Source organism: Marisediminicola sp. LYQ85, from assembly GCF_046600695.1.
GTDB lineage: Bacteria > Actinomycetota > Actinomycetes > Actinomycetales > Microbacteriaceae > Marisediminicola.
Map to the genome: position 1 here is coordinate 570,226 of NZ_JBKIWO010000001.1, position 57,671 is coordinate 627,896.

Genomic DNA, 57,671 nt, shown 5'->3' on the forward strand with positions numbered 1-57,671 from the left:
TTCGCGAAGTCGAGATCGGCGATGACGACGCACGCGCCCTCCGCGGCGAGCCGCGTGGCGATGGCTTTGCCGATGCCCGACGCGGCACCGGTGACGAGGGCGATGCGGCCCGCGAGCGGCTTCGGGCGCGGCATCCGCTGCAGCTTCGCCTCTTCGAGCGCCCAGTACTCGATGCGGAACTTCTCCTCATCGCTGATGGGCGTGTAGGTCGAGAGAGCCTCGGCGCCCCGCATGACGTTGATCGCGTTGACGTAGAACTCGCCCGTGACGCGCGCGGTCTGCTTGTTGGGCCCGTAGGAGAACATGCCGACGCCGGGAACGAGCACGATCACCGGGTCCGCCCCGCGGATGGCGGGGGAGTCGGCCGTCGCGAACCGGTCGTAGTAGGCCTGATAGTCGGCGCGGTACTCGGTGTGGAGCTCGGCGAGCCTCTCGAGCGACTCGTCCACGGTGGCATCCGCCGGCAGATCGAGCACGAGCGGCTTCACCTTCGTGCGCAAGAAGTGGTCGGGGCAGCTCGTGCCGAGGGCCGCGAGCCTCGGGTGCTCCGACGACGCGAGGAAGTCGGTGACCACGGCGTCGTCGGTGAAGTGCCCGACCATGGGGCGGTCGGTGGAGACGAGCCCGCGGATCGTGGCGGCGAGGGCCGCGGCCTTGGCGCGTCGGTCTGCATCGGGCAGGGCGGAGTAGCCGTCGAGCGGTGCCCCGAACGGATCAGGGCGGCCGTGCTCGGCGATGAACGTCGTGGCCGTCTCGATGATCCAGAGCGAATTGGCTTCGGCATCGTCGCTCGTGTCGCCCCACGCCGTGATCCCGTGGCCACCGAGGATGCACCCGATCGCGCCCGGGTTCGCCGTCTTGATCGCCGCGATGTCTTCACCGAGCTGCCACCCTGGCCGTCTCCACGGCACCCAGACGACCCTGCCGCCGAACGCCTGCTCGGTCAGGCGCTCGCCGTCGGCGGCGGTCGCGATGGCGATCCCCGCGTCGGGGTGCAAGTGGTCGACGTGGGCCGCGTCGACGAGTCCGTGCATCGCGGTGTCGATAGACGGCGCCGCTCCGCCCGTGCCGTGGAGCGTGTAGTCGAACGCCGCTACCATCTCGTCTTCGCGATCGACCCCCGGGTAGACGGCGGAGAGGGCGCGGAGCCGGTCGAGACGGAGCACCGCGAGGCCCCCCTCGACGAGGGTTCCGAGGTCGCCCCCCGACCCCTTGACCCACAGCAGCTCCACCGGGTCGCCCGTGACCGGGTCGATTTCCGTGCCCTTGGCCGAAGTGTTGCCGCCGGCGTAGTTCGTGTTGCGCGCGTCGGCACCGAGACGGTTCGACCGAGCGAGGAGTTCGGCTGCGGTGGGGTTGGTCATCGTCGGAGGCTCCAGGGTGTCGTCGGTGTCGTCGTCGTGGTCGTCGGGGTGGGTGGAGGTGTCGGTTGCGCGAGGACCGGGAGGGTCAGGCCCCCCAGCCCGCTTGCGTGCCGCCGACGCGCTCGGCGTTGATGGCGGCCTGGTAGCCGCTTTCCGCGAACGCGGCCATGGGGTCGCCGGGGAGGCCGCGCGATTCGCGCCACTCGGCGAGCAGCGGGCGCACGTCGGTGTAGAACGCGTCCATGTAGATCGCGTTGGCGCCGAGCACGTCGTTGTCGCGCTGCGCGATGTCGAGGGCGTCGCGGTCGATCAGCAGGGCTCGGGCCGTCATCTCCTGCACGTTGAGCACAGAGCGGATCTGACCGGGGATCTTCGCCTCGACGTTGTGGCACTGGTCGAGCATGAACGCGACGGGGGAGTCGACCTCCAGCCCCCCACCGCGGATCACCTCGGCGATGATGCGGAACAACTGGAAGGGGTCGGCCGCGCCGACGATGAGGTCGTCGTCGGCGTAGAAGCGCGAGTTGAAGTCGAAGGATCCGAGCTTCTTCAGCCGCAGCAACTGCGCGACGATGAACTCGATGTTGGTGCCGGGCGCGTGGTGACCGGTGTCGAGGCAGACGAGTGCCCGATCGCCCAGGGCCGCCACGTGCACGTAGGAGGTGCCCCAGTCGGGAACATCCATGTGGTAGAAACTGGGCTCGAAGAACTTGTATTCGAGCACCATCCGCTGGTCGGCGCCGAGCCTCTCATAGATGATCGCGAGCGACTCGGCGAGGTGGTCCTGGCGACTGCGGATGTCGTCTTGCCCGGGGTAGTTCGTGCCGTCGGCGAGCCAGATCTTGAGGTCGCGCGACCCGGTCTGATCCATGACGTCGATGCACTCGAAGTGGTGGTCGATGGCGCGCTGACGCACTCGCGCATCCGTCGACGCGAGACTGCCGAATTTGTATTCTTCGTCTTGGAAGGTGTTCGAGTTGATGGTCCCGATCTCGATGCCGTGCTCGCGCGCGAAGCTGCGGAGGGCGGCGTAGTCATCGACCCGGTCCCACGGGATGTGGAGCGCCACCGTCGGGGCGAGACCGGTGACGGTGTTGACCTGGGCGGCGTCGGCGATCTTCTCCTGCGGGGTGCGCGGGGTTCCCGGCGTCGTGAACACGCGAAAGCGAGTGCCCGAGTTTCCGAGTGCCCACGACGGCAGCTCGATGGCCTGTCGCTCGAGGATCGGTGTGACGGCGGCGAAGTCAGACGTGGCCATGGGTTCCTGAACTCTCTGTCGAACGAGAAATGACCTCGTGCAACGCTGCAATGAATCGTTTCAACAATGGACTCCCGGTGAGCCGGTGTCAAGGTCGACCGCTGATCGCGCGGTTCGTCACCCCGCTGAGGCCCGCAGTGACGGGCTGCGGGCGCGCCGTCGTGCGGGATCCCGCCCCCGCCGCGGCGCTCTGACAGGATGGAACGGTTCAGACGCCGTCATCGAGAACGGGGCGCAATGGCCGCGACAAGCATCCGCGACGTCGCCGCGCGCGCGGGAGTCTCGGTCGGCACGGTGTCGAATGTGCTCAACCACCCGGACAAGGTCACGGCGCACGTCGCCGAACGCGTGCACGCGGCGATCGCCGAGCTCCGCTTCGTGCGCAACGATGCGGCACGGCAGCTCCGCGTCGGGCGCAGTCGGACCATCGGACTGATCGTGCTCGACTCGCACAACCCGTTCTTCACCGACGTGGCCCGGGGCGCGGAAGACCGGGCCGCCGACGCGGGTCTCGTCGTCATGCTCGGCAACAGCGGAGAAGACGTCGACCGCGAGTCGACCTACCTCGACGTCTTCGAAGAACAGCGGGTTCGCGGAGTGTTGATCTCGCCCTTCGGTGACGTCACCGATCGGCTCGAAGCGATGCGACAGCGGGGGATGCGTGCCGTGCTCGTCGATCGCCAGAGCGACGACGCCGCCTTCAGCTCGGTGTCGGTCGATGACGTCGCCGGCGGAGCGCTCGCGGCCGGTCATCTCATGGAGACGGGGCGCCGCCGTCTCGCCTTCGTGGGCGGACCGCTCGAGATCCGCCAGGTGTCAGACCGACTCCGCGGAGCCGAGAGGGCGATCGCCGCGGCATCCGGAGTGTCTTTCGAGGTCATCGACGTGCCCGCGCTCACGGTGTTGGCCGGTCGCAGCGCGGGGGAGGCGATCGCCGCTCGAGCCCCCCGGGATCGACCGGATGCGGTCATCGCGGCGAACGACCTCGTCGCCATGGGGGTGCTGCAGGCTCTGACCATGCGGGGGTCGACCGAGATCGCCGTGCCGTCGGACATCGCACTCATCGGTTACGACGACATCGACTTCGCTCGGGCCGCGGTCGTTCCGCTCTCGTCGATCCGGCAGCCGAGCGAACTGATCGGGCAGACCGCCGTCGACATCCTGCTCGAGGAGACCTCGGATCCGTCGCTCGACGCTCGCACCGTCGTGTTCCAGCCGGAACTGATCGTGCGCGAGAGCACTCGCGGCAGCTAGACCAGGGGGCTGGGGAATGGCGCGCCGGCGTGCTACCTTCACGCTCATTGAAACGTTTTATTTTCGAGTTCGAAGGAGAACTATCGATGGTTGACGACTGGCAGGCCCGATTCATCGCCCCTGCGGGGAGCCTCGACGCAGCGCCCCTGTTTCGGCGGGAGTTCACTCTCGATGCGGGCCACGGGGAGGTCGCCGCGGCTCAACTGGAGCTCTCGGCCCTGGGGGTCTGCGAAGCCTTCCTCGACGGTGAGCCGGTATCTCCGGACGTTCTCACCCCGGGGTGGACGAGCTACGAGTGGCGAATCCGCCACTCGTCGACCGACGTCACCGAGCTGGTGAGGCGAGGAGCCTCGGTGCTCGGCATCGCGGTCGGAAACGGCTGGTACCGCGGGCGACTCGGGTGGACGGGCGGAGCCGCCTACTACGGCGACGATCGTGCCGCGTTCGCAGAGCTGCGGGTGACCTTCGCCGACGGACACCACCAGGTGATCGCGACCGACGAGTCGTGGACGGTCGGTGCGGGTTCCGTCGTCTCCGACGACCTCTACGACGGCCAGACGATCGACGCGCGCCGGCGCCGAACCGGGTGGAACCTCCCCGGTTTCGACGCGGACGACTTCGAGGCGGTACGCATCGTCGAGAAGGATCTGGGCCTGCTCGAGCCGTACGTGGGGCCGCCGGTCCGTCGCCAGGAGGACGTGCTGCCCGAGCGCATCTGGACGAGCCCCTCGGGGCGCGTGCTCGTCGACTTCGGTCAGAACCTCGTCGGGTGGCTGCGCGTGAGTGTGGTGGGGCCGTCCGGCGCCGTCGTCAGCATCCGTCACGCCGAGGTGCTCGAGAACGACGAGTTGGGGGTCAGGCCGCTGCGGAGCGCGAAGGCCACGGACATGTTCGTGCTGAGCGGAGAGTCCGACACGTTCGAGCCGACCTTCACTTTTCACGGCTTCCGCTACGCCGAGGTGACCGGGTGGCCGGGTGGCATCGAGGCCATCCGTGAGGGTGACCTGGTCGCCGTGGTCGTCTCGTCGGAGCTGCGGCGGATCGGGGCGTTCGCTTCGTCGAATCCGCTGCTCAACCGTTTTCACGAGAACGTGGTGTGGGGCATGCGAGGCAACTTTCTCGACGTGCCCACCGACTGCCCGCAGAGAGACGAACGTCTCGGCTGGACCGGCGACATCTCGGCGTTCGCTGCGACCGCGGCCTACCTCTACGACGTCGAGAGCTTTCTCCAGGACTGGCTGATCGACCTCGCGGCCGAACAGACTCACCACGACGGAGTGGTGCCCTACGTGGTGCCCGACATCCTCAAATACGTCGGCAACCCCGCAGAGTTCGCTCCCTTCGACAGCACCGCGATCTGGAGCGACGCTGCCGTGTGGGTGCCCTGGGCGCTGTGGGAGGCCTACGGCGACGACACCGTGCTGCGGGCGACATTCGACTCGATGGCGTCGCACGTGCGCACGGTTCGATCGAAGCTCTCGGCCTCGGGCGTCTGGGATGCCGGATTCCAGTTCGGCGATTGGCTCGATCCGGATGCACCACCGGATGCGCCGGCAGAAGCGAAAGCCGACACCGGGGTCGTCGCGACCGCGTCTGCCTACCGGTCGGCCGACCTGACCGCGCGAGCGGCAGCCATCCTCGGCCGGGTCGAGGAGCAGGAGGAGTTCCGCCGGATGGCGGTCTCGCTCCGCGAGGCTTTCCACGCGTCGTACGTCTCGGACGAACGCATCCTCAGCGACTGCACCACGGTCTACACGCTCGCGATCGCGTTCGGCCTCCTCGACGAGAACGACCGGGTGTGGGCGGGTGAGCGCCTGGCTCGACTTGTGGCCGACAGCGGGTATCGCATCTCCACGGGGTTCGCGGGCACTCCCTTCATCACCGACGCGCTGACGTCGACAGGCCACGTCGACGCCGCCTACCGGTTGCTGCTTCAGGAGGAGAGCCCGAGCTGGCTCTACGCCGTGACGATGGGAGCGACGACGGTCTGGGAGCGGTGGGACTCCATGCTGCCGGACGGCTCCATCAACCCGGGAGAGATGACGAGCTTCAATCACTACGCGCTCGGCGCGGTGGCCGATTGGATGCATCGCGTCGTGGCGGGGATCGCGCCGCTCGAACCGGGCTATCGCACGGTTCTGTTCGCTCCGCGCCCGGGGGGAGATCTCACGTGGGCGGAGGCCTCGGTCGACACGCCCCTCGGTCTCGCGTCCATCCACTGGGAGCGCGAGGGCGACGGGCTCAGTGTCACCGTGCGAGTGCCGTCGGGGGCGAGCGGTGTGCTCCGACTCGAGGGGGAGAGCGACGTCGAGCTGTCTGACGGGGAGCACCGCTTCCGGAGGTGACCGCTCGTGTGCCCCACCGAGCGAGTCGCGGGGCCTCGATCTGAATCGTTACAAACTTCTCCGGAAGGTTGATTGACGAGGGCACATGCAATCGGTAGGTTGATCGCACTTGAATCGTTTCAAGGCAGTTTGAACCGGGACGAAGTCGTCCGGGTCTTTACAAGGAGGTAAGGATGAGAATTCACAGGACGAAGGCCACGGCCCTCGGCGCCGGCGCCATAGTCGCCGCGCTCACGCTCGCAGGATGCAGCTCGACATCCGGTGGAACGGGAGGTGACGGTGAGGCGATCGAGCTCTCCGTCTACATCGACAACGCCGAGTCGACCGTCGCCGCCTGGGACGGCCTCATCGCGGCGTACGCCGAGGTGAACCCCGACGTCACGATCTCGACCGAGATCCACCCCGCCGGCGGCGAGGGGGACAACCTCGTGAAGACCCGGCTCGGCACCGGGGAGATGAACGACATGTTCTACTACAACACCGGATCGCTGTTCCAGGCGCTCAACCCCGAGCAGACCCTCGTCGACCTGTCGGACGAGCCCTGGGTCGACGACCTGCTCGACGACTTCACCACGACCGTCTCGACGGACAACGGCATCTACGGTGCCCCGGCGGCCGCGTCGTTCGCCGGCGCGATGACCTACAGCAAGGCGGTCTACGAAGACCTCGGACTCGAGATCCCCGAGACGTGGGACGACTTCATGGACAACAACGAAGAGATCAAGGCCGCGGGCATCGACCCCGTCGCGCAGACCTACGGTGACACGTGGACATCGCAAGTGACGATTCTCGGCGACTTCTTCAACGTCCTCGCCGAGGACCCCGAGTGGGCCGAGAAGTACACCGCGAACGAGGCGAAGTTCGCCGACCAGCCCGGGCTCGCCGGATTCGAGAAGCTCGAAGAACTCGGCGAAGCCGACTACTTCAACCGTGACTTCGCCTCGGCCACCTACGACGACGGCGTGCGCATGCTCGTCGAAGGCACCGCGGCCCACTATCCGATGCTCACGGGCAACGTCGCGGGCAACATCGGAGCCAACTACCCGGATGCCGCCGACGACATCGGGGTCTTCCCGATCCCCGGCGACGACGCCGGCAGCAACGGCGTGACCGTGTGGATGCCCAACGCCCTCTACATCCCGACATCCACCGAGGGGGCACAGCTCGAGGCGTCGAAGGAGTTCGCCGCGTGGCTCGCGAGCCCCGAGGGTTGCGACACCATCGCCGAGTCGACCACCATCGGCGGACCGTTCGTCGTAGACGGATGCGAGCTCCCCGAGGATGTTCCGGCCATCGTGTCCGACCTCCAGCCGTACTTCGACGAGGGACGCACCGGGCTCGCGCTCGAATTCCTCTCTCCCATCAAGGGACCGGCTCTCGAGCAGATCACCGTCGAGGTCGGATCCGGAATCCGGGGAGCATCCGACGGAGCCGCGCTCTACGATCAGGACGTCGAGAAGCAGGCACTGCAGCTCGGCATCGACGGCTGGTAAAGCCCCACCACACGAGCAGACGACCGGTGGGCGGCGCAGAGCCGCCCACCGGTCCCCAATGACGGGTTGCCATGACACTCATCGCCTCAGAACTCGCTCCCGAGGGCACGGACCAGCCGAAGGGCGGTCGCGCGCAGAAGCGCGGCAAGTCCACCGTTCGGAGCCCCTACCCCACGTGGTTCTACATCCCCGCCGGCGTGTTCTACGTCGCGCTCTTCCTCATCCCGACGGGTGCGTCGTTCTACTTCGCACTCACGCGGTGGAGCATCTTCGACGTCGAGTTCATCGGTCTCGCCAACTTCGAGCAGTTCTTCCGGGAGCCCGCGCTCGTGCAGGGGTTCGTCAACACCTTCACCTACGCGGTGATCACGTCGGGACTCAAGGTCGTGCTCGGAATGGCGCTCGGGGTTCTACTGACGTCGCAGATCATCGCCCGCGGATACCTGCGCTCGGTCGTGTTCTTTCCGGTGCTCGTCAGCACCATCGGCGTGGGAGTCACCTTCCGCGTGCTCATGGACCCGTTCGACGGGCTCATCAACCAGTCGCTCGCGGTCATCGGAATCGAAGGCCCCGGCTGGCTCACCGACCCCGCCTGGGCACTGTTCTCCGTCGCGCTCGTCGACGTCTGGAAGGGGGTCGGTCTCGCCACCCTCATCTACATCGCCGGGATCGTCGCCATCCCTCAGGAGTACTACGAGGCAGCGAAAGTCGACGGCGCGTCGTCGTGGCAGAACTTCAAGAGCATCACCCTCCCTCTCGCCCGACCGGCGACCGTCACCGTCGTGCTGCTGTCGCTCATCGGCGGACTGCGATCGTTCGACCTCATCTGGGCGATGACACGGGGCGGCCCCGGGTTCACGAGCGACGTCATCGGCTCGGTGATCTTCAAGCAGTACCAGGCCGGGTTCTACGGCCTCTCGACGGCGGGCAACGTCATCCTCTTCCTCGTCATCGCGGCCGTCATCTTTCCACTCTCCTACTACTTCAACCGCAAGGGAGACGACTCGTGAACCGCGTCAAACCCACGGGGATCTGGGTCGGGACGATCGCGATCGTTCTCTCGATCGTCGTCTTCATCGTTCCCTTCGTCTTCATCGTCCTCACCGCCTCGAAGACGCAGCTCGAAGCGTCCGCCCTCGAATTCTCCTGGCCGACCGAGTGGGCGTTCTTCGCCAATCTGACAGAGGTCATGCAGAACCGCGACGGACAACTCATCCGGGCGTTTTTGAACAGCGCGGTGCTCACCGTGGCGAGTGTGACCGTGATGGTGATCCTCGCGGCCATGGTCGGCTACGTGCTGCAGAGGCGGCAGTCCAAGTGGAACCCGCTCGTGAACGGGCTCGTTCTCGCCGGCCTCATCATCCCGCCCGCGGTGGTGCCCACCATCTACACGCTTCAGACCCTCGGCATCTTCAAAACGCTGTTCGGTCTCATTGCCGTGCACATCGCGTTCGGTCTGTCGTTCTGCATCCTCCTGTTCCGGGCGTTCGTCGCGACCATCCCGCGCGAACTCGACGAGGCGGCACTCATCGACGGAGCGAGCCCGCTGCGACTCTTCTTCTCGGTCGTCTTCCCCCTCCTGAAATCGGTGATCGTCACGGTCGTCGTCGTGCAAGCGGTGACGGTGTTCAACGACTTCACCTACGCGCTCTACTTCCTGCCGGGGGAGGAGAACTCGACGGTGCAACTGACGCTGTACAACTACCAGTCGCAGGGACTCAACCAGTGGAACCTGCTGTTCATGAACGTGCTGCTCATCACGATCCCGCCGCTCATCATGTACGTCTTCTTCAACCGTCAGATCGTGGCGGGCATGACGTCGGGAGCGGTCAAGGGGTAGGTCTTTTTCTCGAGGTGGCTGTCGCCGGCGAATCGCCCTCGAACGCCCCGTACCCTTAACCCGTGACAGATGGACCCGACGACCGACGAGAAGTGCACCGCAGACGAGTGAGCCGCTCGCTGCTCCAATTGGCCGGCGGCGCCATCCGCGGGCTCGAGACACCGACCCAGGTGATCTCGGTCGTCGCCGCCGACGACCAGTCGTCGCAGCGGCACGCTCGAGAGGTCATCGACCTGTGCCTGCGCGCGGGGGAGGCCATGCTCGCGACCGGGGCGTCGGCAGCGGATGTCGTCGCGACCGTCTTGCGCATGAGCAACGCCTACGGCATCAGCGCCATGCACGTCGACATCACCTTCACGTCGATCACCGTCTCCATCCACCGCGGGATGAACGAAGACCCCATGTCGGTCATGCGCATCGTCAAAGTGCGCACCACCGACTACTCGCGACTGCAAGACGTGTACCTCCTCATCGACGAGATCACGGGGGAGGGCGGAGGCCACGGCGGCCCCGTCGCCGTCGCCGAGGCGCGGGAGCGGCTCAACACGATCCTCACGAGGCCGCACCCCTACCGCCACTGGGTTGTCCGGGCGGGCAAAGCGGTGCTCGCCGCCGGGGTCGTCGTGCTTTTCAACGTGAGCTTCGTGCTCGTGATCGTCGCCGCCGTGACGGCCGTGATCTCCGACATCATCACCCGCCAGCTCGGCAAATGGTCGGTGCCCGGATTCTTCGCGCAGATGGCGGCCGCGATGGCCACCACGAGCATCGCCGTGCTGCTCTTCTGGTTGCGGTCCCTCGGAATCGAACTCCCCGGCTCCAACGCGCCGACCGTCATCGTCATCGCGGGCATCATCATGCTGCTCTCCGGGGTCGGCCTCACCGCCTCCGCGCGCGACGCGATCGACGGCTACTACGTCACCGCGACCGCGAGGGGCATGGAAGTCGTGATGCTCACCCTCGGCCTCGCCGTCGGCATCTCCATCGTGCTCGGCGCGGCACTGCGGATGGGCGTGCCCGTGACCGTCGCCACCTCGCTCGGCGACGACATCCGCTTCGTGCCCGGGGTGGTGGGATCTGCCCTCATCGGCGTCGGATTCGCGCTCACGTCGTATGTTCGGTTCCGCTACGTGCCGCTCATGGCCGCCGTCGCGGCACTCGTGTTCGCGCTCTACGCGATCGTTCTGCCCCTCGCCTCACAACCCGGCCTCGCGCCGGGAGTGGCCGGAGTTGCCGCGGGCGTCATCGGCTACCTCATCTACCGCTGGCTCAAAGTGCCCGAAAGTGCGATGACGATGGCGGGGATCATCGCCCTCATCCCCGGGCTCGCGGTGTATCGCGCGCTCTACGGGTTCATGGACTCCGAATACGGCATCATCTCGGCTCTCCCCGACGTGGTGGTCGCCCTCGCGACGGGCATCGGTCTCGCGGCGGGCACGACCATCGGCGGATTCGGCGCTCGCCGAGTGTTCGGGCTCGACCGCCAGGCGACCGTCGCCTTGCAGCGCAACCGCGGGGTCCGGTAGGGGCGAGCGGCGCGGGGCCGTGCGGTTGAGGGTGGTGTCTTCTCCTGCCCAACTCCCATCGCGAGAACCTCTCTCCAGAACGATTCGCCTCACTTCCGAAGGTATGTTCGAACCCGGAGAATAGATGCATGCCCACCCTCCCCGACACCCTCCTCGAGCGAGCCGCCGCTGTCGCTGGGGTGGGTGGGTCGGCCACGACCTTCGCGGCACTCGACGGCGACGAGCTGACCCGGGCGGCCTCGGCGATCGCTGAGCTGCGGCACTGTGTCGATCAGTTCGCTGCCCTCGCCGCGGGTGAGGTCGCCCACCGGTCGCGACAGGAACTCGGGCACCGGGGTCTCGCCCAGCAGGCGGGGTTCCTCAATCCGATCGCGATGATCCAGGCCGTCGCTCACGTGAGCAGACACGACGCGACACGACTCGTCGAGGCCGGAACGATGATCGCCGAGGCGGAGTTCGCCGAAGCGGTGTTCGTCAGCGCTGCGGCGGATGCTGGTGCGGCTGGCGCGGATGGCGCAGCGTCGCGTGTTCTCTCCTGGCGGGAGCGACTGGCGGCCGCCGTCACCGAGGGTGCGCTGTCTCTCGATGCGATGGACGCCATCCGTCGCGTTCTGTGCGAGGTCACCTCGTGCGACGACGACACGCTCAACGCGGTCGCCGACGAGCTCGTTGACGCCGCTCGCGGTCTGACGCCCGACCAAGTGCACCGTCGAGCGCGGCAGGCCCGCGACATCATCGACGCCGAAGGCATCGCGCGGCGGGAGAAGGAGCAGCGAGATCTGCGATCCGTTCGCACCTGGTGGGACGCCACGGGAATGCACCGCGGAAGCTGGCGGCTCGCCCCCGAAGACGGCGCTCTCGTCGCAGAAGCGTTCGCCCAGATCCTGTCACCCCGCCGCGGCGGTCCGCGGTTCGTCGACCCTGCGGCTCGAGCCACCGCCGAAGACCTCCTGAACGACGACCGCACCGACGAACAGGTCGCCGCCGACGCGTTCGTCGACACGGTGCGTCTCGCTGTCGATGCCGACCCCGGCACCCTCTTCGGTGTGCGGCGCCCGTGCGTGCGGGTGGTCGTCACCGCTGACCGTCTCGAGAAGCGAACCGGCCCCGGCCACCTCGAGGGTCGCAACGACGCCGTCTCCACGCCCACGATCGAACGAACGATCTGCAACACCGGCGTCATCAGCGTCGGCTTCGACAGCGACGGCCAATGCGTCAACGTCGGTCGCGACCGCCGGTTGTTCACCGAACGTCAGCGCATCGGGCTCGCGGTGCGAGACGGCGGATGTCGCTTTCCCGGCTGTGACCGCCCGCCCTCCTATTGCGAGGCGCACCACATCAACCCGTGGGCGTCGGGCAACGGACGCACGGATGTCGCCGACGGCATCCTGCTCTGTCGGCGCCACCATCTGCTCATCCACGACAACCACTGGGAGGTGCGCCGCGACCGGGCCGACTATCTGCTCGTGCCGCCTCGGAGCGTCGACCCCACCCAGAACCCGATTCCCCTGCCCGGCCGAAGTCCGGCGATGGGCGATCTGGCGCGACAACCGGCGCCCGCGAGGGCGTGACGTGGCCGAGGTCACGCAGTGGTGGTGACCGAGTGCCGGGATAGGAGGTGAGGTGAGATGAGAGAGGGAGCAGATGTCGCTGCGCCCAGGCGCTGCTGCCCCGGCCAGCACTTCTCGGTCAGTGCTCGATCACCTTTCGCACGCGACGCCGTCGCGATCGCGGTCCAAGCGCGGTGCCTCGTAGCCCGGTTGGCCCTTGTGCAGAGGTGCCTTGCCCGCCGCACGCACTGCATCGCAGTTCTTGTAGTACACCGCAGACGGTTTGGGCTTCGGCTTGGGCTTCACAGCCGGGGCCGGCTTCACGCAATTGACGCTGAACGTCTTCGACGCGACCACTTTTCCGCGGAACGACACCGACACCTTCGTGCGCTTGTCCTCCGGCAATTTGACCCGATTCTCGAACCGCGCGGTGCCACGGGCCGGAACACTGATCGTCGAAGACCCGGACTTCCTGCTGTGCGAAATGGCGACCTTGATGGCGGAACGGTTCGGGTTCGTAACCGCGACGATGAGCCCCTTAGAGCGGTTGCACTTGTAGGCAAAGCGGGCCGTAGGGCGCTTGGTCGGTTTTGCAACCGCAGTCGCAGCGTGGCTGGCCCCCGCGATGAGCTCGACGCCGGATGCCGCCCGAACGGTCGAACTCTGCAGGAGGGCGGGAGGAGCGCTCAAAGTCGAGAGCGCGAGGGCAGGAAGCAGCGCCAGGATTACGAGGAGTTTCATGAAGACCTATCAGTTCGGGTGATCTGACCATAGGGGAATCCACACCAGAATCACAGGAAAATCTCGGTGGGCCACCCGGGCCCACCGTAGGAGTTCGCCGACTATCCGTGCCACGCGAACCGGTGTGGCTAGGCTTCAACACCCACGACGGGATGGCCGACTCAGTCGCTGGGTGTTCAGCATCGAGTTCGACCCCGAGTCGTTCGCCCTTGAAAGCGACGAACTCGCCGAGACGAGCGCCTTGACGTCCTTCTCGAGACGAAACCGCGGGGGTCCGACGCGGTCCACCGCTCGATAGAGACCCGCTCAGCGACCTCGCGCGAAATCCTGAGTGCCAACGACTGCGAGCAGCCGGAGCTTCTGGTCCGCCTCCGTGTTCGGCGGCGCCGTGAGCACGAGCAGCACCTGCGACTCGTCCTCGGTGAACAGCGCCTGACAGTCGACCTCGATCTCGCCGAGCTCCGGATGCACGAGCACCTTGTGGTCCGCGAACCGCTTGCCCACCTCGTGCTCATCCCACAGCACCGCGAACTCGGGGGAGTTCGCAGCGAGATGCTTCGCCATCTCCGCCGCCCTCGACTTCGGGCCCGCCGAACCGAACGCCGCACGCAACGACGCCACCTGCGCCCGACTCTGCCGGTCGCGATCATCCTCCGGATACAACACCCGCTCCGTCTCGGGGTGCATGAACCACCGGAAGATCGCACTCCGCTCCATGCCGACCAACCCGCTCACATCACCGAAAAGGGCCTGCGCCGGCCCGTTCTGCACGAGCGTCTCCCCGAGAGCCGAGAGGATGAGCGCGGGCGAATCGGTCAGACGATCGAGCACCCTCAACAGAGCGGGCGCCACATGATCTGCACCCGCCACCCGATCCGGCGCACTGTGACCACACAACCGGAACAGGTAGTCCCTCTCCTGCGACGACAACCTCAGCGCCCGCGCGATAGACGCGACCATCTGCGTGCTCGGTTGTGGCCCGCGCCGCTGCTCGAGACGCGTGTAGTAGTCCGTCGACATGGATGCGAGCAACGCCACCTCCTCGCGCCGCAACCCGGCCGTGCGACGCCGCAGCCCCACACTCAGACCGACATCGGCGGGCTGCACCGCGTTCCGGCGCCGCACCAGAAAGTCTGCGAGAAAGTCACGATCCACCCCAGAAGTATCGCTGCACCAACCGGAGCCGAACCAGGGATCGGCGATCCCCCGACGACCACTCCCTGAACGCCCCACCCGACACCGCCCACACTCGAGGCATGAACATCACCGGAAACACCATCTTCATCCCCGGCGCCACAAGCGGCATCGGGCTCGCCCTCGCCCTCCGCCTCCACGACAGCGGCAACACCGTGATCGTCGGCGGACGCCGCACCGGACTGCTGCAGCAGATCCGAGCCGACCACCCGGGAGTGCACACCGTCACCATCGACACAGCGGATGCCGCGAGCATCCGCACCGCCGCCGAACGCGTGATCGCCGACCACCCCACCCTCAACGTGCTCGTCACCATGGCCGGCATCATGCGCGTCGAAGACTGGACGACCCCCGACGGTTTCGTCACGACCGCCGAAGAGACAGTCACGACCAACCTGCTCGGCCCCATCCGACTCATCGGCGCGTTCATCGAACACCTGCTCGCGCAGCGGGATGCCACCATCATGACGGTCTCGTCGGGACTCGCGTTCGCCCCCCTGCGGGTGACACCGACCTACAACGCGACGAAAGCCGCCATCCACATGCTCAGCGAGTCGATCCGCCTCCAGCTCGCCGACACGAGCGTCCGCGTCGTCGAACTCGAACCCCCGTCGGTGCGCACCGCCCTCATGCCCGGACAGGAGCAGAGCGACTTCGCGATGCCCCTCGTCGACTTCGTGGACGAAGTGATGACACTCCTCGAGACCAAGCCCGATGCGACCGAGATCCAGGTGGAGAACGTCAAATTCCTGCGCTACGGCGAAGCGCGCGGCGACTACGACCACGTGGTGGCGACGATCAACCGGCTCGACCCGCACTAGGGCAGCGAAACACTGTCGGGACCCGCGCGCCGCGAAACCGCGCGGGCCCCGCTCTTCCGGTCACGCGCACGCGGACGGTACGGTCACGCGGCCGCACTCGACGGCGGATACACCGTGCTCGAACTGCCCTCGCGGGAAGCCACGCTCGAGTGGGCCGCGAAGCTCGCGGCCGCGTGCCGCTGCGCACAGGAGGTGCGCGAGTTCATGTACGATCCGCTGTCCTGATCGGGAGGCGCGACACACGCACCCCGAGCACGAGGAACCTAGTCGCTCTCGAGCCCGAACTCGCCGTCGAGCGCCGCGATCTCCGCGACGACGGAGTCCCGTAGGCGCTGCTTCGCGTCTGCCGGGAGCCACGACGCGTGCACCCCGGTGAGGGCCATCGCCCGCAACGGGTCGGCGTCCACTCCGAGGTCGTCGGCGAGGATGCGGTACTCCGAGGCGAGCGTCGTCGGGAACATCCCCGGGTCGTCTGAACACGGCACGACCGTGAGCCCCGCGTCGATCATCGCGGCGATGGATGCCCGGCGCCACGGCCGCCACGACCGCCGCGACGTCGTCGACGCGACCGTGAACACCACTTGCTCGTCGCGCACCCGGTTCACGACGTCGGAGTCTTCGAGCACGAAGTAGCCGTGGTCGATACGGTCGCACCCGAGGTCGTCGAGACACGTGATCGTGTTGAGCGCGCTCGGAGCGTGCTCCGACGAATGGGCGGTGCGCCCGAGGCCCGCCTCGCCCGCGAGACGGTAGGCGTCGATGAACCGTTCCGGTGGGCCCGCCGTCTCGAGGTTGTCGAGCCCGATGCCCGCGACATACTCGTGCGGGTTGTCGACGACCTCCCGCACGCGAGCGAGCGCCTCCTCGCCGGAGCGACTGCGGTCGATCCCTGCGATCATGAGCCCCGTCATGCCGAAGTCCCTCTCGGCGAGACGGATGCCCTCCGCGTAGGCCTCGACGCTCCCGGCGTAGCCGAGCCCCGCGAGGTGCTCGGGAACACCGTCGAAGAAGAGCTCGAGGTGCCGTGTGTTGCTCGAGGTGTGGGCATCCTCGAAGGCCTCGTAGACGATGCGCGTGAGGTCGTCAGCCGACCGCAGCACCTCGACGACCCAGTTGGAGGCCTGGAAGAGAGAGAACGACACCGCGGGTTCGTCGGCCGACCTGCCCTGCGGCACGGGCACGACCGTGTTGCGGTAGAGCGCGGGGTCGGGCGGCAGCGAGTTGATGTCGGCGAAGATGCGTTCGGGGGTGTCGGGGAGTTCGAGCCCCTCGCGCCGGGCGAGCTCACCGAAGGTCGACGGGCGCACGGTGCCGATGAGGTGGCAGTGCAGGTCGACTTTCGGCAGTCGCGTGATCCAGTCGGCGGGGATGGCGCCGCCGGTCGGAGCGGTGGCGGTGCGTGCCCCGCGGGCGGAAGGCGTCGCGGCGGAGGGGATCTCGGTGGTCATGGGTGCTCCGGTGGTGCGGTCGAAAGTCGGACGGTCGGATCGCGGGGGATCGTGACTCGGGAGACGGGTCTCGCTGGGTGGTGACGCGCGAGTGCTGACTCGGGTGGTGACGCACGGAAGGTGACGCGCAGGCAGTCGCGGGTCCCGGCACGACCTGATCTGCTGTGCCGGGACCGCCGCGCCACGCCTACTGGGCCGTCACCTCGCGAGCGAAGCGGTCGACCCACTCGGAGCGCGTCGGCACGAGTTCGGTCGGGTCGAGGGTCTCGTAGCCGGCCGCGATCGGGTCGTCTGCGATGTCCCCGACGACCGCGGTGATCGAGTCGGGCACGGTGGCTTCGAGGTTGACGGGCAGGTCGCCGACGATCTCGGCAGACGCGGTCTGCGCCTCGACCGAGAGCAGGTAGTCGATGAACTGGTTCGCCGCCTCGGAGTTCGGTGCTCCCGCGGGGATCATCGCCCGGTTGGTCGCCATGTAGCGCCCCGAGTCGGGTGCGGTCCACGCGATCGGCTCGCCGCCGGCGACGAGGTCGGTCGCGAAACCGCTCAGCGCGTCGGCAGCCACGATCTCGCCTTGGGTGAGGAGGTTCGTGACCTCGGTCGACGAGCTGTAGAACTGCAGGATGTTGGGTGACCAGCCCGAGAGCGTCTCGAGAGCCGTGTCGATGTCGTAGGGCCCGGCACCGTAGGTCGCGCCGATCCCGCTCACCATGAGCTGCCCGGCCGTCACCGAGATGTCGGGGAGGGCGACACGACCGGCGTTCGCCGCGTCCCCGTAGATCGCCCAGTCGGCCGCTTCCTCCGCGGTGACGTCGTCGGTCGAGTAGAGCGTTCCGTTGAGCTGGTAGCTGTATGCCGGACCGACGTACTCCTCTTCGGTCGCGAACTCGGCGACCTCGTCGAGTGTCGGCACCGCGTCGGCATCCACGGGCTCGAAGAGGTCGTCTTCTTGCCCGAGGGCGGCGTAGTAGTCGCTGATGAGCATGACGTCGATGCCCGGGTCGCCGCCCGCGAGCTGCAGCTGCGACAACCGGTCCGCGTTCGATCCGGTTTCGACCTCGACCTCGATGCCCGTCGCTTCGGTGAACGGGTCGATGATCGCCTCCTGGAACTGCTCGACCCCGAACGGGAAGGTGCTCACGACGAGGGTGTCGCTGTCACCCGCGGTGTCGGACGAGCAACCCGCGAGCGCGATGCTGCCGATGACGACACCCGAGGCGACGGTGAGAAACCGCCGGGCGGCGGACGGAGACGTGGGACGAGGCATGACTGGTTCCTTTCGGTGGCCGAGCGGCCGAACGGGGAGGTAAGACATCGGGGTGGAACATCGGGGACGGGTGCCGACCGGCGAGGAAGCCGACCGGCGAGGGTGCTAGCCGGCGAGAGAGCTGTCGGTGTCGCGGGGTTCGAGAGTCGAGGAGGTTTCGTCGGGGAGCGACACGAGACGCGTCTCGGGTGCCGAGACGATGACGTCGTCACCGGGGGTGACCGTCGCTCGACCGTCGGCACGCACGTCGGAGACGAGGCGCACGCGTTCTCCGCTCGCGTCGACGACCGTGACCGTCACGAGGAGGTCGACACCGCGGTAGGCGACATCCATCACCGTGCCGTGGAGGGCGAGACCCCCGCTGCGGGTCGCCGCGCTGTCTGCACTCACCTCGAGATGCTCGGGGCGAACGGTGACGAGTCCGCCGTCTGCCGTGGTGAGGAAGTTCTCGTAACCGAGGAAGTCGGCGACGAACCTGTTGGCGGGAGCACCGAACACCTCGGTGGGGGAGCCCTGCTGCATGATTCTGCCTGCGCGCATGAGCACCATGTCGTCGCTCATCTCGAGCGCCTCGTCTTGGTCGTGGGTGACGAGCACGACCGTGAGTCCGGTCTCCGACTGGATGCGCCGGATCTCGGCGCGCATCTGCACGCGCAAGCGGGCATCGAGGTTGGAGAGCGGCTCGTCGAGGAGGAGCAGTTTGGGGCGGATGGCGATCGCTCGAGCGAGGGCGACGCGCTGCTGCTGACCGCCCGAGAGGGTTCGCGGCCGACTGCCGGAGAGGTGACCGAGGCCCACGAGGTCGAGGCTCTCGGCGACCCGCTCCTGGCGCTCGCCTTTCGTCAGGCCCCGCAGTTTGAGTCCGTACCCGACGTTGTCGGCGACAGTCATGTGCGGAAAGAGCGCGTACGACTGGAACACCATGCCGAGTCCGCGTTTCTCGGGCGGAGTGCGGGTCGAGTCGACCCCGTCGATGAGGATGCGACCGCTCGTCGGGGCCGTGTAACCGGCGAGCATACGGAGCGACGTGGTCTTTCCGCATCCGCTCGGACCAAGCAGTGTCGTGAGCTTTCCGGGGGCGATCGAGAGGTCGATCGAGTCGACGGCCGTGAAGTCTCCGAAGACCTGGCTCACTCTCTCGAATTGCGCTGCGGCGTTCATCGGTTGATTCCTCCGAAGATCTTGGCGAAGCCGACGCTGCGCTCGGCGATGACGGCGACGACGACGGTCGCCGCGAGGATGAGGGTCGAGGTGGCCGCGACCATGGGGTCGTAGCTCTGTTGCACGTAGTCGAGCATCGTGACGGGGAGGGTGCGCGCGTCGCGACTCTGGAGGAGGAGCGAAAGGGGCACGTTGTTGAACGAGGTGACGAAGCCGAGGAGCGCCGCGGAGAACACTCCGGGCCGGAGGATCGGGAGCGTCACGGTGAAGAACGCGCGCAGCGGACTGGCGCCGAGCCCCCGGGCGGCCTCCTCGAGGGCCGGATCGGAGTTGGCGAGGGCGGCACCGGTGACCCGCACCGCGTAGGGGAGAAGGATGGCCGTGTGCCCGACGAGCAGTACGGCCGCGTTGTCGATGCGGAAGGTGATGACGAGCTGCTGGAAGAGGGCGAGGCCGACGACGAGTTCGGGCACGATGAGGGGGGAGAGGAAGAGCCCCTCGATGAGGCCTTTGCCCGGCAGCTTTCCGCGGTAGATCGCGAGGGTCGCCGGCACACCGAGGAGCAGGGCGATCGCCGTCGACACGACCGCGAGTTGGGCGCTCGTGACGAGGGATTCGAGGAAGGGGCTGTACGAGAGCGCTTCGCCGAACCAGCGGAACGAGAATCCCTGCGGCGGGAAGCGCAGGGTCGAGCTCTCGGAGAATGCGGTCGCGACGACGAAGAGGATCGGCACGATCATGATGATGTAGCCCGCGACGGCGAGCGAGGCGGCGACCGGGCGGCGCGTGTTCACGACACCGCTCCGCGGCGGGCGACGAGCGAGGAGAGGCCCGAGACCAGGAAGACGAGAACGGTCATGATGATGGCGGTGGCCGAGGCGCTCGCCCAGTCGATCGTGACGCTCGAGTAGGAGAAGAGCTGGGTGCTGAGCATCCGCTGCCCCGAACCACCGAGGAGGTAGGGGGTCGTGTATGCCGTGACGGATCCGGCGAACACGAGGGTCGCCGCGACGACGATGCCCGGGAGCGAGAGCGGCACGACGACATCCCAGAAGGTGCGGGTGCGGCCGGCGCCGAGTCCGCGCGCGGCGTCGTCGAGGCCCGCGTCGACCTGCGACACGGCGGAGTAGCAGGAGATGATCGCGAGGGGGAGGAAGAGCTGGGTGAGGCCGAGCACGATCGCGAGCTCCGTGTAGAGGAGTTGCGGTGCCTGCTCGGCGAGACCGAGTCCGACGATGAGTTGCCCGACGGCGCCGTTCGCGCCGAGGATGACGAGCCACCCGAAGGTGCGCACGACGTTGCTCAGGAGGAGGGGAAAGATCGCGAGGGCGAGGAGCACCCCACCCCACCGTGACGTCGAGCGCGCGAGCAGGTAGGCGATCGGAAACCCGAGCACGACGCACACGAGGGTCACGACGAGGCCGATGCCGACGGTGCGCCCGATGATCCTCAGGTCGTAGGGGTCGGTGATCATCGCGCCGAGGCGCTCGAACACGTCGCTCGGGCCGGTGCCGGGTGGTGCGAGCAACATCACGAGCGACGGGATGGCGAAGAACAGCACGAGGAACGCGAGCCCCGGCAGGAGCAGGAGGAGCGGCCTCGATGTCGATCTCATTCCGCTCCTCCGATCCGCCGGTGCCCGCTCGACGGGCACGTGTGTCGACCGGCAATGTAACCGGTTGCATACACCGTAGCCACTTCGGCATTCCTCGGGGGATGCGTGCATGTAAATTCTGCGTTTCGTGCACCCACGATCCCGGGCGCCATTGCTGCATCCGGTTGCACCACCGCCGATAGGGTTAGGCAACGGGAAGGAGTCGTGTGTCGACGCTCGCCGATGTCGCCGCCCTCTCGCGGGTATCGAAAGCGACCGCTTCGCGCGCGCTCAGTCGACCCGAGATGGTGTCTCCCGACACGGTCGCGCGCGTGCTCGACGCCGCAGCGAAGCTCGGGTTCGAACCCAATCGCGCCGCACGCCACCTCGCGCGCGGGCGGAGCGGCATCGTCGCCCTCCTCGTTCCGACGCTCGACAACTCTTTCTTCACCCCCATCATCGGGGGCGCACAGCGACGCGCCGACGACGAGGGCTTGCAACTGACGATCGCCGTGCACTCCCTCGAGACGGTCGGCGAACTCGGCGCCGTCGAGCGACTCGCGCGGCAGGTCGACGGGTTCATCATCGCGGCGCCGCGCGGCGGTGACGACCTCGTGCTCGCCGCGGGCAGCCACAAGCCCACCGTTCTTCTCGATCGCGAACTCGAGGGTCTCACCTCCGTCGTGGCCGACACCGCGTCGGCCTTCGGGGGCCTCGTCGATCGGTTCATCGAGGAGGGGCATCGGAGGATCGCCTACATCGGGGGCCCGGGTGGGTCGTGGCAAGACCGCCAGCGCACCGCGATCGTCACCGAGACGGCTCGGGATCGCGCCGAACTGACGGTTCTCGGACCGTGCCCCTCGACCTTCGCCGCCGGCATCGGTGTCGCCGCCGCGGTGCGCGACTCGGGAGCGACGGCCGTCGTGCCCTACGCGACCGCGATCGGTCTCGGCGTGCAGTACGCCTTGCTCGCCGACCCGACGTTCGACCGAGACATCGTGGTCAGTTCGGAGCGGTCGGTCGTCGACACCCTGGGGCTCGTGGGGGTCCCCGCGGTCGACGTCGACGGCGACGAACTCGGCCGCGCGGCCGCGGAGCTCTTGCTCGAACGCATCCGCGATCCCGACGCCGAACCCACGAGAACGCGCCTGCCCGTTCCCGTGCAGTGGCCGGGCGCGTGACGCGCGCGTGCTGATGCGCGCGGCGCTCAGAGCAGCAGAACCGGCTTGATCGCCGTGCCCGAGTGCATGTCGACGAGGGCGAGCCCCATCGACTCGAACGGGTACGTGCGCACGATGCGCTCGAGAGGCAACCGCCCGTCGAGTGCGAGACCCGCGAGCTGCGGAATGGATGTCGCAGGCACCGAGTCGCCCTCGAGAACCCCCGTGACCGTCTTGCCGACGAGCCGCGAGAGCGCGAGGGAGTCCGCGCCTCGACCGGAGGCGACGAGCGCGAGTGTGCCGCCCACGCGAAGCGCTGTGAGGCTCGCGTCGATCACGGAGGGGCGGCCGGACGTGTCGATCGCGGCATCCGCACCGTCGGGAAGGAGCCTCGCGAGCGCGGTCGGCACATCCATTCGACTCGCGTCGATCGTGTCGGTGGCTCCGACGGCGAGCGCGACATCCAGCCGTTCTGGTGCGACGTCGACGGCGATGATGCTCGCGGCCCCGGAGATGCGGGCCGCCATGATCGCCGATTGGCCGACCGCTCCCACACCGGAGACGAGCACGCGGTCGCCGGGCTGAACGCGCGCGACTCGCCACACCGCTCCCGCTCCGGTCTGGATACTGCACCCGAGTGGCGCCGCGAGTTCGTATGGCAGTTCGCCGGGGATGCGGACGACCGCTCGGCTGTCGACGACGGCGTACTCCGAGAACGACGACTGACCGAAGAATGATCCGTGCAGCGCGGAGCCGTCGGCGGCCTGCAGTGTCGCGCGCCCGTGCGGGTCGACCCCGGAGAAATTGCGTGCAATGAGTTCGGCGCACGCGGACGGGTGGCCGCCGGTGCACGCGCGGCAGGCGCCGCAGTGGGCGAACGACAGCGCCACTCTGTCGCCCACGTGGATTCCCGTGACGCCCTCGCCGACCGTTTCGACGTCGCCCGCCCCCTCGTGGCCGAGCACGATCGGCGTCGGCAGATCGCGATGGCCCGCGGCGACGGCGATATCGGTGTGGCAGATCCCGACGGCGCGGATGCGCACGAGCACGCTCCCCGGGCCCGGTTCGGGAACGCGGATGCTCCGCAGCGTGAACGGGGCACCGTGCGCGTCGACGACGGCGGCTCGAGAAGTGATCATGGCGGGCTCCTGTATGACGTCTGGTGTTTCTGCCTCATTACATTGTGTGCAATCAGTGTTACGGGCGCGTGAAATAACGGACATTTCGCACCAGATTGCATGCACATCCCCTAGCGTCTCCAGCACGCACCATCGGTTCGCCTCCCCTCCTTGACCCTGCAGAAAGGACGCTCATGCGTTCGAAAACGATCCGCGTCGCCGTATCCGCCCTCGCCGTCGGCACTGTCGGCGTGCTCCTGGCCGGCTGTGGTGCCGGTGACTCCCCGGCCGAGGGCGAGTTCACCGTCACGATGGCCGCACTCCAGCCCGCGCCCTCGTTCGATCCCGCCGTCATCAACAACGGTCCCCTCTACAACTACGCCGCCTCCGCGTACGAGACGCTCGTGTTCCCCGAAGCCGACGGCACCCTCACCCCGGGGATCGCCACGGAGTGGGAGTACATCGACAACACGACGCTCACGATGGACATCCGTGACGACGTCGTCTTCGTCGACGGCACCGGGCTCGACGCCGATCTCGTCGTCGCCAACATCGAGCGCTATCGCACGACCCCCGGGCCGTACCAATCACGCATGAATTCGATCGACACCGTGACCGCGGTCGACGAAGACTCGATCGAGTTCATCCTCAACACCCCCGACCTCTCCCTGCCCCAGGCGTTCTCGCTCACCCCGGGCATGATGGTGAGTCAGGCCGCGATCGACGACCCGAGCATCCTGCAGAGCGAGACGGCGGGATCCGGGCCCTGGATGCTCGACGAGTACATCGACGGCAGCGAATACACCTACGTGCGCAACCCCGAGTACTCCGGTCCGCTCGACGTCGAACCCGACGTTCTGCGCTACGTCGTCATCACCGACCTCACCGCTCAACTGAACGCCCTCCTCGCGGGAGACGTCGACATCACCGTCGCCCAGTGGACGCAGCGCGAGACCGCGGAGCAACAGGGCATGGCCGCTGTCGGCGGTGAGAGCAACGTCGGCGGGCTCTGGCTCATGGACAGGGAGGGCGAGGTCGTTCCCGCCCTCGGTGACGTCCGCGTGCGCCAGGCGATCAACCACGCGATCGACCGCGAGTCCCTCGGCGAAGCGCTGTGGAGCACCTTCCAGCGACCGACGGCGCAGGTGTTCGGCACGAGTACGAACGCCTACGACGAATCTCTCGACGACTACTACGAGTACGACCCCGACCGCGCTCGCGAGCTGCTCGCCGAAGCAGGGTACGCCGACGGCTTCGACCTGCCGATCCTCTCCCGCACGACGTTCGGCGACAGTGCGCGACTCGAGGCGACACTCCCGTTCCTGCAGGAGGTCGGCATCAACGCGACCATCGTCGACCGCACCAACGACTACTACGACGCGATGGCGGCGAAGGAGTTCGCGGCAGCGCAGTCACAGCAGAACGGAGTCACCGACGCCTACGTCGGCGCGTCGAACCTGCTCGTCGCGAATTCGCAAGTGAACCCGTTCGGAGTCACCGACCCCGAACTCGACGCGCTCATGGCGGATGCCGCAGCGGAACTCGACGCCGACGCCGCCGCCGAGAAGTGGCAAGCCGTGTCGGCGTGGGTCGTGGAGAACGCGTGGTTCGCACCGATCTCCTACTACCACACGCACAACCTCTACAACCCGGAGACGCTCGCGGGCGTCGAGCTCAGCGCCGGCCAGACCGTCGCCCTGCCGTTCACCTGGGTTCGTCCGTAACAGATCCCTCTCTCCCGCCGGGCCGACGTGATCGGCCCGGCGGGACCCCTCAAACGTCTCTCGCCTCGGGAAGGAGCAGCCATGCTCGGGTATCTCATCCGCCGTCTCGGCATCGCCGTTCTCATGGTCGGTATCGTCGGGTCGCTCGCATTTTTTCTCGTCGCGGCCATGCCCAATGACGTGACGCAGACCATCCTCGGTCCGGATGCGACGGCGCAGCAGCGCGCGGAACTACGCACGACCCTCGGCCTCGATCGACCCGTTCTCGTGCGGTTCGCGGACTTCTGGGGCGGGTTCGTGCAGGGCGACCTCGGGTCGTCACTCGTGACGGGGCGGCCGGTGATCGATCAGGTCATCGAGCGACTGCCCGTGACCCTCACGCTCGCGATGGGCGGAACCCTCGTGTGCGTCGTCATCGGTGTCGTCGTCGGCACGATCGCGGCGACGCGGGGCGGGGCGATCGACAGCGCGATCCGCGGCGTCTCGGGCGCCCTTCTCGCCCTGCCCAACTTCTGGTTCGCCGTCTTGCTCGTCTTCGTCTTCGCCGTGACCCTGCGCGTTCTGCCCGCGAGCGGATGGACGCCGTTCACGTCCGACCCCGCGCGCTGGGCCGTGCAACTGACCCTCCCGCTCGTCGCCATCGCGATCGGGTCGAGCGCCTCGATCACGAGGCAAGCGCGGATCGCGATGCTCGACGTGCTCCACCGCGACTACATCTCGACCCTGCGGGCCGCGGGAATCCCGGAGTGGCGGGTCATCTGGGTACACGCCCTCCGCAACGCGTCGATCCCCGTGCTCACGGTCGTCGGGCTGCAGTTCGTGAGCCTCTTCGGGGGAGCCGTCCTCATCGAGCAGGTCTTCTCCCTGCCCGGGGTGGGCCAATTGGCTCTCACGGCGGTCAACGTCGGCGACGTCCCCCTCATCCTCGGCATCGTCGTGTGCACGTCTGTCGTGATCCTCGCGATGAACCTCGTCGTCGACCTGCTCTACGGAGTCATCAACCCGAAGGCGAGACTCGCATGACCCGCACCACATCACCCGACAGCCCGCTGCGTCGGCTTCTCGCCCGCCCCGCGGCCGTCGCCGCTCTCGCGTTCATCGCGCTCCTGACGGTCGCGACGATCCTTCCCGGAGTCGTCGCCCCTCTCGACCCCATCGCCCAAGATCTCGGAGTCGCTCGTCAGCTGCCGAGCGCCGCCCACTGGCTCGGCACCGACGACTTCGGGCGCGACGTCTTCGCACGCATCGTGCACGGCGCGTCGCAGACCCTCGGAGGAGCGGCGCTCGCGACACTCATCGCGACCGTCATCGGCCTGCCGCTCGGCATGATCGCGGGATACAACCGCGGCGCCGCCGACGCGGTGATCTCGCGCATCGCCGACGTGTTCCAGGCGCTGCCGCTCATCATCCTGCTCATGGCGGTCATCGGCGTCTTCGGCAATGACAACCTCCCGGCGATGATCACGCTCGGCGTGGCCCTGAGCGACGGCTTCATCAGGCTCGCTCGCGCGACGACCCTCGGGGTGCGCGGTGAGCTCTACGTCGATGCCGCGCGCGTCGCCGGGATCGCCGTCGGTCGCATCCTCGTGCGGCACATCCTCCCCAACATCCGCGGGCCCCTCCTCGTGCAGGTGTCCCTCACCATGAGTACCGCCCTCCTCATTCAGGCGGGGCTCGGCTTCCTCGGGCTCGGCACCCCTCCGCCGGCACCGAGCTGGGGCGGACTCATCGCCAACGCCTCCGACCTCATCTACATCGCCCCGTGGTTGCTCGTGCCGCCGGGGGTCGTACTCATCCTGTCGATCCTCTCGTTCAACGTCATCGGCGACGCGCTCGCCGAAGATCGCCCGGGTGCGCGCCGCCGTGCGACGCGCATGCCGTGGTCGAAGCCGCTCCCCGTCGCCGACCAGCCCGTCGCGGTCGACCCCGCCTCGCCCGCCGACGACACCGCCGCCGTGAGCGTGCGCGGACTCGAGGTGTCGTTCGCAGACGCCGCCGGATCGTTCTCGGTCGTGCACGGGGTGAGCTTCGACGTCCGACGCGGTGAATCGCTCGGAATCGTGGGGGAGTCGGGGTGTGGCAAAACGGTGACCGCGAAAGCGCTCCTCGGCCTCATCGCGCCCGGCGGTCGCATCGCGAGCGGCAGCGTCCTCATCGGCGGGGTCGAGACCGTGGGGATGACGCCGAAGCAACTCCAGCGCATCCGCGGGTCGCGCATCGCCCTCATCTCGCAAGAGCCCATGGTGGCGCTCGACCCCACCTTCACCGTCGGGTCGCAATTGCGTGAGGCCGTTCGACACCACACGTCGCTGCGGGGTCGCGCCGTGCAGAATCGCGTGCTCGAACTCCTCGGTCTCGTCGGCATCGCCGACCCCGCTCAAGCGGCCGCGAGCTACACGTTCCAGATCTCGGGGGGCATGGCGCAGCGTGCCGCTATCGCCCTCGCCCTCGCGGGGGAGCCGGATGTGCTCGTCGCCGACGAGCCGACGACCGCGCTCGATGTGACGGTGCAAGCCGAGATCCTCGACCTGTTGCGCGAACTGCGCGACCGACTGGGGATGGCGCTCATCCTCGTGACCCACGACGTCGGGGTCGTCGCAGACGCGTGCGATCGCGCGATCGTGATGTACGCCGGCCAAGTGGTCGAAGCGGCCGCGGTCACCGATCTGCTCACGCGTCCGACGCATCCGTACTCCATCGGCCTGCTCTCGTCGATGCCCGCCAACGCGACCTCGGGCGTGCCGATGCAGACGATCCCCGGGTCGGTGCCGCCCCCGCGCAGTTGGGCTGCCGGGTGCCGATTCGCCGACCGGTGCGCCCTCGCCGTCGACGAGTGTCGCACCGCCGTCGTTCCGCTCGCGCCCGTCGCGAACGCCGAGTCCCGCTGCATCCGCCCGCAGTCCGTCGCCGAGCTCACGCTCGCGCGCCACGACGAGAGGACCTCCGCATGACCGACCCGATCCTGAGCGTGCGCGGACTGCAGATGCGGTTCCGCCACCCCACGAAGCGCCGCACGTGGGTGCACGCCATCGACGACGTCGACTTCGATGTCGCCGAGGGCGAGATCGTGGGGATCGTGGGTGAATCGGGGTCGGGCAAGTCGACCATCGGGCGCTGCATCCTCGGACTCGAGACCCCGCTCGCCGGCGAGATGGTGTTCGGCGGCACCGACCTCGCGAAACACCAGATGCGACGCAACCGGCTCGACATCGCCCGACGACTGCAAGTGGTCTTCCAAGACCCCTACAGCTCACTCAACCCGTTCCGCACGATCGGCGAGATCCTCATCGAGCCCGTGCAAGCCACCCGGAGAGTGCCGACGGATGTCGCGCTCGAGCGAGCGCGCGACATGCTCGAACAGGTCGGCCTGCCTCGCGAGGCGGTCGACCGCTACGCAACCCAGTTCTCGGGCGGTCAGAGACAGCGCATCGGAATCGCGCGGGCTCTCATGATGGACCCACGACTCGTCATCTGCGACGAATCGGTGAGCGCCCTCGACCTCTCGACCCAGGCTCAAGTGCTCAACCTGCTGCAGTCGCTCGCTCGTGATCGCGGTCTCGCCTACATCTTCATCGCCCACGATCTCGACGTCGTGCGCTACCTCGCCGACCGGACGGTCGTGCTCTACCGCGGCCGTGTCATGGAGCAGGGCGACTCGGCGGCCGTGCACGCCGACCCTCTGCACCCCTACACGACGGCCCTCCTCGCCGCCGTGCCCGTGACCGATCCCACCGAGCAGAGCGAACGGCGCGCGCTTCGAGCGACCGCACGTCGTGCCGCGGAGGCGACAGCGTCGGCGGCGGTCACGACGGGGCCGGCCACGGGCCACGCGGGGTGCCCGTTCGCGGCGCGCTGCGCCTTCGCCGAACCGGTCTGCACGACCACGCGCCCCGTCGACAGCGAGGTGGGGGAGCGCGCGGTCGCCTGCCACATGTATGCCGCGGCCAGCGGCCACACCCGCGCGGGGTTGGGCATGCCCAGCCTCGCGCCCCAGAAAGGACGCGCACTGTGACCACCCGACCGATCGCGACGACACTCGTCTCGCTCGAGACCGCAGACGGGTGGACGCTCGACGCCCTGCACTACCGCGACCCTCGACTCGACTCCGTTCCGCCGTCCGACCGGGTGGCGGTCGTGCACTTGCACGGCAAGGGCGGCAACATGACGAGCGGGATGTCCCGGTATCTTCCCGAACTGCTGCCCGGCGTCGAACATCTGAGCGTCAACATGCGCTGCCACGATCTGGCGACCTACTCGGGCCGCGGTGACGTTCCCGCGGGCGGGGGCATGTTCGAGTCACTCCGCGACGGCCACCACGACGTCCACGCCGCCGTGCGCTATCTCCGCGACGCGGGCATCGGAACCGTCGTGCTCGCGGGGTTCTCGTCGGGCGGCTGGTACGTCGGCGACTATTCGGCACGCCACCACGATGTCGACGCCCGTTTTCTGCTGTCGCCCCTCACCGACAACAAGACGCGACTCGCCTGGTGGTTTCCCGACGGAGACGGCATCGCCGAGCGCACCGAGCTCGCCGAAGCCCTCGTCGCCGCGGGCCGGCCCCACGAGCTCATCCCCGTGCCGAGCGACTACTGGGCCATCAGCGCCGACGCGTGGTTGCAGCGCGTCGGTGAGGAGGACGGCACCTGGCTCACCGCCCTGCGCGCCGACGACACCCCGGTGCTGCTCGTGTGGGGCACGGAGGAGTCGCGCGCGGAGCTGTGGCGCGAGCTCTACGACTCCTTTCCGGGCGCTCGCTCCCGCGCGGCGGTCGAGGGAGCGGAACACGACTTCGTCGGCTTCGAAACCGAGGTCGCGGGCCTCGTGAGCGAGTGGCTGTGGGATGTCTGCGCCGTCGACGCCGGCGCCCCGGGCACTGCGCGCACCGCACTGCACTTCGGCTGATCCCACCCCACGACCACCCCCACCCCCACCCTGAGGAGACAACGCATGCCCGACATCACCGGATATCGCAAGAAGGTCGCCGTGATCGTGCCGTCGACCAACACCGTCGTCGAACACGACGTGGCGGCGCTGCGACCGCACGGTGTGACATTCCACACCGGCCGCATGTACATCGACAATCCCGACCTCGACAGTGACGAGGCGTTCGAGGCCCTGCTCGGCCAGATCCGCGCCTCGATCTCCGTCGCCATCCGCGACGTCATGACGGCGAAGCCCGACGTCATGATGATGGGGATGTCGGCCGAGACGTTCTGGGGTGGCGTCGAGGGCAACGCCTCGTTCATCGAAAGGGTCGAGGCGATGGCCGAGGGTCTCACGGTCTCGACGGGCGCGTCGGCGTGCCGGGCCGCTCTCGAGGCCATGGGGGTGACGAAGATCGCCGTGTTCTCGCCCTACCAGCCCGTCGCCGACGTCAACGTGCGTCGCTACTTCGAGGAGGCGGGGTTCGAGGTCGTCAACATCACGGGCTTGCGGTGCGCGTCGGCGACCGCCATCGCCGAGGTCACCCCGGAGCAGATCATCCGCACGCTCCGAGAGATCGACACTCCCGAGGTCGAGGCCATCGTGCAGGTCGGAACGAACCTGTCGATGCTCGGCGTCGCGGAGCAAGCGGAGCACTGGCTCGGCAAACCCGTGATCGCCATCAACGCCGCGACGGTGTGGCACTGCTTGAGAGGAGCAGGAATCACCGACACGTGGGGTGGCTACGGCTCCCTCCTGCGCGACTACTGATCCACTTCCACCGAGATTCGAGGAACACACCATGGCACCACAGTTCGACTTCGATGCGATCGTCGTCGGAGGCGGCCCCGTCGGCACGACGACCGCCCTCAAGCTCGCGAAGGGGGGCATGCGCGTCGCGATCTTCGAGAAACGGCAAGCGGCGACCCTCGAGCAGCGCGCGTCGACCTTCCACCCGCCGACCCTCGAGATGCTCGAGCCGCTCGGCCTCGCGCAACCGCTCATCGATCAGGGCATCGTCGCCCGGTCGTATCAGTTCCGGGACGCCAAACTGGGCAAGATCGTCGAGCTCGACTACTCGGTACTCGAGAACGACACGCCCTACCCGTTCCGAGTGCAGGTCGAGCAGGGCAACCTCACCCGGGCCGCGCTCGCCGCCCTCACGTCCGAGCCCCTCGTGCAACTGCACCTCGGGAGCGAGGTCCTCGCGGTGCACGACGTCGACGGTGGATACGAGGTCGACATCGCGGGGGAGGGTGCAGGCACGCATACGGCGCGGTATCTCATCGGTGCCGACGGATCGCGCAGCGTCGTGCGGGAGACGCTCGGGGTCGCGTTCACGGGCCGTACCTACCCCGACCGCTATCTCGTCATCACGACGACGCTGCCGCTCCACGAGATCCTCGACGATCTGTCTGTCGTCAACTACGTCGCCGACCCGGTGGACTGGCACGTCCTGCTGCGCAACCCGAGCGGGTGGCGCGTGCTCTTCCCGACCTCGCCCGACACCCCGGACGAGACACTGCTCGACCCGGAGGAGGTGCGCTCCCAGCTCCGCAGGGTCGTGCCCGACTTCGACGGCTATCCCGTGGCGCACGTTACCCTGTACGAGATCCACCGGAAGGTCGCGGCGACCTTCAGGGTGGGGAGCACTTTTCTCGTGGGCGACGCCGCCCACGTCAACAATCCGCTCGGGGGGATGGGTATGAACAGCGGTATCCACGACGGATTGCTGCTCGCCGACGTGCTGCTCGACACGGCTGCGGGCCGAGCGGACGACACCGCCCTCGACACCTGGGCCGAGCAGCGTAGGCACGTCGCCCTGAGCTACGTGGGCGAGGAGACCGAGGGCAACTGGAACGCGCTGCGGGATCGCGACGAGTCACGTCGAGCGATGCAGCGAGACGCGTGGCGCGCTCTCGGCGAAGACGCCGCCGCCCGCCGAGAGTTCCTCCTCACCTCGTCGATGATCGCGAGTGTGCCTCGATGACGTCGTCGATGGAGGTCCCGTCGCTCGACAAGATGGAGTCGGCGACCGGGGGCGAAGTCGTGTTCTGGGAGCTGCGCTCCCGCATCATGAGCGGCGTTCTCGCACCCGGCGCGATCCTGCGGGCGCAAGCGTTCGCCGAGGAGTTCGGGGTCAGTCGCACCCCCGTGCGGGAGGCGCTTCAGAGGCTCGCCGAAACGGGGCTCGTCGAATACATCCCGAATCGCGGTGCGACCGTCATCGGATACACGCCCGAGCAGATGATCGAGACGTATTACGTTCGCGCGACCCTCGAGAGCCGTGCGGCCGCTCTCGCCGCGCCGCGGATCACGCCGGCCGAGCTCGCGACCCTCGCGCAGCTCATCGACGACATGGAGGAGTTCGTGCCCGGCGACACCGCGCAGGATGTCGGCGAACTCGGGCGCATCAACATCGACTTCCACAGGCTCATCGTTCAGGCCTCGGGAAGCAAGATGCTCGAGACCCTCGTGGGCACGGTCCGTCAGATGCCGCTCATGATCCGCAACTTCCAGAACTACGGCGAGACCTTCCGGCGGCGCGTCAACCACCAGCACCGCGACATCCTCACGGCCCTCGAATCGGGGGATGCCGAGTGGGCCGAGGTCGCGATGAAGTCGCACATCTTCGCGGCGCGCAACGCGGCGATGCGCGCGGGTCGCGCACACCACACCGCGGACTGCTGACGTGGCGCGCGAGTCCGGGGCCGGCGACGGTCCCGAGGACGGGCGTGCCCGCAAGCGCGCGAGGCCCGGGCGGATCGCCACTCTCGCCGCGGTCGGAACCACGGTCGTCACCGTGCTCCCGGTCTTCCTCGTCGGTGGTCTCTCGGTGCAGCTCGGCGCCGACACCGGCCTGGGTCCAGCCATGCTCGGCATCGTCGTCGCCGTCTACTGGGCGAGCTCGGCGAGCTTCTCGTCGGCCGCCGGTCGGCTCTCCGCTCGCATCGGGTCGCGCAGCGGCATGGCGGCCGCGGCCCTCGGCGGGGGAGTGGCCCTCGCCGGTATCGCCGCACTGACACCGACGTGGCCGTGGCTGTGTCTCTGGCTCGTCGTCGCGGGAGCAGCCAACGCCCTCGGGCACCCGCCGTCGAACGCTCTCATCGCCGCCGAGGTGTCGAGGCGCAACCGGGCTCTCGCCTTCGGGCTCAAACAGGCGGCGATCCCGCTCGCGACCCTCAGTGCCGGGCTCGCCGTCCCCGTTCTCGCCCTGACCCTCGGCTGGCGCTGGAGCTTCGCGATCGCCGCGGGGTTCGCGCTCGTCATGGTCGTCGTCGTCGGTCTGACGGTTCCATCGCTCGCGAGCCCGAGGTCGGGGCGTCCGCCTCGCGGTGCCCGGATCCCCGCGTCACTTCTCCCCTTCCTCCTGCTGGCGTCGACCGCGAGCGGCCTCGGCGCGGCGCAAGCGAACGTCATCGGGGCGTTCACCGTCTCGGCCGCCTCGCAGTCCGGTTTCTCGGCCGCGAGCGCCGGACTGCTCTTGAGCCTCGGAAGCGTCGCCGGAATCGTGGCGCGCCCCCTCGCGGGTCTCGCCGCCGACCGGAGGATCGGGGGCACGATGGCGACAGTGTCGCTCATGCTCGCGACCGGTGCTCTCGGACTCGTCGGGATGGCGATCGGGTTGCCCTGGACCTTTGCCGTCGGGTGTGTGCTCGCGTTCGGTCTCGGGTGGGGGTGGAACGGGCTCGTGCACTTCGTCGTCACCGACGTCAGCCACCCGTTCGGCGCCCAGGCGACGGGTCTCGTGCAGGCGGGCGCCTACATCGGCAGCGCCGCCGGGCCCTTCGTGTTCGGGTTCGTCTTCGACAGTTTCGGGCCGAGCGTCGGGTGGAGCTGCGCCGCCGTCGTCGCGGTGCTCGCCGCGATCGTCGCGCTGCTCGCCCACCGCATCCGCCCCACAGACCATCCCCTCGAAAGGACAGAACCATGAGCGACACCACGGCACACGACTACCTCGAGAACGGCTTCAACGGGCGACTCGGTTTCGGCGAGCGCCCCGCGCTCGTCGTCATCGACTTCGTCGACGCCTACCTCGAGCCCGATTCGCCGCTCTACGCGGGGGTCGAGATCGAACTCGAGTCGGCGACCCGCGTTCTGCACGCGGCGCGGGCCGCGCGCATCCCGGTCATCTACACGGTCGTCGAACAGGAGACGTCGGGCGCCGGTGGCGGACTGTTCGCCCGCAAGGTCAGCGGGCTCTCGACGCTCGCGGCGGGATCACCGCTTGGGGCGATCGCCGCGCCGCTCACCCCCGAGCCCGGGGAGAGCGTCGTGAGCAAGAAGTACGCGAGCTCGTTCTTCGGCACGTCGCTCGCGTCCGACCTCACGGTGCTCGGGCGCGACAGCGTCATCCTCGTCGGGCTGAGCACGTCGGGATGCGTGCGCGCGACGGCGGTCGACGCCATGCAACACGGGTTCATCCCCCTCGTCGTGCGGGAGGCGGTGGGCGACCGCCGACCCGAACCCCACGCTGCGGCGCTGTTCGATCTCGACGCCAAGTACGCGGATGTCGTGTCGGAGGCGGACACTCTCGCACACCTCGGGGGGCTCGTCGCCTGAGCGGGCGCGGGACCGGCCGGGCGGGACCAGCCGGGCGCCGGCCGGTCCCGCCCGTGCGGTCAGTCGGCGGCCGGCCCGACGACGTGCTCCGACCGCGCGCCGGAGAGAGCGATCGCGTCGGGGAGGCTCGCATCCCAGTCCTTCGCGATGACGCGAGCGCCCGTCAGCACGCCGGAATCCGCCGAGCACAGCCACACGGCGGGCGCGGCCATGATGGCGGGGTCGAGCAGCTGACCGTCGGCGCCCGACGTCGCCGACGCGGGCAGCAGATCGGTGGCGCACGCACCGCCCGGAAGCAGGAGGTTCGCCGTGACCCCCGACCCGCGGAGGTCGTCCGCCCACGACCTCGTCATCGCCTCGAGCGCCGCTTTGCTCGGACCGTACGGCGCGTAGCCCCGCCGAGTCATCGTCACGGCGCTCGTCGACACGTTGACGATGCGTCCGTCTCGCTGCGCGAGAAGGTGCGGCATCGCCGCTTTCGCGAGCGAGAAGGGGCCGTTCACGTTCGTCGCGATGATGCCCGACCACGCGGCATCCGGAATCTCCCAGAAGTGCACGGGGTCGGTCGTGAAACTCTCACTCACGACCCGCATGCCGCGTCCCGCGTTGTTGACGACCGCGTGGAGGCCGCCGAAAGCCTCGAGGGTCGCGTCGACGACGGCGGGGCCGGTGGCGGGGTCGGCGGCATCGGCGACGAGAGACAGCACGCGGCCCTCATCCCCTGTCCGCACGACGGCCTCGCGGGTGAGGCTCTCGAGTTCGGGGGAGAGGGACGACGCGGTGACGGTGACCGCGTAACCCCCGTCGAGGAGGGCGAGCGCCATGACGCGCCCGAGTCCTCGGGCCCCTCCCGTGACGATCGCGACGCGTCTCGTGTGACTCGGTTCGGGGCTGCCCTCGGCACTCACAGTGTTCATGGCCGAAGCATTGCATGCAATATTGGCGGTTTGAACCACATTTAACGACGATGAAACACGAATCGCATACATTTTGACGCGGTGATACTCGCCGACCCCAAGGAGACCCCGTGCACATCGACTCGTTCATTGGTGGCCGCGCCGTGGCCGGCGTCGGGGGAGCGACGATCGCTCGTGTCGATCCCTCCGACGGTGTGACAGTCGTGGGCACGGTCGCAGACGCCTCAGCCGACCACGTGTCGGCGGCGATCGGCGCCGCTCGCGCGGCGGCTTCCGAGTGGGCCGCGGTGTCGGCGCTCGACCGCGCCTCGCTCGTGCGCGACGCGATCGGTGCCGCCGTCGACGCGGGACCCCACAGCGGCGACCTCATCGCGTCGGAACTCGGCAAGCCCGCCCACGAGGCGGCGGGGGAGTTCGCCTTCGCCCGCGCTCTCGCCGACTACTGCGCGGAGCACGCGGTCCACGTGTGCGCCGACACCACCGTGGATGATGCGGAGAGTCTTCTCGTCACGGTCTCGGAGCCCTTCGGTGTCATCGCCGCGATCACTCCGTGGAATGCGCCCGTGATCCTCGCGGCCCTCAAGATCGTGCCCGCTCTCATGACGGGCAACACGCTCGTGCTCAAGCCCTCCCCCCTCGCCCCTCTCGCGGTCACGAGCTTCGTCGCCGCGGTCGCGGCCCGGCTGCCCGCCGGCGTGCTCAACGTCGTCAACGGGGGAGCGGATGCGGGCGCCGCCCTCGTCGGCGACAGCAGGGTCGACCTCCTCACCTTCACGGGCGGCCCGTCGACCGCGCGGGTCATCGGCGCCGCCGCCGCGACGCTCATCAGGCCGACGGTCATGGAGCTCGGTGGCAACGACGCCGCGCTCGTGCTCGACGACGCCGTGTTCGACGACGAGCTGTACTCGCGCATCCTCGTCGGGGCGTTTCTGACGAGCGGGCAGGTCTGTATGGCGATCAAGCGGGTGTTCGTGCCCGCGGCGCGTCACCGCGAGTTCGTCGACGGGCTCATCGAGACGGCCGCTCGCACGGTCCGGGTGGGAGATCCGCACGACCCGACGACCACGATGGGTCCCGTCGTGAGTGGCGACCAGAAGGCGCGCATCGCGGCGCTCGTCGAGTCGGCTCGCGTCGCCGGCGGTCGCGTCGTCGAACTCGGCTCGATAGATCCGACCGTCGATCCCGGAGGATTCTGGATGCGCCCCGTGCTCGTGCTCGGGCTCGACGACGAGCACGAGCTCGTGCGGGAGGAGCAGTTCGGTCCCGCGCTCCCGATCCTCACCTACGAGTCCCTCGACGACGCCATTGCGAGGGCGAACAGCGTCGAGCACGCCCTCGCGTCATCCGTGTGGTCGACCGACACCGAGCGCGCGACCGGTGTGGCCCGGCGATTGCGCGCGGGAATGACCTTCATCAATTGCCACAACAGGTCGGGCATCTCGCTTCGCGCCGCGTTCGGCGGGCGCGGATTCTCGGGCCACGGTCGCGAGTTCGGCGAAGCGGGCATGCGGGAGTACCTGCAGTCCCACTCGATCAACTATCCCGTCGCGGCGCGACCCGGGCACGTGCTGAACGCGAGCGCCTACCCGGTCTCGTAAGACTCCGCCCGCACGTCCGAGCGCGGCGGCGCCGTGCTGTCTCGCAGCACGAGGTGCGTCGGCACGAGAGTCGTTCCGACCTCGACCGACCCCGTGCGCAACTGGGTGAGCACGCGCGCGACGCACTGTCGGCCCATCTCGGCGAAATCCTGGTGCACCGTCGTGAGCGGGGGAGAGAACGACGACGCCTCGGGGATGTCGTCGAACCCGACGATGCTCACGTCGTGGGGCACGCGGAGACCGCGTTCGCCGAGCGCCCGATACAGGCCGAGGGCCATCTGGTCGTTGGCGCAGAACACGGCCGTGCACTCGGGGGTGTCGGCGATCGTCTGACCCGCGCGATAGCCGGACTCCGCGCTCCAGTCGCCGTGCAGGATGCCGGGGACCTCCCGACCCGCGGCAGTCAGGGTCGAGCGCCACGCCCGCGCCCGCCTCTCGGCCGAGAAGCTGTCCTCCGGCCCCGAGATGTGCCACACGGTCGAGTGGCCGAGGTCGAGCAGGTGCTGCACCGCTTGCCTCGTGCCGTCGGCCTGGTCGGTGTCGACGACGGGAAATCGATCGCCGGCGTCGGAATCGACGATGACGACTTTGGCGTTCGGCGGGAGCGTGAACGGCGCCGAGTCGAGCAAGTGCATCTCCATGACGACGATGACCGCATCGACGGCGGCTTCGTCGACTCGCGTAAACGCGGTGCGGATGCTGCCCTCGGTCGGGGCGCCCGGGATGAGCGTGATCGCGTACCCCGCTTCGGCCGCCGACGTCGCGATCGCCTCGAGGGTGCGCATGTTGCCCGTCGTCGCGAGAGTGAAGAGGATGACGCCGATCGTGCGGAACTCTCCGCGCTTGAGAGCGCGAGCCGCACTGTTGGGGCGGTAGCCGAGCTCCGCCATCGCGGTCAGCACGGCCGTGCGCGTCTCGTCGACGACGCCCTCGTAGCCGTTCGCGACCCGGGAGACCGTCTGAGCAGACACTCCCGCGCGCTTGGCGACGTCGGCCATCGAAACACGACGAGGGGCCTCCGCGGTCAACTCCGCTGTCATACCGCCACTCTACGGGCTGCGGCGGCGCTGTGGTTGCGCAAACATCGAGAACGTGCTCTCATGGTTGCGTAAACAATCGACGCAGATCGTAGACAGGTCAACGCATGACAGTGACGTCTCCCCCCGTGGTCGCTCCTCCGAGCGCCACGATGATGAAACCCCGCCGACAGCGCACCTCGTGGACGGGGTGGGCGTTCATCGGCCCCTTCGTCGTCGTCTTCGCGCTCGTCTTCCTCGCGCCGATCGCGTACTCGATCTGGCTGAGTCTCTTCCGCGACCAGCTCGTGGGCGGCAACGAGTTCGTCGGTCTCGACAACTACGTGCAAGCCCTCGGCGACGACCAGTTCTGGGCGGCCCTGGGAAGGGTCGCGCTCTTCCTCGTCGTGCAGGTTCCCGTCATGCTCGGTCTCGCGATGATCGCGGCCCTCGCCATCGACAGCGGCCGCCTCTACGGCAAGAGCTTCTTCCGCATCGCGATCTTCCTCCCCTACGCCGTGCCTGCAGTCGTCGCGGCGCTCATGTGGGGGTTCATGTACGGCACCCGATTCGGGCTCGTCGGCAACATCAACGATTTCTTCGGCATCAGCCTGCCCAACCCGCTCTCGCCGGAGCTCGTGCTCGCGTCGATCGGCAACATCGTGACGTGGGAGTTCATCGGCTACAACATGCTCATCTTCTATGCCGCCCTGCGCGTCATCCCGACGTCGCTCTATGAGGCGGCGGAGATCGACGGAGCCGGCCAGATGCGCATCATCACGGCCATCAAGCTCCCGGCCATCCGCGGGGCCATCGTCATCGCGACGATCTTCTCGATCATCGGGAGCTTCCAGCTCTTCAACGAACCGGCGATCCTGCAGAACCTCGCCCCGAACGCGATCACGACGTCGTTCACCCCCAACCTCTACGCCTACTCGCTCTCGTTCGCGGGTCAGCAGTACAACTACTCCGCGACCGTCGCGATCATCATGGGCATCCTCACCATGGTCATCGCCTACATCGTGCAATTGCGCGGTATGAGAAAGGACGGATGACCCGTGGCCACCACCATCGCGACGAGACCGACCTCCCGCTCGACTCCCCGGCTCCGCCCGGCACGTCGCCCCAAGCCCATCGGGTCGATCGAGCGCCCGCGCCGGAGCGTTCTGCTCACGGTGCTCACGGGCATCATCCTCGTCTACTCGCTCATTCCCCTCGTGTGGTTGCTCGTCAACTCGACGAAGACCCAGGGGAGCCTGTTCACCTCGTTCGGGCTGTGGTTCAGCGGCGACTTCGCCCTCTTCACGAACATCCGCGACACCCTCACCTACAACGACGGCATCTTCGTGCGCTGGTTCGGCAACACGGTGCTCTACGTGGTCGCGGGAGCCGGAGGAGCAACCCTCCTCGCCGTGCTCGGCGGCTACGCCCTCGCGAAGTTCAACTTCCCGGGAAAGAAGGCGATCTTCGCGGTCGTCATCGGCGCGGTCGCCGTGCCCGGCACCGCCCTCGCCGTTCCGACGTTCCTCATGTTCAGCCAGATGGGCATCACGAACACCCCGTGGGCCGTCATCATCCCGTCGCTCGTCTCCCCCTTCGGGCTCTACCTCATGTGGACGTTCGCGAGTGAAGCCGTGCCGACCGAGCTCCTCGAGGCGGCGCGCATCGACGGGGCCTCCGAAGTGCGCACCTTCTGGCAGATCAGCGTTCCGCTGCTCGGCCCCGGCATCGTGACCGTGCTGCTCTTCACGATGGTCGCGACGTGGAACAACTACTTCCTGCCGCTCATCATGCTGCGCAACCCCGACTGGTACCCGCTCACCCTCGGGCTCAACCAGTGGAACGCGCAAGCGACGACCGCGGGAGGCGAAGCGATCTTCAACCTCGTGCTCACGGGCTCGCTACTCACGATCCTGCCGCTCATCGCCGCGTTCCTCGTGCTGCAGCGTTACTGGCAATCCGGCCTCGCGGCCGGAAGCGTCAAGGAGTGACCCCGAGGCATCCGCGCCCCACGACCATCCCCGTGAACTCGACAACGAAGTGAGAGACACACCCGTGAAGACACCGACACCGACACCCACACCGACGAAGACACCGAACACCCTCCGGCGCCGAGCCCTCACCGGAGCGGCCATCGCGGCGACAGCGGCGCTGACCCTCGCGGGGTGCTCGGGAGGGTCGGGAGCCGACTCCGGCGCGGGCGCCGACGAGGGTGGCTCGATCACCGTGTGGTCGTGGGAGCCGACCCTCGATCAGGTCGTCGCCGACTTCGAAGAGGAATACCCGAATGTCGAGGTCGACCTCGTCAACGTCGGAACCGGCCCCGACCACTACACCGCACTGCAGAACGCGATCGCCGCGGGCGACGGGGTTCCGGATGTCGCGCAGCTCGAGTATTTCGCCCTCCCGCAGTTCCGGCTCGCCGACTCCATCAGCGACCTCACCGAGTTCGGCGCCGACGAGCTCGACGGCACCTACACCGCGGGGCCCTGGAGTTCGGTGCAGTCCGACGGCGGCGTCTACGGACTCCCCATGGACTCCGGCCCCATGGCGATGTTCTACAACGAGGAGGTCTTCGACCGTCTCGGCGTCGACGTGCCGACCACGTGGGACGACTACCTCGAGGCGGCCCGCGAGCTCCACGCCGCCGACCCCGACGTCTACATCGCGAACGACAACGGCGACCCGGGCCTCACGACGAGCGCACTCTGGCAAGCGGGCAGCACGCCGTACTCGGTCGACGGCACGAGCGTGTCGATCGACTTCTCGCAAGAGGGCACGACGCGCTACGTCGACCTGTGGCAGCAGCTCATCGACGAAGAGCTCCTCGCCCCGATCTCGCTCTGGACAGACGAGTGGTACCAGGGGCTCGGCGACGGCACGATCGCGACCCTCAACTACGGAGCGTGGATGCCCGCGAACTTCTCGTCTGCCGTCGAGGCCGGGTCTGGCGCCTGGCGTGTCGCCCCGACCCCGCAGTGGCAAGAGGGTGAGACGAACACCGCGGAGAACGGCGGTAGCGCTCTCTCGGTGCCCGAGGCGTCGGAGAACAAGCAACTCGCCTACGACTTCATCGAGTACGCGAACGCGGGTGACGGCGTGCAGTCGCGCATCGAGAACGGTGCCTTCCCCGCGACCGTCGCCGATCTCGAGTCCGACGAGTTCTTGAACATCGAGTTCGAGTACTTCGGTGGTCAGAAGGCCAACGAGATCTTCGCCGAGTCGGCCGCGAACGTCGTCGACGGCTGGAGCTACCTGCCGTTCCAGGCCTACTCCAACAGCATCTTCGGCGACACCGCCGGCCAGGCCTACGTGGGGGGCGCGACCCTGCAGGAGGGCCTCGACGACTGGGCCGAGGCCTCGGCGTCGTACGCCGAAGAGCAGGGTTTCACGGTCGACTAGGCCGGCTCGCTCGCGCTCCACCACCCCCGCACCACACCGCTCCACTCCTCCGCAATCAACTCAACAACGAAGTGAGAGGCACCACCATGAAAAGCACCACCCGTCGCCGCGCCCTGACCGGCGTCGCACTCGCCGCAACCGCGGTGATCACGCTCGCCGGCTGCTCGTCGTCGTCTGACTCCGGCCCGTCGCCCGAAGAGGGCGGCTCGCTGCTCATCTGGGCGTGGGAGCCCACCCTCGAGCAGGTCGTCGCCGACTACGAAGACGAGAACCCCAACGTCGACATCGAACTCGTCAACGTCGGCACGGGCAACGACCACTACACGGCGCTGCAGAACGCCATCGCGGCGGGCTCGGGCGTTCCCGACGTCACCCAGCTCGAGTACTACGCGATGCCTCAGTTCACCCTCGCCGAATCCGTCGTCGACCTCTCCGAGTTCGGCGCCGGCGACCTCGCCGACAGCTACTCGCCCGGACCCTGGGGATCGGTGCAGTCCGGATCGGACGAGGGCGTCTACGGCCTCCCGATGGACTCGGGCCCCATGGCGATGTACTACAACGCCGAGGTCTTCGACCGCTTGGGCGTCGACGTGCCGACGACGTGGGACGACTACGTGCAGGCCGCACGCGACATCCAGGAGGCCGACCCCGAGGTCTACCTCGCCAACGACACCGGCGACGCCGGAACGACGACGAGCATGATCTGGCAGGCCGGCGGTGAGCCGTACACCGTCGACGGAACCGACGTCTCGATCGACTTCTCCGACGAGGGCACGACCCGCTACACCGACATGTATCAGCAGCTCCTCGACGAAGACCTCCTCGCCCCCATCACCGGGTGGAGCGACGAGTGGTTCCAGGGCCTCGGCAACGGCTCGATCGCGACCCTCACGGTCGGCGCGTGGATGCCCGCGAACCTCGAGTCGAGTGTCGAGGCGGGCGCGGGCGACTGGCGCGTCGCCCCGATGCCCCAGTGGGACGAGGGCGAGATGGCGACGGCCGAGAACGGCGGAAGCGCGCTCTCCATCCCCGAGCTCGGTGAGAACAAAGAGCTCGCGTACGACTTCATCGAATACGCCAACTCGGGTGACGGCGTGCAGACCCGCATCGACGGCGGCGCGTTCCCCGCGACGGTCGCCGACCTCGAGTCCGACGAGTTCCTCAATGTCGAGTTCGAGTACTTCGACGGGCAGAAGGCCAACGAGATCTTCGCCGAGTCGGCCGCGAACGTCGTCGAGGGCTGGAGCTACCTCCCCTTCCAGGCCTACTCGAACAGCATCTTCAACGACACCGCCGGCCAGGCGTACGTCGGGGGAGTGACGCTCCAGGAGGGCCTCGAAGACTGGCAGGACGCCTCGCTGTCCTACGCGGGCGAGCAGGGCTTCACGGTCGACTGAGTCTCGTCGACCACCGGTTCGGGGGCGAGGTCGACGACCTCGCCCCCGACGCACGACATCCATCACCACCGTCACCTCGGGCATCGCCCGGCGGTGACACGCCGACCACCGAGGAGAACCGACCATGTCGGAAAGCACCCTGAACCGACGCTGGGTCCGCCCCACGACCGACGCCGCACCGCGCATCGAATACGGTGCCGACTACAACCCCGATCAGTGGCCTCGCGAGGTGTGGGACGACGACATCCGTCTCATGCGCGAGGCGGGGGTCACGATCGTCTCCGTCGCGATCTTCTCGTGGGCACGCATCCAGCCCGCAGCGGATGTCTGGGACTTCGAGTGGCTCGACGACGTCATGGATCTGCTGCACGCCAACGGCATCTCGGTCGACCTCGCGACCGCGACCGCGTCGCCGCCCCCGTGGCTCACGACGGCGCACCCCGAGATCCTCCCGGTGACCCGCACCGGCGAGATCGTCTACCCGGGCGCGCGGCAGCACTGGCGCCCCACGTCCGCGATCTTCCGCGAGCACGCCGTGCGTCTCGTCGAAGCGATCGCGACGCGATACGCCGAGCACCCCGCACTCGCCGCGTGGCACATCTCGAACGAGCTCGGGTGCCACAACATCTGGGACTACTCCGACGACGCCGCGCGCGAGTTCCGCCTGTGGCTCGAGCGACGATACGGCACGATCGACGCCCTCAACGCGGCGTGGGGAACGGCCTTCTGGTCGCAGCGCTACGGAACATGGAACGAGATCCTGCCCCCGAGACTCACCGCCTCGCACCCGAACCCGACTCAGCAGATCGACTTCAAGAGGTTCTCGTCCGACGCCCTCCAGGACTACTTGCGTGTCGAGCGCGACATCCTGCGGCGCATCACGCCCGAGGTCCCGATCACAACCAACTTCATGGTCATGAACGAGACGAAGGGCATGGACTACGCCGCGTGGGCCGACGAGATCGACTTCGTCTCCAACGACCACTACGTCATGCCGGGGTCGCAGAACCTCGACGAGCTCTCGTTCTCGGCGAGCCTCACCGGCTACCTCGGCGGAGGGCGCCCGTGGTTCCTCATGGAGCACTCGACGAGCGCCGTCAACTGGCAGCCCATCAACGTGGCCAAGAAGCCCGGTTCGATGGCGCGCGACTCGCTCACGCACGTCGCCCACGGCGCTGACGCGGTGTGCTTCTTCCAGTGGCGCCAATCGGCCGCGGGTGCGGAGAAGTTCCACTCCGGCATGGTGCCGCACGCGGGGGAGCACAGTGCCCTGTTCCGCGACGTCGTCGGGCTCGGAGACATCCTCAAGACCCTCGCTCCCGTCGCCGGGTCGCACTCGGTCGCCGCTCGCGCCGCCATCCTGTTCGACTGGGACTCGTGGTGGGCCGTCGAGCAGGACTCCCACCCCACCGAGCTCCTCAACTACAAGAGCGAAGCCCTCGACTGGTATTCGGCGTTCCTCGACCTCGGCGTGCGCGCCGACGTCGTGCCGACGGGCACCCCGCTCGACGGCTACGACGTCGTCGTCGCGCCCGTGCTCTACGTCATGCCCCAGAGCACGATCGACGAGCTCACCGCCTACACCGAGCAGGGCGGTCACCTCGTGACGACCTACTCGTCGGGGATCGTCGACGAGAACGATCACGTGTGGCTCGGCGGGTACCCCGGCGCGCTGCGCGACGTGCTCGGCATCCGCATCGAGGAGTTCGGGCCGCTCCTCGCGGGCGAGACCGTGTCTCTCGACAGCGGAGCCGTGGGGTCGATCTGGACGGATCGTATCGACGTCACGAGCGAGGCGATCGAGGTGCTCGCGCGCTACGACACGGGCGACCAGGCAGGCCGCCCCGCCGTGACCCGCAACCCGGTCGGCTCGGGAACGGCGACCTACGTGTCGACGAGACTCGGGCAGGTCGGCATCGCGACCGTGCTGCGCCCCGTGCTCGAGCGCGCGGGCGTCGAGAGCGAGCTCCCCGAGGGCGTGCGCGGGCTCGTCGAGCTCGCGGTGCGCGGAGACGGCGACGAGCAGTTCTGGTTCCTCATCAATCGCACGGACGCCCCGGTGCCGCTCGACGGTGTCGAGGGAGAGGTGCTCGTGAACGTGAGTGCCGATGACCCCGTGGCAGGGGAGCTCGGAACGCGCGGTGTCGCCGTCGTGCGTCGACAGGCGAGCGACGCGCATCCGAAAACGGAGTCGTGAGCGACAGCGATCCCCGCGAGGGCGAACCGATCGAGACCGCACGGCGCGTGCGGCATTACCGTGCGGGCGGCGTGAGTCTCGTCGTCGACCTCGCGGACGGCACCCTTCCCCGGCTCGTTCACTGGGGTGCCGACCTCGGCGAACTCGGCTCTGCCGAACTCGCCGACCTCGTGGCGGTCACCGTTCCGCCCGTCGCGACGAGCGTGCCCGACGTGCCCGTGCGGCCCAGCATCCTGCCCGAACAGTCGAGCGGGTGGCTCGGCTCGGGCGGTCTCGCGGGCCACCGGTCGGGGCGACGGTTCTCGACGGCGTTCCGCGTCACGGGCTACGACGACGCGGCGCCGGCCCGCACGGACGATCGCGGGGGATCGGGCCCGCACGACCTCGCGCACCGCATCGTCGTGACGGCGCACGACACCGAGACGCAGCTCTCGCTCACGCTCGAAATCGAGCTGACCGACGCCGGACTGCTGCGCACGCGAGCGCGCGTCGGCAACATCGGCGTCGACGACTACACGGTCGACGCGCTCACCCCCGTGCTGCCGGTTCCGCGCGAGGCCGACGAGATCCTCGACCTCACCGGGCGCCACTTGCGCGAGCGCAGTCCGCAGCGGCACGCCTTCACTATCGGCACCCACACGAGGGAGAGCTGGCGCGGGCGCACGGGTCACGACGCCTCACTCGTGCTCGTCGCCGGGCGCGCGGGCTTCGGGTTCCGCGAGGGCGAGGCGTGGGCCGTGCACACGGCATGGTCGGGCAACCACCGCACCCTCGCCGAGCGGATGCCGTCGGGCGACGGCCTGCTCGCGGGGGGCGAGGCTCTGCTCCCGGGCGAGGTCATCCTCGCGCCGGGCGAGCACTACGCGTCACCGTGGCTCTACGGAAGCTGGGGGCGGGGTCTCGACGCGATCTCCGCACGCTTCCACGCGCACATCCGCTCACGCGAGACTCGCGAGCGCGGCCCGCGACCGGTGCTCCTCAACGTGTGGGAGGCCGTGTACTTCGAGCACGATCTCGACACCCTCACGGAACTCGCCGATCGCGCCGCCGAGGTCGGGGTCGAGCGCTACGTGCTCGACGACGGGTGGTTCCGCGGACGACGCGACGACAGCGCGGGGCTCGGCGACTGGATCGTCGACGAGACCGTGTGGCCGAACGGGCTCACCCCCCTCATCGACCACGTGACCTCCCTCGGCATGGAGTTCGGGCTGTGGTTCGAGCCCGAGATGGTCAACCCCGACTCCGACCTCGCGCGCGAGCATCCTGACTGGATTCTCTCCGCGGGCGAGCGCGCGCCCCTCCTCGCGCGCCACCAGCACGCCCTCAACCTCACGATCCCCGCCGCCTACGACCACATTCTCGGGAGGGTCGACGCGATCCTCTCGGAGAACGCGATCGACTTCGTCAAGTGGGATCACAATCGCGACCTCCTCGAGGCCGCGACGCGCTCCGACGGGCGCGCGGCCGTGCACGAGCAGACGCTCGCCTTCTACCGGATGCTCGACGAACTGCGGTCGCGGCATCCCCACCTCGAGATCGAGTCGTGCGCCTCGGGCGGGGGGAGGATCGACCTCGAGGTGCTCGAACGCACCGACAGGGTGTGGACCTCCGACACCATCGACGCTCTCGAGCGCCAGCAGATCCAGCGATACACGCAACTGCTCGTTCCGCCCGAGATCATGGGTGCACACGTCGGGGCGGAGCGCTCGCACACCACCGGGCGACGTCACGATCTCGCGTTCCGAGCGGGCACCGCGCTCTTCGGGCACCTCGGTATCGAGTGGGACCTGCGCGAGGCGACCACCGAGCAGCTCGACGAGCTCGCGGGCTGGGTCGCGCTGCACAAGAGACTGCGGCCCCTGCTGCACTCGGGCGAGACCGTGCGGGCGGATCATCCCGACCCTGCGCTCCTCGTGCACGGCGTCGTCGCGAACGACCGCTCGGAGGCGGTGTTCGCGCTCGTCATGGTGCAGTCGCCCGTCGCGTCACCCCCCGGTCGGGTGAGACTGCCCGGCCTCGACGCGGATGCGCGCTACCGCGTGGAGCGCGTGAGTTCCGCCCCGTCGGTGCCGGTCGTGCCGCTCGCCGAGTCGGGCGCCGGGCCGGGCGTCGGGATTCCCGCGTGGTGGGCGACGGCGCCCGTGCTGAGCGGCACCGTGCTCGCCGAGGTCGGGGTGCAGGCCCCGGCGCTCTTTCCCGAGCAGCTCGAACTGCTCCACGTGCACCGCGTCTAACGGCGACGGGGGCCGCGCCGGCGGCGCCGCGCCGCACCGCCGCGACCGCTCGGTTCCTTCGCCCGGGCCCGGGCCCGGGCTTGGGCCTCGACCCGGGCGGGCTGCGGCGCCGTGCGCAGTCCCGCCCACAGGGAGACCCCGGCCCCGACGAACCCCACGACCGTCGCCGTCGCGAGGGGCGCGAAGAACGGGTCGTCCGAGGGGAGGGAGAACGTGAACCACACGAGCAGGAGGCCCGCGCCGAGCGCACTCGCGGGAGCCAACCATGTGAGGGCGTCTCGAGCAGGCCCCCGCTCTCTCGCGCGACCGCGACCGGCCCGGGTGAGAACCCATCCGAGCACCCCGAGCGCCGTCGCGAGCGCGCTGAGCGCGACGATGGCCACGGCGGGCCACACGATCTGCGCGTGCGCCGCCCTCAGCGCCGCCTCGTCCGGTTCCGAGAATGTTCCGCGCGGGAAGTCCAGAAGCACCCCGACGTCGTCGCGCGTGACCGTCGTCGGATAGAGGCCGCTGTCGGTGTGCCCGATCTCGAGCGACCGGGTGGCCGTGCCATCCGCGCTCCCGACCGCCTCGACCATGATGTCCGCCTGGATGTCGTCGCGGATATCCCCGAAGGCGATAACGCCGTCGCGCCACTCGCGCCGGGCGTCCGCATCCGACGTGTCGACGACGAGCCACCCCGCCCGGGTCGACTCCGCGAGGAGCTCGTCTGCCACCCTCAGCTCGAGCCGGAGCGGATCGACGAGATCGTCGCCGGCACCGTATTCGAAGGCCCACCCCGAGAGCAGCGCCGCCCATCGCACCCTGTCGACGATCGCGCCGTCACGACCCTCGTTCGTCGCGTAGGCCGCGGACGCGATCGTGTAGTCGACGCTCACCTCGTGCTCGCCGACGAACGGCTGCGCCATCGTCGTGCGCATGACGACCGTGTCACCCTCGGTCTGCGTGCGGAAGTCGACGGGCACGCCTCCCACGCGCACCCCGTCGATCGTGAGGTCGAGGCTCTGTCCCTCGACGACCCCCGGCCACTGCCGGACGACCTGGCCGGGGAGCGACCCGTCCTCGTCGAAGACGACGCCGAGCGTCTCGCGCGCGGTGATCACGGCGCGACCGTCGTCGCTGCGGCTCAACTCGGCGTTCACCTCGACGGAGGCGACCTCGGTCGAGAGCGAACCGGGCACGTCGCCCGTGTAGGCGAGGTAGGTGTCGGTGGGCTCGAGAGGGTTCGTCACGAGAATCGTGACCGCGATGACGCCCGCGATGAGAACAGCCGCGGTGCCGCGGATGGCGAGCCGCGCCGCGGTGAGGTAGTCGGCGGTGAGCCAACTGCGGCGGGGGAGCGGGCGGCCCCGCTCCCTCTCGACGCGCTCGGCGATGGCCCGACCGGCTCGGCGGGGCGGGGCGAGCAGAACGGCGTAGGGCAGCACCGAGTCGCGCAGCGTGCCGCGCTCGAGCACCTGCGTGCGCTCGGCGAACACGCCGATTCCTCGGAGGTGCTGCTTGACGAGAGCGCCCCGGTGAGTGAGCGGGCGGGCCGTGACCGCGAGCACGATCACGACGGAGGCGGTGACCGTCGAGACCGCGACGAAGGCAACCGGCCACCAGACGATCGCAAGGGGGGCCTGGTGCGACAGTTGTCTCACGAGACCCCACTGCACGAGGGTGAGGGCGAGGGGAGCTGCGATGAAACCGTCGCGCACGAATCCGTCCGGGATCTCCCGCAAACGCAGTTCGAGTTGTCTCCTCACTTCGGGGCCGCGGGCGTAGAGCCGCAGAGCCCGGGGCAGGTTGCCGAGGCGACCGGTGCGCCGGGCCGCTCGCCCCGTCGCGAGGAGGTGCGCGTCGCCGATGGCGCCGTCGCCCCGTTTCGGACGAGCGGGAATGTTCTGCAGTTCTCGCGCGAGTTCGAGAGCGCGAGGGGAGCGCAAGATGTGCGCGGCCATCGTCGCCGAGATGTCGTCGGGAGTGTCGTACTGGGCGACGAACCACGGTCGACCCCGAGCATCGCTCCACGCGACGCGGCGCGCGGCGATCGCGAGCAGCAGTGTTGCGGCGAGGAAGGCGAGAGGGGCGAGGGGGCCGAACGTCTGAACGAAGAACACGGGCGAGCGCGGCGGCATCGTGATCGTGCCGGGCTCGACGAGGATCGTGAACGCCGCCGTCGCGTTCGGGGGGATGCTCTGGTCGTTGCTGAAGGAGTATGCGGTGCGGCCCGGTGCACGGTCGGCTTCGGCGCTGAGCCACGCTCCCGCGCTCACGAACGTCCACGCGACCGAACCGCGGGGCTCGCGGATGAGTGCGTCATCGAGTTCGTCGGCGAGGCTCACCTCGACGTCGAGACCCGTGACTCCGTGCGGCCACGAGGGGCCGAAGACATCCCACTCGAGCATCTGCACGGGGTCACCGGTCGCCCGGTCGGTCGAGTCGTAGGCGAGGTGGTCGAGGGTGTAGCGCAGAACGAACTCGTGGTCGCCGTCGAGTCGTTCCCCGGCGTCGAGGTCGAGGGTGAGGCGCGTCGCCGAATCGTTCTGCCCGACCTCGATCGGCTCGCCGTCGAGGGTCGCCGAGATCTCCGACGGCCGCAGATCGTTGCCCTCGTATTCGGTCGCGATGACCCGCTCGATGCCGCTCTCGTCGACCTCGTCGCCGAAGAAGGCGGTGATGCGCTCCTCCACGGCGGTCGTGAGCGTGCCGTCGTCTGCGAGATCGACGGTGTAGTCGGCCGCGAAGTCGCGAGCGATCCACGTTTCGGTGGCCGTCGCGGCCGACGACGTGATGTCGTCGAGGGTCAACGGCGGATTGATCACGGGGCCGACGAGCAGAACGGCGCCGGCGATCGCGACGACCCCCCAGAAGGCGCGGATGGTCGTGCGCAGAGGAGCGCCGCCGTGGGACCTCAACCACGCTTCGAGCGCGAGGAGCCAGCCGGAGAGGAGTGCCCAGAGGTAGGTGTGCTGGGGTGGGTCGTCGGTGATGCGGTCGGAGTCGGGTGTGCCGTCGACAGGCTCGTCGAGCGATCCGCCGGATGACTCGACTCCGCCTGGTCCGTCGATCGGCTGTCCCCCCGATCCTCCGTGTGCCCCCACACCGCCGATTCTAGGAGTGCCCGGACCCGCGGGACGGTAGGGGTGGACCGGGTCGTCTTCTCCCGCGTCGATCTCGAGCTGAGACGCGGGGCTCACGTTCAGAGACCCGGGCTATCGTCGACTATCGTTCGGTATCGTTCACGGGTCGCATCGTGACCCGTCACAAGGAGGTCACCATGAACAACGCGTATTCGCCAGGCGCATTCGGCGCGGGCAACAACATCGACGGCATGTGGCAGAAGTTCGAGGAGTTCCGCTCGTCGTTCGACAAGCGCACCGGCACCGGCACCGGCACCCGCGCGGGTCGCGGCGAGGTGCGCACGGCGGTTCTCGCGCTCCTCGCGGAGAAGCCGATGCACGGATACCAGATCATCCACGAGATCGAGGAGCGCAGCGGCGGCAGCTGGAAGCCGAGTGCCGGATCGGTCTACCCGACCCTCCAGCTCCTCGCCGACGAGGGCCTCGTGAGTGCCGAAGAGTCGAACGGGCGCAAGGTCTACTCGCTCACGACGGAGGGCCGCGACGTCGCGGCGGCGTCCGACCTCACCGCCGCGTGGGCCCAGGGTGGTTCGCCGGAGCAGGCCCGGTTCGGCGCGCTACCGAAATCGGGGGTCGACCTCGCCCAAGCGGCCGCCCAGGTCGGTCGCACCGGGTCACCCGAGCAAGTGCAGCAGGCCGTGGCCGTGCTCGACGACGCGCGCCGGCGGCTCTACTCGATCCTCGCTCAGGACTGACGGGGGTGCCCGCCGCTCGCCGGGGCCGCACCGAACCGGCGACCGGCGCGGGTGACACCCGCGCCCGCTACCGCCGCATCCTCCGCTTCGCGAGCTGGTATCTCGCCGTCACCTGGTTCTTCGAACTCGTGTTGCCCCGAATCGGGCTCACGGTCGTCACCACGCGTACGCGCACGCGGCGGATGCGGCGGTTCGCCCGTGGATTCCATGTGCTCGCGGCAGACCTCGGCGGGCTCATGATCAAGGTCGGCCAGTACATGTCGTCGCGGCTCGACGTGCTGCCCCCCGAGATCACGCGGGAGCTCGAGGGCCTGCAAGACGAGGTCGCCCCGGTGCCGTTCGCGCAGATCCGCGCCCTCGCGGAAGCCGAGCTCGGAGTGCACCTCGAGGCGGTGTTCGCGAGCATCGACGAGACCCCCGTGGCTGCGGCATCCCTCGGTCAAGCCCACCGGGCACGCCTCGCCCCCGCCGCGGCGGCCGACAGCGGCATCGACGCCGTCGTCGTCAAGGTGCAGCGCCCGGGCATCGACGAGATCATCGACGTCGACCTCGCGGCCCTGCGCAAGGTCGGGGGATGGCTCAGTCGAGTGCGCCTCGTGTACGACCGCGTCGACATGCCCGCTCTCGTCGAGGAGTTCGCCGCGACGAGTCTCGAAGAGATCGACTACGTGCACGAGGCCGTCAACTCCGAGAGGTTCGCGGCCGATTTCGCCGACAACGAGCGCGTGCGCACTCCCGCCATCGTGTGGGAGCGCACGACGCGACGTGTGCTCACCCTCGAAGACGTCTCGGCCATCAAGATCACGGATGTCGAGGCGCTCGCCCTCGCGGGCATCGACCCCGCCGAGGTCGCCCCCGTGTTCACCGAGGTCATGTTCGACCAGCTCTTCACCCACGGCTTCTTCCACGCCGACCCGCACCCGGGAAACATCTTCGTGACCCCCGTCGTCGACGCGTCAGGCGGGCGATCCTTCGCCCTCACGTTCATCGACTTCGGGATGATGGGCGAGGTCCCCGCGACGACGCGCAGCGGATTGCGCTCGCTGCTCCTCGCGGCGGCGTCGCGCGACGGACGCGCTCTCGTCGCCGCGATCCGCAACGTGGGAGTGCTGCTCCCCTCGGCAGACACGAACGAGCTCGAGAGGGCGATGACCGCGCTCTTCGCGCGCTTCGGCGGAATGGGGTTCGCCGAACTTCGCGAGGTCGACGAACGCGAGTTCCGCCAGTTCGCCGTGCAGTTCGGTGACGTCGTGAGGTCGTTGCCCTTCCAGCTGCCCGAGAACTTCCTGCTCGTCATCCGCGCGATGTCCCTGACCTCGGGGGTCGCGAGCGCCCTGTATCCGGCGTTCAACCTGTGGGATTCCGTCGAGCCGTACGCCTCCCAACTGCTCCGGGACGAGCGGGGCAACATCGCTCAGGATGTCGCGAAGCAAGCCGTCGAGACCGTCGGCATCGTCGCGCGCCTCCCGCAGCGGCTCGATGCGCTCCTCACGCGAGTCGACGACGGGTCGCTCGCGACCACGAGTCCGGGCGTCGAGCGCCGCATCGCCAAACTCGAGAGGGCGTCGCGTCGCGTGATCTCGGCCCTCGTCTTCGGCGCTCTCCTCATCGCCGGAGTACTCATGCGGCCCGACGACGTCGTCTTCGGCACGGTGCTCATGGGGGCGTCGGGCATCCCGCTCCTGCATGCCCTCCTCGCCGGTCGCGACCGCAGCTGAGCGGGGCTCGAACCGGCCCCTCAGGGTGCGACGCCTACGATTAGGGTCATGACAGAGGCGAGCCCCACCGGTGGACAGCGACGCCTCATGCTCGCCGACCACGTCTACGACGAGTTGCTCACGGCACTCATCGACGGTCGCTACTCGGGTGGCTCCCCGCTCAGCATCGACGGCCTCGCCCGCGAGCTCGAGGTGTCGCAGACGCCCATCCGCGAGGCACTCGCCCGACTCGAGTCGACGGGTCTCGTGCGGCGCACGGCGCTCAAGGGATACCGCGTCGCCCCGCTCTTCACCACCGAGGAACTCGCCGAACTCACCGATGCGCGCCTCGTGATCGAGCCGGTCAACGCCTACCTCGCGTGCCAGCGCGTCGACGACGAGCTCGTCGCGCGCTTGCAGGACTCGATCGACGACCTCGCCGCCTCGCCGACGGGCCCGTCGTTCGCCGAGTTCCGCGGCTACTGGGAGGCCGACGAGCGGTTTCACCGCCTCATCGCCGAGCACGCGCACAACCAGTTTCTGCTCTCGGCCTACCGGGCTCTCGGTGGCCAGGTGCAGCGCTTCCGACTCTTCGTCGGACTCGGGGTCACCGATGCCGAGCACGCGATCGCGGAGCACACGGCGATCCTCGAGGCGTTCGCGCGCGGGGACGCCGACGAGGCGCGCGAGGCCATGCGCCGCCACATCGGGGGAGTCAAGCGGCGGTCACTCAACGAGAGCGTCGAGCGCGAAACGAGCTGACGACGCGACGCACCCTCTCACGGGGCACCGGCTGACCATCCGCCGCGAGCACGCGTTGTCGATGCCGTCGGCGGATGTCGCGGTGTAGTGTTGATCGTATAGGAAACACGATCAACCCAATGGAGTGTGTTCATGGCCCTCACCGCCGAAAACTGGCCCATCACCGGCGCCCTCATCCAATTTCCGGGGCTCAAGCGCGACGGCACCGTCGTGCAAGACGCCGAACCCACCGAGTGGGTCGACACCTTCGAGCAGGTGCGTGACGCGGGCTTCAGCGCCGTCGACATCACCGACAGCTGGCTCCGACCGGGAGACCTCTCCGCCTCGCGGCTCGATGACCTCGCGCAGGCCGCGCGCGACGCCGACGTGACCCTCCCGGTGATCTCCGCCATCCGCCGCAGCGTCATTCACCCCGAGGACGGCGAAGACAACCTCGCCTACAGCCACCGCACGATCGATGCCGCAGCACACCTCGGCATGGCCGTCGTCTCGGTCGGACTCCACCAAGCTCTCACCCCCGAGCAGAAGAAGCAGCTCTGGTTCTGGACCGTCGAGGGCCACCAGGACCCCGAGAACGATCCGGAGACCTGGAACCTCGCCGTCACGCGGCTGCGCGAGCTCGGCAAGCACGCCGACGAGGTCGGCATCCTCCTCTCGCTCGAGATGTACGAAGACACCTACCTCGGGTCGGGGGATTCCTCCGCGCAGCTCGCGCAAGACATCGACCTGCACAACGTGGGGATCAACCCCGACGTCGGCAACCTCGTGCGCTTGCACCGCCCGATCGAGGACTGGTACTCCGTTTTCGAGAAGACGCTGCCCTACAGCAACTACTGGCACGTCAAGGGATACATCCGAGACGAGGATGTCGCGCGCGACCACTACGTCGCGATGCCCTCGCCGATGGAGAGCGGCCTCATCAACTACCGCGAGGCGTTCGCGCTCGCCATCGCGAACGGGTTCCAGGGGATCATCTGCGCGGAGAGCTACGGCGGAGACGGCTTGAGCGTGAGCGCGGCCAACCAGGACTACTTGCGTCGCCAGGTGCTGCCCAAGAAAGACGGCTACGCCCTCGGCACGAGCAGGGTCACCCAGCAGATCACCCCCGCGGTGCGCGGCTGACCGCCGGGCGCCCCCGAACAACACCGAGGAGAACCAAGCAATGACGCGCGTTTTCGATAAACCCGAGGAGTTCGCCGAGAAGGCCATCGACGGACTCGTCGCCGCCAACCGCCAGTACGTCGCTCGAGTCGACGGGGGTGTCGTGCGCTCGACCGTGAGCCCCGAGGGCTCCGTCGCCCTCGTCATCGGGGGAGGGTCGGGTCACTATCCCGCGTTCGCGGGACTCGTGGGAACGGGCCTCGCCGCCGGTTCCGCGTGCGGCAACCTCTTCGCATCGCCCGCGGCGTCGCAGGTGTATCGGGTCGTCAAGGCGGCGAACCGGGGCGGGGGAGTGCTCCTGAGCTACGGCAACTACGCGGGCGACGTTCTCCACTTCGGCCAGGCGCAGGAGCGACTCAACGCCGAGGGCATCGAGACCCGCACGGTCGTCGTGACCGACGACATCGCGAGCGCGTCGAAAGACGAGATCCACAAGCGCCGCGGTATCGCGGGCGACCTCACCGTGTTCAAGGTCGCGGGTGCCGCGGCCGAGCGGGGAGACAGCCTCGACGAGGTCGAGCGCCTCGCGATCAAGGCCAACGACCGCACGAGATCGCTCGGTGTGGCGTTCGGCAGCCCCACCCTTCCTGGCGCACACGAACCGCTCTTCTCGGTTCCCACCGGTCAGTTCTCGCTCGGGCTCGGCATCCACGGCGAGCCGGGCATCAGCGAACACGCTCACCCCGCCTCGGCCGATCTCGCCGAGCTCCTCGTCACGACTCTCCTCGACGATCGCCCCGAGGGCGCGGGCGACCGTGTCGTGGTGCTCGTCAACGGGCTCGGCACGGTCAAGTACGAAGAACTCTTCGTGCTCTACGGTCACGTGGATCGGCTGCTCGGCGACGAAGGGCTCACGATCGTCGAACCCGAGGTCGGTGAGCTCGTCACGAGCCTCGACATGGCGGGGCTGTCGCTCACCCTCTTCTGGGTCGACGACGAGCTCGAGACCCTGTGGTCAGCGCCCGCCGACACCCCGGCCTTCCGCAAGGGCAACGCCGAACCCCGCGAGCGCATCCCCGAGGGCGCCCTGCAGGAGGCCCTCGCCGTCGAGGTCGTGCCCGCGAGCGATGTGGAGAAGGACGCCGCGCGCGTCGCGGCCGGTCTCTTCGAGGTCGTCCGCTCCGTCGTCGAAGAGCACGAAGAGGAATTCGGCCGGATCGACGCGATCGCCGGAGACGGCGACCACGGAATCGGCATGCGGCGGGGTATCGAAGCGGCCACCGCCGCCGCCCACCGCGCGGTCGACGACGGGTGCGGGGTCGAACAGCTCGTGACGCTCGCGGCAGCGGAGTGGTCGGAGAAGGCCGGAGGCACCTCGGGTGCGCTGTGGGGCATCGGGCTCACGGCATTCGCCCAGAGCTTCGCCTCGGCCGCCCAGCCCGACACGGCCGCCGTGGCCGCGGCATCCCGCGCGGCCCTCGACGCCGTGCAGCGACTCGGCAAGGCCGAGGTCGGCGACAAGACCCTCATCGATGTGCTCTCGCCCTACGTCGACTCGCTCGACGCTCAGGCTCGCGACTCGGTCGCGCCTGTCGCGGCCCTCCACGTCGCGGCGGATGTCGCGATCGCGGCGGCCGACGCGACCTCCGAACTGCGCCCCAAGGTGGGACGCGCACGACCCCTGGCGGAGAAGAGCATCGGTCACCCCGATGCCGGAGCGGTCTCGCTCTCGCTCATCCTCGCCGCACTCGCAAAGGAGATGGACTCATGACCGAAAACACCCCGTGGCGCATCGTCGTCGGAAACGACAGTGCCGGAGTCGAATACAAAGAGGAGATCAAGGCGATGTTCGAAGCCGACCCTCGTGTGGGGAGCGTCGTCGACGTGGGAATCAGCTCGAGTGAGAACACGGACTACCCCCACATCGCCGTCGACGCCGCGCGAATCATCGCGGCGGGCGACGCCGATCGGGCCCTCCTCATCTGCGGCACGGGCCTCGGCGTCGCCATCAGCGCCAACAAGGTCACCGGCATCCGCGCCGTCACGGCGCACGACCCCTACTCGGTCGAGCGGTCCGTACTCAGCAACAACGCTCAGGTGCTGTGCTTCGGCCAGCGAGTGATCGGACTCGAGCTCGCCAAGAAGCTCGCGGCGGACTGGCTCGATTACCGCTTCGACGAGTCGTCGGCTTCGGCACAGAAGGTCGACGCCATCGGATCGTACGAGAGCTGAGCTCCCGCTCGCCCGCTCGAGAAGTTCCCCCCACTAGAAAGAGGAAAGAATGTCACAGAAGACAATCGCCGTCGTCGGATCGGGATACATGGGTGGTGGCATCGCCCAGGTCCTCGCCCTCTCCGGTGCGACCGTCAAGATCGCCGACATCTCCGAGGAGATCGCGAAGAGCAACTACGACAGGCTCATCGAGGAGTCGCGGCAGTTCGTCGCCGACGGCCTGTTCCCCGCCGACGCGACCGAGCTCCTCGAGAAGAACCTGTCGCCCGCCGCATCCATCGAAGACGCCGTGGCCGATGCCGACTTCATCGAGGAGGCCGTTCCCGAGAAGATCGAGATCAAGCACGCGACCCTCGCGCGCATCAGTGCGGCTGCCCGCCCCGACGCCATCATCGGCAGCAACACGTCGACGATCCTGATCGGGACTCTCGCCGAAGCGGTGACCAACCCCGAGCGCTTCCTCGGCGTGCACTTCAGCAACCCCGCTCCGTTCATCCCGGGAGTCGAACTGATTCCGCACGCGGGAACCGACACGGCTCTCATCGCGACGGTCGAAGAGATCGTCGCGGCGACGGGCAAGGAGACCGCGCGCGTCAAGGACGCGACGGGTTTCGTGCTCAACCGACTGCAGTACGCGCTCTTCCATGAGGCCACGCAGCTCGTCGAGGAGGGTGTCGCGACCCCCGACGACATCGACACGATCGTGCGCACGACGTTCGGGTTCCGTTACCCGTTCTTCGGTCCGTTCGCGATCGCCGACATGGCGGGCCTCGACGTCTACGCGTTCTGCTACGCCTCGCTCCAGACCGAGTTCCCGGAGAGGTTCGCGACTCCCGCGATCCTCAAAGACCTCGTCGACGCGGGCAAGCTCGGCACCAAGACGGGCGCGGGATTCCTCGACGTGCCCGCCGAGCGCACTCCGGAACTCGTGGCGTATCGCAACAAGGCCTACGTCGC

Annotated in this window: 46 protein-coding genes and 1 pseudogene (2 of these 47 only partly in view); 34 read left to right on the top strand and 13 right to left on the bottom strand. The window is 68.5% G+C overall.

The features are described 5' to 3' along the window. Both ACLHG5_RS02700 and rhaI read right to left on the bottom strand, forming a co-directional pair. Positions 1–1,364, bottom strand: partial view of a bifunctional aldolase/short-chain dehydrogenase gene (locus ACLHG5_RS02700; RefSeq protein ID WP_411317776.1) — the 5' portion only. 673 nt of this gene lie to the left of the window's left edge; the window shows 1,364 of its 2,037 coding nt (coding positions 1–1,364); the start codon lies at positions 1,362–1,364; the stop codon falls past the left edge of the window. A gap of 85 nt (positions 1,365–1,449) precedes the next feature. Next, a complete protein-coding gene (gene rhaI, locus ACLHG5_RS02705) occupies positions 1,450–2,622 on the bottom strand; it encodes an L-rhamnose isomerase (protein WP_411315731.1) in 1,173 nt (390 codons plus the stop codon). A gap of 237 nt (positions 2,623–2,859) precedes the next feature. Between rhaI and ACLHG5_RS02710 the strand changes: the two genes are divergently transcribed. The 7 genes from ACLHG5_RS02710 (at position 2,860) to ACLHG5_RS02740 (ending at position 12,648) form a co-directional block, all read left to right on the top strand. Continuing rightward, positions 2,860–3,876 carry a LacI family DNA-binding transcriptional regulator gene (locus tag ACLHG5_RS02710; RefSeq protein WP_411317777.1) on the top strand — a complete coding sequence of 339 codons (1,017 nt, stop codon included), beginning with the start codon at positions 2,860–2,862 and terminating at the stop codon, positions 3,874–3,876. 86 nt (positions 3,877–3,962) lie between these two features. After that, positions 3,963–6,221, top strand: coding sequence for a family 78 glycoside hydrolase catalytic domain (locus tag ACLHG5_RS02715; RefSeq protein WP_411317778.1), 2,259 nt, complete (start codon positions 3,963–3,965; stop codon positions 6,219–6,221). A 173-nt stretch (positions 6,222–6,394) separates the two neighbouring features. Further along, positions 6,395–7,714, top strand: coding sequence for an ABC transporter substrate-binding protein (locus ACLHG5_RS02720; protein WP_411315728.1), 1,320 nt, complete (start codon positions 6,395–6,397; stop codon positions 7,712–7,714). Positions 7,715–7,785: 71 nt separating this feature from the next. After that, positions 7,786–8,724 (top strand): carbohydrate ABC transporter permease, encoded by a 939-nt coding sequence (locus ACLHG5_RS02725; RefSeq protein WP_411315727.1) that lies wholly within the window; start codon positions 7,786–7,788, stop codon positions 8,722–8,724. Next, positions 8,721–9,554, top strand: coding sequence for a carbohydrate ABC transporter permease (locus tag ACLHG5_RS02730; RefSeq protein ID WP_411315726.1), 834 nt, complete (start codon positions 8,721–8,723; stop codon positions 9,552–9,554). The genes ACLHG5_RS02725 and ACLHG5_RS02730 overlap by 4 nt, the downstream gene beginning before the upstream one ends. 62 nt (positions 9,555–9,616) lie before the next feature. Beyond that, positions 9,617–11,077 (top strand): threonine/serine exporter ThrE family protein, encoded by a 1,461-nt coding sequence (locus tag ACLHG5_RS02735; RefSeq protein ID WP_411317779.1) that lies wholly within the window; start codon positions 9,617–9,619, stop codon positions 11,075–11,077. Between the two features lie 128 nt (positions 11,078–11,205). After that, positions 11,206–12,648, top strand: a complete 1,443-nt coding sequence (locus ACLHG5_RS02740; RefSeq protein WP_411317780.1) for a DUF222 domain-containing protein — start codon at positions 11,206–11,208, stop codon at positions 12,646–12,648. Positions 12,649–12,777: 129 nt separating this feature from the next. Here the strand turns inward: ACLHG5_RS02740 and ACLHG5_RS02745 are convergent, their stop codons facing one another. Then, positions 12,778–13,368 (bottom strand): excalibur calcium-binding domain-containing protein, encoded by a 591-nt coding sequence (locus ACLHG5_RS02745; RefSeq protein WP_411317781.1) that lies wholly within the window; start codon positions 13,366–13,368, stop codon positions 12,778–12,780. 306 nt (positions 13,369–13,674) lie between these two features. Further along, positions 13,675–14,523 (bottom strand): helix-turn-helix transcriptional regulator, encoded by an 849-nt coding sequence (locus tag ACLHG5_RS02750; protein ID WP_411317782.1) that lies wholly within the window; start codon positions 14,521–14,523, stop codon positions 13,675–13,677. Positions 14,524–14,624: 101 nt separating this feature from the next. On the opposite strand from ACLHG5_RS02750, the gene ACLHG5_RS02755 reads away from it, so the two are divergent. Further along, a complete protein-coding gene (locus ACLHG5_RS02755) occupies positions 14,625–15,383 on the top strand; it encodes an SDR family oxidoreductase (RefSeq protein WP_411317783.1) in 759 nt (252 codons plus the stop codon). Positions 15,384–15,479: 96 nt separating this feature from the next. Next, positions 15,480–15,608: pseudogene (locus ACLHG5_RS02760) on the top strand (transcription initiation protein); the annotation flags it as partial. 38 nt (positions 15,609–15,646) lie between these two features. Here the strand turns inward: ACLHG5_RS02760 and ACLHG5_RS02765 are convergent. The 5 genes from ACLHG5_RS02765 to ACLHG5_RS02785 form a co-directional block, all read right to left on the bottom strand. Beyond that, positions 15,647–16,831, bottom strand: a complete 1,185-nt coding sequence (locus ACLHG5_RS02765) for an adenosine deaminase family protein (protein WP_411317784.1) — start codon at positions 16,829–16,831, stop codon at positions 15,647–15,649. Between the two features lie 187 nt (positions 16,832–17,018). Then, on the bottom strand, positions 17,019–18,098 hold the full coding sequence (locus ACLHG5_RS02770; protein ID WP_411317785.1) for an extracellular solute-binding protein: 1,080 nt from the start codon (positions 18,096–18,098) through the stop codon (positions 17,019–17,021). A 105-nt stretch (positions 18,099–18,203) separates the two neighbouring features. Beyond that, positions 18,204–19,259 (bottom strand): ABC transporter ATP-binding protein, encoded by a 1,056-nt coding sequence (locus ACLHG5_RS02775; RefSeq protein ID WP_411317786.1) that lies wholly within the window; start codon positions 19,257–19,259, stop codon positions 18,204–18,206. Then, positions 19,256–20,053, bottom strand: a complete 798-nt coding sequence (locus tag ACLHG5_RS02780) for an ABC transporter permease (protein WP_411315717.1) — start codon at positions 20,051–20,053, stop codon at positions 19,256–19,258. Before ACLHG5_RS02780 ends, ACLHG5_RS02775 begins: the two co-directional genes overlap by 4 nt. After that, positions 20,050–20,874 carry an ABC transporter permease gene (locus ACLHG5_RS02785; RefSeq protein ID WP_411315716.1) on the bottom strand — a complete coding sequence of 275 codons (825 nt, stop codon included), beginning with the start codon at positions 20,872–20,874 and terminating at the stop codon, positions 20,050–20,052. The genes ACLHG5_RS02780 and ACLHG5_RS02785 overlap by 4 nt, the downstream gene beginning before the upstream one ends. A 206-nt stretch (positions 20,875–21,080) precedes the next feature. Between ACLHG5_RS02785 and ACLHG5_RS02790 the strand changes: the two genes are divergently transcribed. Further along, positions 21,081–22,034 (top strand): LacI family DNA-binding transcriptional regulator, encoded by a 954-nt coding sequence (locus ACLHG5_RS02790; protein ID WP_411315715.1) that lies wholly within the window; start codon positions 21,081–21,083, stop codon positions 22,032–22,034. A 26-nt stretch (positions 22,035–22,060) separates the two neighbouring features. On the opposite strand, the gene ACLHG5_RS02795 is transcribed toward ACLHG5_RS02790, so the two are convergent. Beyond that, positions 22,061–23,152, bottom strand: coding sequence for an NAD(P)-dependent alcohol dehydrogenase (locus tag ACLHG5_RS02795; RefSeq protein ID WP_411317787.1), 1,092 nt, complete (start codon positions 23,150–23,152; stop codon positions 22,061–22,063). 173 nt (positions 23,153–23,325) lie between these two features. On the opposite strand from ACLHG5_RS02795, the gene ACLHG5_RS02800 reads away from it, so the two are divergent. From ACLHG5_RS02800 to ACLHG5_RS02845, 10 genes are all read left to right on the top strand, one after another. After that, the gene (locus tag ACLHG5_RS02800) at positions 23,326–24,855 is read left to right on the top strand and encodes an ABC transporter substrate-binding protein (RefSeq protein WP_411317788.1); all 1,530 of its coding nucleotides are present in this window, start codon (positions 23,326–23,328) and stop codon (positions 24,853–24,855) included. 81 nt (positions 24,856–24,936) lie between these two features. Then, on the top strand, positions 24,937–25,878 hold the full coding sequence (locus tag ACLHG5_RS02805) for an ABC transporter permease (RefSeq protein ID WP_411315712.1): 942 nt from the start codon (positions 24,937–24,939) through the stop codon (positions 25,876–25,878). Further along, entirely contained in the window at positions 25,875–27,806 is a 1,932-nt protein-coding gene (locus tag ACLHG5_RS02810; protein ID WP_411317789.1) for a dipeptide/oligopeptide/nickel ABC transporter permease/ATP-binding protein, read from the top strand. Before ACLHG5_RS02805 ends, ACLHG5_RS02810 begins: the two co-directional genes overlap by 4 nt. After that, a complete protein-coding gene (locus ACLHG5_RS02815) occupies positions 27,803–28,867 on the top strand; it encodes an oligopeptide/dipeptide ABC transporter ATP-binding protein (protein ID WP_411317790.1) in 1,065 nt (354 codons plus the stop codon). Before ACLHG5_RS02810 ends, ACLHG5_RS02815 begins: the two co-directional genes overlap by 4 nt. After that, positions 28,864–29,757, top strand: coding sequence for an alpha/beta hydrolase (locus ACLHG5_RS02820; RefSeq protein WP_411315709.1), 894 nt, complete (start codon positions 28,864–28,866; stop codon positions 29,755–29,757). The genes ACLHG5_RS02815 and ACLHG5_RS02820 overlap by 4 nt, the downstream gene beginning before the upstream one ends. A gap of 45 nt (positions 29,758–29,802) precedes the next feature. After that, positions 29,803–30,549 carry an arylmalonate decarboxylase gene (locus ACLHG5_RS02825; RefSeq protein ID WP_411315708.1) on the top strand — a complete coding sequence of 249 codons (747 nt, stop codon included), beginning with the start codon at positions 29,803–29,805 and terminating at the stop codon, positions 30,547–30,549. 31 nt (positions 30,550–30,580) lie between these two features. Then, on the top strand, positions 30,581–31,768 hold the full coding sequence (locus ACLHG5_RS02830) for an FAD-dependent oxidoreductase (RefSeq protein ID WP_411317791.1): 1,188 nt from the start codon (positions 30,581–30,583) through the stop codon (positions 31,766–31,768). Then, positions 31,765–32,469 carry a GntR family transcriptional regulator gene (locus ACLHG5_RS02835; RefSeq protein ID WP_411315706.1) on the top strand — a complete coding sequence of 235 codons (705 nt, stop codon included), beginning with the start codon at positions 31,765–31,767 and terminating at the stop codon, positions 32,467–32,469. Before ACLHG5_RS02830 ends, ACLHG5_RS02835 begins: the two co-directional genes overlap by 4 nt. 1 nt (position 32,470) lies before the next feature. Next, a complete protein-coding gene (locus ACLHG5_RS02840; protein WP_411315705.1) occupies positions 32,471–33,712 on the top strand; it encodes an MFS transporter in 1,242 nt (413 codons plus the stop codon). Next, positions 33,709–34,341 (top strand): isochorismatase family protein, encoded by a 633-nt coding sequence (locus tag ACLHG5_RS02845; RefSeq protein WP_411315704.1) that lies wholly within the window; start codon positions 33,709–33,711, stop codon positions 34,339–34,341. The genes ACLHG5_RS02840 and ACLHG5_RS02845 overlap by 4 nt, the downstream gene beginning before the upstream one ends. Positions 34,342–34,400: 59 nt before the next feature. On the opposite strand, the gene ACLHG5_RS02850 is transcribed toward ACLHG5_RS02845, so the two are convergent. Beyond that, positions 34,401–35,258, bottom strand: coding sequence for an SDR family NAD(P)-dependent oxidoreductase (locus ACLHG5_RS02850; RefSeq protein WP_411317792.1), 858 nt, complete (start codon positions 35,256–35,258; stop codon positions 34,401–34,403). A 110-nt stretch (positions 35,259–35,368) separates the two neighbouring features. Between ACLHG5_RS02850 and ACLHG5_RS02855 the strand changes: the two genes are divergently transcribed. After that, complete coding sequence (locus ACLHG5_RS02855) at positions 35,369–36,856, top strand: aldehyde dehydrogenase family protein (protein ID WP_411315702.1); 1,488 nt, start codon at positions 35,369–35,371, stop codon at positions 36,854–36,856. Here ACLHG5_RS02855 and ACLHG5_RS02860 read toward each other — a convergent pair. After that, complete coding sequence (locus tag ACLHG5_RS02860) at positions 36,841–37,896, bottom strand: LacI family DNA-binding transcriptional regulator (protein WP_411315701.1); 1,056 nt, start codon at positions 37,894–37,896, stop codon at positions 36,841–36,843. The two genes, ACLHG5_RS02855 and ACLHG5_RS02860, sit on opposite strands and share 16 nt — an antisense overlap. Before the next feature lie 104 nt (positions 37,897–38,000). On the opposite strand from ACLHG5_RS02860, the gene ACLHG5_RS02865 reads away from it, so the two are divergent. From ACLHG5_RS02865 to ACLHG5_RS02890, 6 genes are all read left to right on the top strand, one after another. Continuing rightward, on the top strand, positions 38,001–38,927 hold the full coding sequence (locus ACLHG5_RS02865) for a carbohydrate ABC transporter permease (RefSeq protein ID WP_411315700.1): 927 nt from the start codon (positions 38,001–38,003) through the stop codon (positions 38,925–38,927). Positions 38,928–38,930: 3 nt separating this feature from the next. After that, the gene (locus ACLHG5_RS02870) at positions 38,931–39,863 is read left to right on the top strand and encodes a carbohydrate ABC transporter permease (protein ID WP_411317793.1); all 933 of its coding nucleotides are present in this window, start codon (positions 38,931–38,933) and stop codon (positions 39,861–39,863) included. Between the two features lie 64 nt (positions 39,864–39,927). Further along, a complete protein-coding gene (locus ACLHG5_RS02875; protein ID WP_411317794.1) occupies positions 39,928–41,274 on the top strand; it encodes an ABC transporter substrate-binding protein in 1,347 nt (448 codons plus the stop codon). An 86-nt stretch (positions 41,275–41,360) separates the two neighbouring features. Further along, positions 41,361–42,671 carry an ABC transporter substrate-binding protein gene (locus ACLHG5_RS02880; protein ID WP_411315697.1) on the top strand — a complete coding sequence of 437 codons (1,311 nt, stop codon included), beginning with the start codon at positions 41,361–41,363 and terminating at the stop codon, positions 42,669–42,671. A 124-nt stretch (positions 42,672–42,795) separates the two neighbouring features. Further along, positions 42,796–44,868 carry a beta-galactosidase gene (locus ACLHG5_RS02885; RefSeq protein WP_411315696.1) on the top strand — a complete coding sequence of 691 codons (2,073 nt, stop codon included), beginning with the start codon at positions 42,796–42,798 and terminating at the stop codon, positions 44,866–44,868. Next, positions 44,865–47,102, top strand: coding sequence for an alpha-galactosidase (locus ACLHG5_RS02890; RefSeq protein WP_411317795.1), 2,238 nt, complete (start codon positions 44,865–44,867; stop codon positions 47,100–47,102). Before ACLHG5_RS02885 ends, ACLHG5_RS02890 begins: the two co-directional genes overlap by 4 nt. Here ACLHG5_RS02890 and ACLHG5_RS02895 read toward each other — a convergent pair. Further along, positions 47,099–50,188, bottom strand: a complete 3,090-nt coding sequence (locus tag ACLHG5_RS02895) for a DUF2207 domain-containing protein (protein ID WP_411317796.1) — start codon at positions 50,186–50,188, stop codon at positions 47,099–47,101. The two genes, ACLHG5_RS02890 and ACLHG5_RS02895, sit on opposite strands and share 4 nt — an antisense overlap. A gap of 176 nt (positions 50,189–50,364) precedes the next feature. Between ACLHG5_RS02895 and ACLHG5_RS02900 the strand changes: the two genes are divergently transcribed. From ACLHG5_RS02900 to ACLHG5_RS02930, 7 genes are all read left to right on the top strand, one after another. Then, positions 50,365–50,922: a PadR family transcriptional regulator gene (locus ACLHG5_RS02900; protein ID WP_411316325.1), complete on the top strand. Its 558-nt coding sequence runs from the start codon at positions 50,365–50,367 to the stop codon at positions 50,920–50,922. Between the two features lie 5 nt (positions 50,923–50,927). Then, on the top strand, positions 50,928–52,640 hold the full coding sequence (locus tag ACLHG5_RS02905) for an ABC1 kinase family protein (RefSeq protein WP_411317797.1): 1,713 nt from the start codon (positions 50,928–50,930) through the stop codon (positions 52,638–52,640). A 48-nt stretch (positions 52,641–52,688) separates the two neighbouring features. Then, a complete protein-coding gene (locus tag ACLHG5_RS02910) occupies positions 52,689–53,381 on the top strand; it encodes a GntR family transcriptional regulator (RefSeq protein WP_411315692.1) in 693 nt (230 codons plus the stop codon). 132 nt (positions 53,382–53,513) lie between these two features. Beyond that, entirely contained in the window at positions 53,514–54,503 is a 990-nt protein-coding gene (locus ACLHG5_RS02915; RefSeq protein ID WP_411317798.1) for a sugar phosphate isomerase/epimerase family protein, read from the top strand. Between the two features lie 40 nt (positions 54,504–54,543). Further along, positions 54,544–56,253 carry a dihydroxyacetone kinase family protein gene (locus ACLHG5_RS02920; protein WP_411317799.1) on the top strand — a complete coding sequence of 570 codons (1,710 nt, stop codon included), beginning with the start codon at positions 54,544–54,546 and terminating at the stop codon, positions 56,251–56,253. Further along, the gene (locus ACLHG5_RS02925) at positions 56,250–56,714 is read left to right on the top strand and encodes a ribose-5-phosphate isomerase (protein ID WP_411317800.1); all 465 of its coding nucleotides are present in this window, start codon (positions 56,250–56,252) and stop codon (positions 56,712–56,714) included. Before ACLHG5_RS02920 ends, ACLHG5_RS02925 begins: the two co-directional genes overlap by 4 nt. Before the next feature lie 49 nt (positions 56,715–56,763). After that, positions 56,764–57,671: the 5' portion of a 3-hydroxyacyl-CoA dehydrogenase family protein gene (locus ACLHG5_RS02930; RefSeq protein ID WP_411315688.1), read on the top strand. Its footprint extends 46 nt past the window's final position; only the first 908 of its 954 coding nucleotides appear in the window; the start codon lies at positions 56,764–56,766; its stop codon lies beyond the right edge, outside the window.

Coding starts and splice junctions, on each gene's coding strand:
- ACLHG5_RS02860 (WP_411315701.1), bottom strand. CDS start 37,896: ATGACAGCGGAGTTGACCGCGGAGGCCCCTCGTCGTGTTTCGATGGCC.
- ACLHG5_RS02805 (WP_411315712.1), top strand. CDS start 24,937: ATGCTCGGGTATCTCATCCGCCGTCTCGGCATCGCCGTTCTCATGGTC.
- ACLHG5_RS02785 (WP_411315716.1), bottom strand. CDS start 20,874: ATGAGATCGACATCGAGGCCGCTCCTCCTGCTCCTGCCGGGGCTCGCG.
- ACLHG5_RS02925 (WP_411317800.1), top strand. CDS start 56,250: ATGACCGAAAACACCCCGTGGCGCATCGTCGTCGGAAACGACAGTGCC.
- ACLHG5_RS02880 (WP_411315697.1), top strand. CDS start 41,361: ATGAAAAGCACCACCCGTCGCCGCGCCCTGACCGGCGTCGCACTCGCC.
- ACLHG5_RS02900 (WP_411316325.1), top strand. CDS start 50,365: ATGAACAACGCGTATTCGCCAGGCGCATTCGGCGCGGGCAACAACATC.
- ACLHG5_RS02850 (WP_411317792.1), bottom strand. CDS start 35,258: ATGAACACTGTGAGTGCCGAGGGCAGCCCCGAACCGAGTCACACGAGA.
- ACLHG5_RS02765 (WP_411317784.1), bottom strand. CDS start 16,831: ATGACCACCGAGATCCCCTCCGCCGCGACGCCTTCCGCCCGCGGGGCA.
- ACLHG5_RS02910 (WP_411315692.1), top strand. CDS start 52,689: ATGACAGAGGCGAGCCCCACCGGTGGACAGCGACGCCTCATGCTCGCC.
- ACLHG5_RS02835 (WP_411315706.1), top strand. CDS start 31,765: ATGACGTCGTCGATGGAGGTCCCGTCGCTCGACAAGATGGAGTCGGCG.
- ACLHG5_RS02725 (WP_411315727.1), top strand. CDS start 7,786: ATGACACTCATCGCCTCAGAACTCGCTCCCGAGGGCACGGACCAGCCG.
- ACLHG5_RS02720 (WP_411315728.1), top strand. CDS start 6,395: ATGAGAATTCACAGGACGAAGGCCACGGCCCTCGGCGCCGGCGCCATA.
- ACLHG5_RS02845 (WP_411315704.1), top strand. CDS start 33,709: ATGAGCGACACCACGGCACACGACTACCTCGAGAACGGCTTCAACGGG.
- ACLHG5_RS02755 (WP_411317783.1), top strand. CDS start 14,625: ATGAACATCACCGGAAACACCATCTTCATCCCCGGCGCCACAAGCGGC.
- ACLHG5_RS02775 (WP_411317786.1), bottom strand. CDS start 19,259: ATGAACGCCGCAGCGCAATTCGAGAGAGTGAGCCAGGTCTTCGGAGAC.
- ACLHG5_RS02770 (WP_411317785.1), bottom strand. CDS start 18,098: ATGCCTCGTCCCACGTCTCCGTCCGCCGCCCGGCGGTTTCTCACCGTC.
- ACLHG5_RS02865 (WP_411315700.1), top strand. CDS start 38,001: ATGACAGTGACGTCTCCCCCCGTGGTCGCTCCTCCGAGCGCCACGATG.
- ACLHG5_RS02830 (WP_411317791.1), top strand. CDS start 30,581: ATGGCACCACAGTTCGACTTCGATGCGATCGTCGTCGGAGGCGGCCCC.
- ACLHG5_RS02825 (WP_411315708.1), top strand. CDS start 29,803: ATGCCCGACATCACCGGATATCGCAAGAAGGTCGCCGTGATCGTGCCG.
- ACLHG5_RS02800 (WP_411317788.1), top strand. CDS start 23,326: ATGCGTTCGAAAACGATCCGCGTCGCCGTATCCGCCCTCGCCGTCGGC.
- rhaI (WP_411315731.1), bottom strand. CDS start 2,622: ATGGCCACGTCTGACTTCGCCGCCGTCACACCGATCCTCGAGCGACAG.
- ACLHG5_RS02920 (WP_411317799.1), top strand. CDS start 54,544: ATGACGCGCGTTTTCGATAAACCCGAGGAGTTCGCCGAGAAGGCCATC.
- ACLHG5_RS02710 (WP_411317777.1), top strand. CDS start 2,860: ATGGCCGCGACAAGCATCCGCGACGTCGCCGCGCGCGCGGGAGTCTCG.
- ACLHG5_RS02885 (WP_411315696.1), top strand. CDS start 42,796: ATGTCGGAAAGCACCCTGAACCGACGCTGGGTCCGCCCCACGACCGAC.
- ACLHG5_RS02795 (WP_411317787.1), bottom strand. CDS start 23,152: ATGATCACTTCTCGAGCCGCCGTCGTCGACGCGCACGGTGCCCCGTTC.
- ACLHG5_RS02810 (WP_411317789.1), top strand. CDS start 25,875: ATGACCCGCACCACATCACCCGACAGCCCGCTGCGTCGGCTTCTCGCC.
- ACLHG5_RS02915 (WP_411317798.1), top strand. CDS start 53,514: ATGGCCCTCACCGCCGAAAACTGGCCCATCACCGGCGCCCTCATCCAA.
- ACLHG5_RS02815 (WP_411317790.1), top strand. CDS start 27,803: ATGACCGACCCGATCCTGAGCGTGCGCGGACTGCAGATGCGGTTCCGC.
- ACLHG5_RS02715 (WP_411317778.1), top strand. CDS start 3,963: ATGGTTGACGACTGGCAGGCCCGATTCATCGCCCCTGCGGGGAGCCTC.
- ACLHG5_RS02745 (WP_411317781.1), bottom strand. CDS start 13,368: ATGAAACTCCTCGTAATCCTGGCGCTGCTTCCTGCCCTCGCGCTCTCG.
- ACLHG5_RS02740 (WP_411317780.1), top strand. CDS start 11,206: ATGCCCACCCTCCCCGACACCCTCCTCGAGCGAGCCGCCGCTGTCGCT.